This window comes from Amycolatopsis sp. 195334CR, from assembly GCF_017309385.1.
In the GTDB taxonomy this organism is placed as follows: Bacteria; Actinomycetota; Actinomycetes; order Mycobacteriales; family Pseudonocardiaceae; genus Amycolatopsis.
In genome coordinates this window covers 394,445-451,158 of sequence record NZ_JAFJMJ010000004.1, presented here as the reverse complement: position 1 = coordinate 451,158, position 56,714 = coordinate 394,445, and the positions used below count along the sequence as shown (strand labels likewise).

The following is a 56,714-nucleotide window of genomic DNA, read 5'->3' as shown; positions in this document are numbered from 1 at the left end:
AGCGGATGCGGGCCGAAGGCAGCCGGATGGGCCTGCTCTCCGCCCTGGTCACCGATCGCCTCAAGGGCGTGCCCGAGGGTTCCCTGCGGCAGGCCGACCTGGACACCCTGCTGGTCACCGAACGGATCTTCGGCCCGCTCGGCGCGGCGGTCCAGGCCACCCGTTTTCTCGCCCTGGCCACGAATCCCGCCTTGCGCGCGGAGTCCGACCGCGTCGACGCCGCCGAGGAGGCACTCGACGACAGCGTCGCGGTCGACGACCCGCGGGTGGCCCAGGTGGCCGCCGAACGGCGCGCCTTCGAAAACGCCCTGCACGCCGCCATCGAGGAATCCGGCCTGGACAAGGACGAGGACGCGCTCTTCGACACCTGGGAGGCCCCGGCCGCCGAGCGCACCATGAGCGCGGCCGAAGCCACCGGCAAGCTGCCCTACGACCTCTCGCCGGCCCGCCTGCGCTGCCTCGAACTGGCCGAGGACCCGCCCTAGGTCACCGTGGTGACCACGACCGTGGCGCTGGCCACCGCGATCGCCGTGGCCGTGCGGGTGACCGCGGTGCCCACCGCCGAGGCGCCCCAGCTGCCCTCCTCGAACTCCTTCCCGCGGTGGTAGACCTTGCTCGACCACTTCGGTGTGGGGTGCAGCGAAGGCAGCGTGCCGCTCGACGAGAGCAGCGCGACCACCGCCGCGGTCCGCACGTCGGGGTCCACACCGTCTTCGAGCACGGCCCGGACCCGTTGCCGCAGCTCGGTTTCGTACTCACCGTCGTCGACGGGCAGGGTGGTGCGCGGGATCAGGCCCAGCACCCGCTTCTGCTCGCGCCGGATGAAACCGCGCTCCAGCAGCCGTTCGATCACCGGTTTGTAGAGGCCGCCGCCGATGGCCATCAGCAGCGACTGCACGCTCCGCGGTTTCTCGGCGACCTTGTCGTAGGCGTCCTGCAGCAGGGGGTCGCCGAGCGGGCCGTCCCCCGTGGCGAGCACCTTGGGCCCGCCGAGCCCGCGGCTCCCGTCGTCCTCGACCCGGCCGCGCAACGCCAGTTCGACCAGCATCGCGCCACCCAGCGCGTAGTGCAGCGTGCCCGCGCCCGCCGGGGTGCCGGACTTGTCGTCGAGCATGAGCAGCAGCAGGTCTTCGACGATCAGCGGTTGTTCGGTCATGGTGTCCCCTTCGGTGGTCAGCAGGCTTGGTCGTGGGCCGGGCGCTGCCCGGTGAGCAGGAAGTTCGTGGCGAGGTCGTTGGCGCACCGGTTGTCCAGGTACAGGTAGGCCAGGTGGCCGCCCTGGTCGGCGGTGACCAGGCGGGCCCGGTCGCCGAAGGCCCGCCGCAGTTTCTTCGCCCCGGACAGCGGGGTCGCCGGATCGCGGAGGTTCTGCACGATCAGCACGTTGGCTGGGCCGTCCTCGCCGATCTCCACCGGCGGTTCGACCGGCTCGGACGGCCAGAACGCGCACGGCGTGACGTTCGCCGCGGCGGCGCCGAACATCGGGTGGCGGAACCGGTCGATCGCGACGTTGCGCTGGTAGTGCCCGACCGCCTCCGGCCAGTCGGAGTCGTTGCAGATCACGTGCAGCTGGCTGGCCAGGTAGTTGTCCGTGACCGGTGCCGCGGCCTTCGCGGTCGCGGCCCCCGGGATCGGTTTCCCGGTGTCGAGTGCCTGCCAGGTCTCGGCCAGGCTGGGGAACTCGTGGTCGTAGTAGAACTTGGAGAAGGCGAGCTGGCGGAACAACTGGCCGTTCACGCCCTCCGGGCTCGGCGTGGCGTCCAGCCGCGCGGCGAGTTCGAAGTACTTCGCGGTCACCTGCCGCGGTGTGGTGCCCAGCCCGTATTCGGGGTGCGCGGCGGCGAACTCCGCGAAGTCCGGGAAGCGGTCCGCGAACCCCTCGCCGAACATCCGCGTGAACCCGGCGTCCCAGCCGTCCGGGCCGGTCGCGCTGTCGATCAGGATCCGGTCGCTGCGGTCCGGGAACAACGTGGTGTACACCGATCCGAGGTAGGTGCCGTAGGAGATGCCGAAGTAGGACACTGTGGACTCCCCCAGCGCCTCGCGGACCCGGTCGAGGTCCCGCGCGGTGTTCGCGGTGGTGATGTGCGGCAGCAGCGGCGCCGACGCCGACGAACCGCACTGCGCCGCGACCACCTTCGCCTGGTCGGCCTGCGCGGTGACGTCGGCCGGGTTCCGCGCGTACAGCGGGATGTTGGTGAACCACTGCTCGGGCTTCAGGTCGCAGGTGACCGGGGTGCTGTGGCCGACGCCGCGCGGGTCCATCCCGATCACGTCGTAACTGTCCAGCACTTCCCGCGGAAGCTTGAGGTTGTCGCGCAGGATGGCCGGGAAGAGCAGGCCCTCGCCGCCGGGTCCGCCGGTGTTGGTCAGCAGCACGCCGCGGCGCTTGTCCGGGTTGGCGCTGGCCAGGCGTGAGATCGCCACCTCGATGGTGCGCCCGCCCGGATCGCGGTAGTCCAGCGGGACGTCGATCGTGGCGCATTCCAGGCCCGGTCTGGCCGCGTCGGCCGGGCATTCGCCCCAGCTCGGCGTGTCCGCCACGGCGGCGGGCACACCCGCAACCAGCGACGCGGCCAGGGCGGTGACCAGTACGGGCAGCAACGATTTCCGCAATGCCATGGCACTGATCACAGCAGCGGGCGCCGGGCCCGGCCAGTGCGACCACGTCATGTTCCGGAGATGACGTTCTTTGGGGTGAACGTGTGACGCGGTGTCACTGGTGCGCCCGGCCGGATCGCCCACAATGGACTCATGAGCGAGGGTGGGACGGAGGAGACGCGGGGACGGCTGCGGCACCTCAACCTCACCATGATGCTGCCGCCGATCGTCGCGGCCGGCGTGTTCACCGTGGCCTTCGACGCCCAGAGCTGGCTCGACGTCGTCGTGCTGGGCCTCGGGGTGGTCGCGGTCGTGGTGACCTTCGTGCGGTGGACGATGGGCGCCCTGTTCCCGGTGGCGATCCCGTGCCTGGTGGTCGCCGCCGTGGTGTGGCCGTACGGGGTGCTCGGGCCGGGCGCGGGCACGGCGTTCTTCAGCATCGCGTCGGTGGGTTCGCTGGTGGTCTCCCGGCTCCCCGGCCGCCGGGGCGCGGCGGCCGTCGGGCTGGTCGCCTACGTGGCCGCGGTGGGCGTGGCGCGGTTGCTGGTGGCGCACGAGGACGCGCTCGCCGAGCTGTTCCGGTTCGCCCTGCTCCCGGCCGGGATCACCGCGGTGATCACCGGGCTGATGTTCCCCAACAAGCGGTTCTACGACGTCGTCCGGGATCTGGAGGAGTCGCGGGATCGGGAGGCGGAGCTCGCCGTGGCGCGGGAGCGGATCCGGTTCGCCAGCGACCTGCATGACATCCAGGGCCACACCCTGCACGTGGTGAAGCTCAAGGTGGCGCTGGCCCAGCGGCTCGTGCGCACCGACGCCGGGCGCGCCGAGGAGGAGCTGCGCGAGATCCACGCGCTGGTCGCCGACACCATCACCCAGACCAAGGAACTCGCCTACGCGCACCGCAGGCTCAACCTGTCCGCGGAGCTGGAGAACGCGAAGAACCTCTTCGAGGCCGCCGGGATCCGCGTGCGCGTGCACCGCGAGGCCGATGTGGACACCGTGGACACCGGTGCCGGCGAACTGCTCGGCCAGGTCCTGCGCGAGACCACCACGAACATCCTGCGCCACGCCCAGGCCGGGCAGGTGCGGATCACCCTGTCGAAGTCGGGCATCACCATCGTCAACGACGGCGCGCCCGAGGGCCCGGTGCCCGCGCTGAGCGGGCTCGCCACGCTGCGGCAGCGCCTTGCCGGCAACGGCGGCGAGCTGACGGTGGAGCAGCACGACGGGAGTTTCCTGACCGCCGCGGCATTCCCGCACGACCGCCCGGAGGACCGATGACCACGGTGGTGCTCGCCGACGACGAAGCGCTGCTCCGCAAGGCACTGGCCGCGCTGCTCCCGCTCGAAGGGGAGATCACCGTGCTCGCCGAGGCCGAGGACGGGGCCACCGCCATCGAAGCCACCCTGCGGCACCAGCCGGACGTGCTGGTCATCGACCTGGAGATGCCCGGTGTGGACGGGCTCGGCGCGGTCGCGGAGATCCGGCGGGAGCGGCCGGAGCAGGTGATCCTGATGCTCACCCGGCACGCCAAGCCCGGTGTGCTGCGCAAGGCGCTGAAGCTCGGCGTGCAGGGTTTTGTCAGCAAGTCCGCGGAACCGGCGCACATCACCTCGGTGATCAGGACGCTGCACGGCGGCAAGCGGTGGATCGACCCGGACGTCTCCGCGCTCGCCGTGGTCGACGACTGCCCGCTCACCGACCGCGAACTCGACGTGCTGCGGGTGACCGGTGAGGGGTACTCGGTCGCCGACATCGCCGTGCAGCTCCACCTCGCCGAGGGCACGGTCCGCAACTACCTGTCGAACGCGATGCAGAAGACCCAGACCCGCACCCGGCACGAGGCCGCCCGCTACGCCCGCGAGCACGACTGGTTGTGACCGTGCGTGGTGTGGAAGCCTGGGCTCGATGCCCACTCATGACGACGACCTGATCCGGTTCGAAGCCGACGGCGCGCCTCCCCTGCCCGAAGCCACCGAGCAGGGCCACGTCCCGCACTCCGGCGCCCGCGTGTGGTACGCGGCCTACGGTGACGGGCCGCCGGTGGTGCTGTTGCACGGCGGTCTCGGCCACAGCGGCAACTGGGGGCACCAGGTCCCGGCGCTGGTCGCGGCCGGGTACCGGGTGATCGCGGTGGACAGCCGCGGCCACGGCCGCAGCACCCGCGACGACCGGCCGTACACCTACGACCTGCTGGCCTCCGACGTGCTCGCCGTGCTGGACGCCCTGCGGGTGCCCAGCGCCGCGTTCGTCGGGTGGAGCGACGGGGCGGCCACCGCGCTCGTTCTGGCCAGGCACGCGCCCGAGCGGGTGACCGGGGTGTTGTTCTTCGGCTGCAACATGGATCCCAGCGGTACCAAGGAGTTCCACCCGACGCCGGTGGTCGACCGCTGTTTCGCCCGGCACGAGCGGGACTACGCCGAGCTGTCGGAGACGCCGGACGAGTTCAAGGCGCTGGTGGACGCGGTCACCCGCATGCAGCGGAGCCAGCCCGACTACGGCGCGCAGGACCTGGCGTGGATCCGGGTGCCCGTCACCATCGTCCACGCCGAACACGACGAGTTCATCGAGCGGTCCCACGCCGAGTACCTGGCCCGCACGATCCCGGGTGCCGAACTGTCCATTTTGGCCGGTGTCAGCCATTTCGCCCCGCTGCAACGGCCCGCGTCGTTCGACGAGGCCATGTTCTCGCTCCTCACCAGGGCGACCGCGACCGACTGAGCCTCAGCGGGTGAGGCCGGTCAGCCGGTGAACACGATCCGGTTGCCGTCGGGGTCGGTGAGCCGGAGGATCCGGGATGAGCTGGCCTGCTCGGGGCCGGGGTGGCCGATGCCCGCCCGGTCCAGTTCGGCGGCCCGTTCGTCGAGGTCGGCTTCGTCCAATACCACGGTGCAGCGGCCCGCCCGCGCCGGTTCGGCCCACACCTGGAGGCCGAAGGTCGCGGTGAGGTGCCATTCGGCCAGCCCTTCCATCGGGCGGGCGTCCGGCGCGCGTCCGAAGAGCGTCGTGTACCAGGGCAGAGCCGCGTCGAGATCGGTGACGGTGGCTTGGGCGAGCATGCGCGTGATCGGCATCCGGTCCTCCTGAGCTGTGTTGCGCTGTCACCGGTACAGACCAGCGGCACGACCAGAACTCATCGGCGGGACCGCTTGCTCGCGGCGTGGACACCACGGGCGACCGGTGCATGATGTACGTCGCGGTGGAGAACGGGCGGTCCTCGTTCCTCAGACCACTGCCGCCGCGATCAGCTGCTGCCAGATCTCGCCCTGGTCGACGACCTCGACGCCGTGCTTCTCGGCCTTGGTGAGCTTCGCGGCCCCGACCTCGGCCCCGGTGATGAGCAGGTCCGTGCTCGCCGAAACCGAGGACGCGATGGTCGCGCCCGCCTTCTCGCACAACCGCTGGAAAGTCGGGCGCGCGACCTTCTCACCGGACCGCGGATCGCTGATCGCGCCGGTGACCACGACCGTCTTCCCGGCCAGCGGCGCGCCGGCCGCCACGACCGGGGGCAGGTCCTCCTCGCGCACGTCCAGCGACACCCCGCGCTCCCGCAACCGCTCCAGTTCCGGCCGCAGCCGGGTGAGGTGTTCGATCAGCGAAGCGGCGACCTTCGGCCCGATGTCCTCCACCGCGACCAGCCCGTCGACCCCGGCGTCGGCCACCGCCTCCAGTGACGGGAAGCCGGCCCGGCACAGGCGCGCGGCCGTGCCCTCCGAAGCCATCGGAATGGCCAGTCCGATCAGCGCTCGCCGCAGCCCGACCTGACGGCTCGCGTCGATCGACTCGATCATCCGGGTGGCCGAGACCTCGCCGATGCGCTCGAACTCCAGCAAGCGCTCCTTGGTCAGCTGGTAGAAGTCCGACGGGTGCTCGAGAATGCCCGCCTCGGCCAGCCGTTCGATCCACACCCCGCCGATGGCGTCGATGTCCGCGGCCGCGCGCGAAGCCCAGTGGATCAGCCGCCGCACGGTCTGCGCCGGGCAGGCCACGTTGGTGCAGAACAGTTCCCGGCTGTTGCCCTGTTCGGTCAGCGGCTGCGCGCACGACGGGCACTCGGCCGGCGGCACGATCTCGCGCTCGGCCCCGGTGCGCTTCGAGGCGTCGAGCACCCCGGCCACGAACGGGATCACGTCACCGGCGCGGCGCACCAGCACCGTGTCGCCGATCTTGATGCCACGGGCGCGGATCACCTCCTGGTTGGCCAGCGTCGCGCGGCTGACCGTGGTGCCGCCGACAAAAACCGGCTCCAGCCACGCGACCGGCGCGATCTTGCCGGTCTTGCCGACGTCCCAGACCACGTCGGCCAGCACGGTGGTCTTCTCCTCGGCGGCGAACTTGTACGCCAGCGCGCCCCGCGGCGAGGCCGACCGCGTCCCGGCGGCGGCGTAGGCGTCCCGATCGGCCAGCCGCAGCACGGCGCCGTCGAGGTCGTAGTCCAGTTCGTTGCGCTGCCGCTCGATCTCGGCGATCACCGCCTGCGCCTCCTCCGCGCTCGCGCAGCGGCGCATCTCGGCGGCGGTGAAGCCGAGCGCGTGCAGCGCGCTGCCCAGGTCGGCCTCGGCGATGTCGGAGTACAGGTCGAAAGCGAAGAAGCGCAGGTTCCGCCCGGCGACCGTGGCCGGGTCCTTGGCGCGCAGCGTGCCCGCGGCCGCGTTGCGCGGGTTGATCAGCGGTTTGTCCGGGTGGGCGGTGTTGTAGGCGGTGAAGGTGGAGCGCAGCATGACCGCCTCGCCGCGCACCTCGACCCGGCCCGCCGCGTCCACCCGGTCCGGGATGCCGTCGGTCAGCGCGCGGACCAGCATGGTCACGTCGTCGCCGGTGGTGCCGTCACCGCGGGTGATCGCCCTGGCCAGCCGCCCGTTCTCGTAGACGACGGCCAGCGACAGCCCGTCCAGCTTCGGCATCACCACCACCGGCTGGCCGGGGAAGCGGTCGAAAAAGGCGGCGACCTGCTCGGGCTGGGTCGCCTTGTCCAGCGAGAGCATCGGCCGCGAGTGCCGGATCGGGGCGTGCAGCACCGCGGGCGCGCCCACCTGGTCCAGCGGGTTCGGGTCGGGGGTCAGCTCGGGGTTGGCCGCGATCAGCCCGCGCAGCTCGTCCTCGATCGCGTCGTACTCGGCGTCCGCCACCTCCGGGGAACCCCGGTAGTAGGCGTCGCGCAGCACGACGATCCGATCGGCGAGTTCTTCGATGCGTTCGCGAGCTTCCACGGCACAGAACTTACCCGTGACCACCGACAATCCCGGTCCGACATCCCGGCGGGCGGCGTAGGCTTGGGGTCATGCCGCCGTCACTCGACAGGCTTTACGGGACGAAGGATCTCAGCCGGAACCCGTGCTTCGCGGGCGGGTTCATCAACTTCGGCTACTGGGCCGGGATCGACCCCGGCGGGTCACTCGGCGAGGCGGATCGGGTGCGCAGCCAGGAGGACCTCTACCGCCTGGTGCTGCGAGCCGCCGAGATCGAGGAGGGCGCCCGGCTGGTCGAGGTCGGTTGCGGCCGCGGACTCGGGTGCGCCTTGGCCCTGCGGGAGTTCGGGCCCCACTCGGTGTGCGGCGTGGACGCGCACCCGGCACAGGTGGAACGCGCGGCCCGCGGGAACTCGCCGCTTCCCGACGGCCTGGAGTTCCGGCTCGGCACGGCCGCGTCGTTGCCCTTCCCCGATTCGACGGTCGACCGCGTGTATTCGGTCGAGGCCGCGCAGCACTTCCCGTCGCTGGAGGAGTTCGCGCGCGAAGCGGCGAGGGTGCTCCCGCCGGGCGGCAGGCTGGCGGTGTCCACCTTCTTCGCGCCGCACCCCGGGCACGACGACGAGATCAACGCCCTGCTCCACTCCTTCGCCGAAGGGCTGGACGTGGCTCACCCGATCGAGGCCTTCGCGGACACGCTCGCCTCGACGGGGTTCACCGGGATCTCGGTGCGCTCCATCGGCGAACACGTCTGGGCGGGCTACGACCGGTGGATCGCGAACACCATCCACGCCGACGACTGGCCGCGGAACTTCCTCCGCACCTACACCGACGGCCTGCTGGACTACTACCTGATCACGGCCCGGACCCCGTGAGTCCGGCCGACCTCCGTCCGAAGAGGACACGCTCGGCTTCGTTGGCGGTCAGGGCGGCGGCCCGCGCGTAGGCGGCCCGCGCTTCCTCCTCCCGCCCGGCCATGGCGAGCAGTTCCCCTTCGACCGCGTGCCGTTGCGCGTACTGCGAAAGCGCGTCCCCCAGCCCGTCCAGGACGGCCAGGCCCGCGGCCGGTCCGGCGGCGTGGCCGTGCGCCATCGCCCGGTTCAGCGTGACGACCGGATTGGGCTGAACCCGTTCGAGCACGTCGTACAGCCCGGCGATCCGCGCCCAGTCGGTGTCCGCCGCGGTGGGGGCCGTGGCGTGGCAACCGGCGATCGCCGCCTGCAGGGCGTACGGGCCCGCCGAGCCGAGCCGGTAGGCGCGGTGCAGCGCGGCCATGCCACGCCGGATCAGCAGGCGGTCCCAGCGCGCGCGGTCCTGGTCCGGCAGCAACACGGGCGCGCCGTCGGCATCGTGCCGCGCGGGCGCGCGAGCGTGGGTCAGCTCCAGCAGCGCCTGCAGGCCCTGCGCCTCGGCGACCTCGGGCATCAGCGCCGCCGTGCGCCGGGCCAACCGGAGCGCGTCGTTGCTGAGTTCGGGGCGCATCCAGTTCGCGCCGGAGGTGGCTCGGTACCCCTCGTTGAAGATCAGGTAGATGACCTCCAGCACCGACGCCAGCCGCTCGCGCAGGTCCCCCGCCTCCGGCAGGTCGAGCCGGATCTTCTTGTCGCGCAAGGTTTTCTTGGCGCGGGAGATGCGCTGCCCGACCACGGACTCGGCGACCAGGAAGGCACCGGCGATCTCCCGCGTGCTCAGCCCGGCCAGGCAGCGCAGGGTCAGCGCGACGCGGTACTCGCGCTTGAGACCGGGGTGGCAGGCGGCGAACAGCAGGCGGAGTTCGTCGTCGCCCACCGGGTCGTCGAAGGTGTACTCGGGCGTGCTCGCTTCGTCGTGCCCCAGCGCTTCGAGGGCCCGGCGGTGCGTGCCGTCCCGGCGGAACAGGTCGATCGCGCGGTTCTTCGCGGTGGTCATCAGCCAGCCTCCCGGCTTCGGCGGCACCCCGGTCACCGGCCACTGCTCGAGCGCCGCGACCAGTGCGTCCTGGGCGAGGTCCTCGGCGAGGCCGACGTCGCCGGTGAACCGGGCGAGCGCCGCGACCAACCGGGCGGATTCGATCCGCCAGATCGCTTCGACGGTGCCGCGCCCGGCCTCCGAGCGGTCCACTCAGGCCCCGGGCATGTCTTCGGGACCGAACACCCGCAGCACCCGCGCCTCCCCCGTCCACCCCGGCCAGTGCTCGGCGTGCAGGGCGAGGAAGCGGCGGGTCCACTCCACCGCCTCTTCCTTGGTGCGCGTGTCGTAGAGGGCGTAGCTGATCATCTCCTTCGACTCGGCGAAGGGGCCGTCGGTGATGGTCACCTCGCTCCCGTCGAGGGTGACCTTCGCGCCGTCGGCGCTGGGGGCCAGGCCCGCGTTGTCGAGCATCGCGCCGGACTGCGTGGCCTCCGCTCCCAGCCGCATGATGCCCGCCATCAGTTCCGCGGGCGGCGGGGTGCCGGGCTGGGTGGCTTCGAGGACTACCAGATAACGCATCGTTCTTCCTTCAGCAGTCGGTGCTGGGCAGCTGACGGTAGCGGTGCACGGAAAGCGCCGTGACGAGGGCGAACACACCCACCACCCCGGCGGCGAAAACGAGGACGCTCAGCGCCCCGGAGGCCATCGCGAAGAACGAGGCGAGGAACAGCGGCGCGATCACGCGGGTGGCCAGCGCGTGGCCGGTGAACCCTTCGCGGGCGAGGCGGCGGGCGAGCACCAGCAGCCCGGCGGTCAGGCACGGGAAGCCGATGCCGCCCGCGGCGAAGTGGATCAGCGCGCTGGTGCTCATCGCCGCCGGTGCGGTGGCACCGGCCGGGAAACCGCCACCGGCGTCGACCGGGAAGACCCCGGCGACCACCATGCTCAGCCCGAACACCCCGATCAGCGCCGGGGCCCACCGCGCGGCCGGGCCACTGACCAGCGCCCGCCGCAGGCCGGCCGCGAAGGCGAGCACCATCAAGCCGGTGAGCACCAGGTTCACCACCTGCACCCAGCCGCCGTCGCCGAGGGCGAGCTGGCTCCACGCGTGCCGCGACGGGTCGAAGCCGTCCCGCAGCGCGGTCTGGACGAGCGAGGCGGCCAGGTAGATCGGGCCGGCGATCACGCCGTACCCGAGCAGCGATTTGGTGATCCGGTCGGCGGTCAGCTCGGCCGGGGCGGACGCGGTCCCGGCGCGGGTGGCGATCGTGGTCATGGGGTGCTCCTCCGGAGGGCGGTGGCCGGGCGGTCCGGCACTTCGACACCTCCACGAACACCGCCCCCGGATTTTGCAGCTCCGCCGGAAAAATTTCGAGATTTCGCAAAAGCGCTGGTCAGCGCGCCAGAACCAGGTGCGCGAAGCCGAGCACGCCGCGGTAGTCGTGGAGGTACTGGTGCCGTCGCGTGTCGAGCCAGTCCCGGATCTCCGCCGCCCGCGGGTCCGCGCCGTGGTCCAGCAGCCACTCCTCCAGCGCGAGCAGCGAGGTGGACTCGAACTCATCCCACTCGTGCTCGTCGGCGGTGCTCAGGTGCAGGATCCGCCAGCCGGCCGCGCGGACGGTGTCCGCCAGGTCGGCCAGCGTCCGCGTCTCGGTGCCGAAGATGTCCACGGCCGCCTGGCCCGGGGTCCGCTGCCAGAAACCGTCACCGAAAAGCACCCGGCCGCCGCCGGACACCAGTGGTGCCAGTGCTTCCACCGCGGCCCGCGTACCGCCGAACGCGTGGGAAGCGCCGACACAGACCACCCGATCGGTGGGCTCGGCCCAGGTCGAGGCGTCGGCGTGGACGAACTCGACGCGGTCCGCGAGACCCCGTTCCGCCGCCAGCGCGCGCCCGCGCGCCAGACCGGCCGGGTCGGTGTCCACGCCAGTCCCCCGGCCCGTGCGGGCCGCCGCGCGCAGCAGGAACTCGCCCCAGCCGCAGCCGAGATCGGTCACGCTCAGGCCTTCACGCAGGTCAAGCCGGTCGAGCAGGAGTTCGGCGTGCGACGGCGAAAGCGGGGTGTTCCACCGCATCCGGCCGCGGCGGAGCAGGTCGAGATCATCATCCATGGCGGCACGGTCACACACCGCGAAACCGGAGTCACGCGATTATCCGGCAGCACCCGGGCGGGCCGGTCCTGGCGCGCTCGCGTGAGCGGTAAGGTACGTGAATCACGCCACAGAACCCCCAGCACCAGCACGAAACGAGCGAGGTATTGATGCCCGACGAACGCACCGATCTGCCCTCGGCTGGGATCGACACCACCACGCCGAGTGTGGCGCGGGCGTACGACGCGGCGCTCGGCGGCAAGGACAACTACGAGGTCGACCGCCAACTGCTCGCGCAGCTGAACGCGGCCGTGCCCGAGGTGAACGAAATCGCCGTCAGCAACCGGAAGTTCCTCATCCGGGCGGTGGAGTTCCTGGCCCGCAAGGCCGGGATCGACCAGTTCCTCGACTGCGGTTCCGGCCTGCCGACCGCGGAGAACACCCACCAGGTCGCCCAGCGCGAGAACCGCGATTCGCGCGTGGTGTACGTGGACAACGACCCGGTGGTGCTGGCGCACGGGCGCGCGCTGCTGGAGGACAACGACAAGACCTACCTCGTCGGCGCGGACATCTTCGACCCGCCCGCGGTGCTGCAGAACGACACGGTGCGGCGGCACCTCGACTTCGAGCGCCCGCTCGGCCTGCTGCAGGTGGCCACGATGCACCACCACGACGCGGACAAGGGCCTGGCCCCGGCCGAGGTGATGCGGCAGTACATCGAGGCGCTGCCGTCGGGTTCCTACGTGGTGTTCTCGCACTTCTTCGACCCGGAGGACGAGGCGCACAGCCCGATCGCGCACCGGGTGCAGGCAATCCTCAACGCCAGCATCAGCCGCGGTTACTTCCGCACCCGGGCGCAGATCGAGGAGATGCTCGTCGGCCTGGAGCTGCTGGACCCCGGCCTGGTGGTCAACGACGACTGGTACCCGACCGGCCCGCGCACCACCCCGCGCCCGGCCGCGGGCAACTGCATCGTCGCCGCCGTCGGCCGCAAGCCCTGACGCCGGCCGCTCAGGCCTTCGTCTGGTACTCACGGGCGACGTCGACCAGGAGCTGGTGCATGGCGAGTTCTGCCGGAGCCCGCAAGCGGTCCTGGCGGTGCGCCAGCAGGATGCGCCGAGCGGGCACCTCGGGGCCGAGCACCAGGACGCGGACGTCCGGATTCGGGTTCCGCACGGCGGTCCGCGGCGCGAACGCGACCCCGAGCCCGACGCTGACCATCGCCTGCGCCTCCTGGTAGTCGTTGGCCTCGAAGGCGATCTTCGGGGTGAACCCGGCCGTGCGGCAGCTGCGTTCGAGCACCTCGGCCACCGGGTGGTCGTGGGCTCGCACGATCCAGTCCTCCTCGGCGAGTTCGGCCATGGTGGTGAACCGCTTGCGGGCGAGGCGGTGGTCGGCGGCGACGATCAGCACGGTCGGATCGTCCAGCAGCGGCGTCAGTGACATGTCGGCCACGTCGACGCGGTTCCACGCGTAGTCCCACAGCAGCGCGATGCCGACCGTGCCGTTCTCCAGCAGTTCGACGAGTTCGTCGAACCGGGTGCTGCGCACGTCCAGGCGGAGGTCGGGGTACTGGCGGCGGAACCGGCTGACCGCCTGCGGCAGCAGCGCGCTGGCGATGGTCGGGAACACCCCCATCGAAAGGGTCCCCCGGCGCAGTCCGGCGAGTTCGGCCAGATCGGCCTCGGCGGCGCTGAGCCGGCGGAGGATGTGGCGGGCGTGGCCCGCCAGCACGGCGCCCGCCTCGGTGGGGCGCACTCCCCTGGCCTGCCGGTGCAGCAGGGGTTGCCCGGCCTCCACTTCGAGCCGGCGTAGCTGCTGCGAGACCGCGGACGCGGTGTAGCCGAGCTGTTCGGCGGCGGCGGTCATCGATCCCGTGTCCACCACGGCCGCGAGCAGGGCCAGGCGCCGGACGTCCAACATGGACACTCCTCGGGCGAAAAAGTCTGGTGCGGTCGATCCACTGTGCGAGGACTTCCGTGCAGTCTAGCTTTAGGCACGAACCCCGGCTCTCAACTGGGACTTTCCCCGAACAATCGATTCTGGCCGCCCAGTTAGGCCGATCGAGCGTGAAGCAACGCTTCAGGGTCCTTCAGTTTCTCGTGATTGTGCTCAACCTTGGCGCGGGTGAGGGTAGCCGTCGTTCCCTCGAGAAGGAGTGACTGTGCGAGAGATCCCGGCGACGTGGATGCGTGGTGGCACCAGCAAGTGCTGGGTGTTCGAACGCGACGCGCTCGCGATCCCCGATCGCGGCGTGGACGAGGTGCTGCTGCGGCTCTACGGCAGCCCCGACCCGCGCCAGGTCGACGGCGTCGGCGGCGCGACCTCCACCACCAGCAAGGCCGTCGTGCTCGCCAGGAGCGAGCGGCCCGGCATCGACGTCGAGTACACCTTCGCCCAGATCGGCATCACGGACGGAACGGTGGACTGGACGAGCAACTGCGGCAACTGCTCGGCCGTCGTCGGGCCCTACGCGCTCCGGCGCGGCTGGGTGGCGCCGACCGGGGACGTGACCGCGGTGCGGATCACCAACACCAACACCGGCCAGCTGATCGTCGCCGACGTGCCGACGCCATCAGGCCGGGTGATCGAGCACGGCGGCGACCACATCCCCGGCGTGGCCCAGCCCGGCCTCGGCGTGCACCTGTGGTTCGTCGATCCGGCCGGCCGCACAACCGGGGCGCTGCTCCCCACGGGCAACGCCGTCGACGTGGTGGACGGGACACGCGTCACGCTGCTCGACGCCGGGGCGCCCGTGGTACTCGTCCCGGCCGACGAGGTCGGTGTGGCCGGTGACGCTTCTCCCGCCGCACTCGACGCCCAGGAAGGCGTCCTGGCCCGGCTCGACCGCATCCGCCGCGTCGCCGCGGTCCGGATGGGGCTCGCCGCCGAACCCGACGGAGCCGCCCGTGCCACCCCCAAGGTCGCCCTGGTCAGCGCGGGCAGGCCCGGCCGTTCGGACGTGACCGTGCGGATGCTGTCGATGGGGCGGACGCACCCCGCGCTGGCCATCACCGGCAGCATCGCGCTCACCGCCGCCGCGCGCACACCGGCTACCGTCCTGTCCGAGTTCACCATCGGCGAGCAGGAGGTGCTGCGCCTGGACACACCGGCCGGAGTCGTGACCACCCACGCGGGTGCCCGCGACGGCCTGCTCGCGGTCGGGGTCACCCGGACCACCCGCCGGATCGGCGACGCGACCCTCGCCCTGCCCGACCACGAGCCGCTGGAGCCCTCGCTCACGACGCCGGCCGCCGCGTCGGCCGCCTGACCCCACCGTCCTTTCCGGACGCCAGGCGTCCGGGCGGGCCGCCGGAACAACGAAGAGGACAATGATGTCATCACAGTTAATCGCGATCCTGGTGCTGGGCGGCATGTTCGTCGTCGCCACCGCGCTGTCCGTCAACATCGGGATCCTCGCGCTGGTCGCGTCGTTCGCCGTCGGCACCTTCGTGTTCGGCCTCGAGGACCACGAGATCTTCGAGGGCTTCCCGGTCTCGCTGTTCGTCACCGTGGTCGGCGTGACCTACCTGTTCTCCGTCGCCAAGCTGAACGGCACGATCGACCTGCTGGTGCGGGGCGGGATCCGGCTCGTGCGCGGCCGCGCGATCCTGGTGCCGTGGGTGCTGTTCGCCGTCGCCGCGACGCTGACCGCGCTGGGCACCTTCACCCCGGCGGCGGTGGCGCTGCTGGTGCCGATCGGGATGAGCTTCGCCTTCACCTACCGGATCAGCCCGCTGATGGTCGGCATGATGGTGATCTGCGGCGCCCACGCCGGGGCGTTCTCCCCGATGGCGGTGTCCGGCGCGCTCGTGTTCGGCATCGTGGCCGAGTCCGGTCTAGCGGTCTCGACCGCCGCGTTGTTCTTCGCCAGCCTCGGTTTCAACCTGCTGCTCGCCGGTCTCACCTACGTGTTGCTCCGCCGCCGAGGCGAGGAGAGCTTCGTCGAACGGCCGGACGACACGCCCACCGATGAGGACGAAACCGAGCCGACCGGTGGCGGGGTCGCCATCGCGGTCAGGGCGAAGACGGTCGCGGTGACCTGGCACCAGCGCGCCACGCTCACCGCGCTGGTCGTGCTCGTGGTCGGCGCGCTCGCCTTCCACCTGCAGATCGGTTTCCTCGCGCTGGCCGCCGGTGCCGTGCTCGGCCTGCTCGACCGCGGGAACCTCGGCAAGGCCGTCGACGGCATCAGCTGGCCGACGATCCTCCTGGTCGCGGGCATGGTCACCTACGTGGGCGTGCTGGAGCACTCCGGCACCATCGACTGGGTCGCCCACGGCGCGGTCGGCCTGGGCGCCCCGCTGCTGGTGGCGCTCGTGCTGTGCGTGATCGTCGGCGTCACCTCGGCGTTCGCCTCGTCCACGGCGATCCTCACCGCGACCATTCCGATGGCGATCCCCCTGCTGCTCACCGGTTCCCTGCCGGTCGCCGGGGTGGTGGTGGCGATGGCCATCGCCACCACCATCGTGGACGTCTCCCCGTTCTCCACCAACGGCGCGCTGGTCCTCGCCAACGCCCGCGGTGTCGACCGGACCCGCTTCTACCGGCAGGTCATCGCCTACACCTGCGTCATCGTCGCGCTGGGACCGGTCGCGGCGTGGGCGGTGCTCGTGCTGCCGGGCGCGTTCTGAGCGCCGGGCTCAGCCGAAGAGGCGGCGCTGGATCTCGTGCCGGTAGTCCTCGAGGGTGTTGTCCAGGTGGGTGGCGGTGGCCTGGGCGGCGGTGTCCGGATCACCGTCGCGGACGGCACGGAGGATCGCCGCGTGCTCCTCGACCGCTTCCGCCGCGTGCCCGCCGACGGCGCCCTGCATGCCGATGATGTTGGACTGGCGCTGCAGCCGGCGGGCCTCGCGCACCGCGGCGACGAGGAACTGGTTGTGCGAAGCGGCCGCGACGGCGAGGTGGAACTCGTCGTCGCCGCGGTCGAAGAGCGCCGGGTCGCCGGTCGCCTGCCCCTGGCGGCACGTCTCGGCGGCGTCGGCGATCGCCCGGAGTTCCGCCGGGGTGGCGTGGTTCGCCGCGAGCCGGCTCGCGGCGGTTTCCTGGACCCGGCGGAACTCGAACAACATGTACACGTGGTCCAGGTCGGCGGGCAGGAAGAAGCCGCCCCATCGCGCCGAGCCCAGCATGCCCTCATCGTCGGCGACGTAGAGGCCGCGGCCCTTCTGCGCCCGCACCCGTCCGATGGCGGACAGGATCTTGACCGCCTCGCGCACCATGCTCCGGCTGGTGCCGAGACCGGCGGCCAGCTCGTTCTCGGTCGGCATGCGGTCGCCCGGGCGCAGTTCCGACTCGGCGATCAGCTGGAGGATGCGTTCGGCCACCAGTTCGTAGCCGGGCCGGTAGGCGTCCTCGGCCGGGGTGGCGTCCTGGGCTGAAGCGGGTACGACTGGGCCTCCGGTCACCGAAGGATCCTACCGCCAAAGGGACTCAAGGCACCGATGAGTCGGACCTATTCCCGGTTCGGCCTTGACGCCCGGCCAGCGATGCAGGCTAAGGTGTGATCCAGGCAACACCCTTCCCCCGCTATAAGCCGGACACATCTCGCCGCGCCGATTGGGAGCGCTCCCACTAGTCGACCCCGCTGAGGAGCAGAACGATGACGTTCTCACCCCCACCCGCGGCTGAACCGCGCGACAACCACGCCGCGGGCGGCCAAGTCGCGCCCGGGCACGACGCGGGCAGACGCGCCACGGGCGGCCGAGTCGCGGGCGGCCGAGTCGCGGGCAAGCGCGAAGCGGCGGACAGGCACGCAGTACGCCGCCGCCACCCAAGACGTGCGCCGAAGTCACGCACCAGGGCCGCCATCGTCAGGTTGCTGGCCGCCCTGGCCGCAACCCTTCTGCTGCTCACCGTGACCGCGCCAGCCGGGGCCGCCGGAGCCGCGCCCGCGGCGGCGGCGGGCGAGAAAGTCCTCCTGTTCACCAAAACCGCCGGCTACCGGCACGACTCCATCCCCGCCGGGGTGGCGATGTTCCAGCAACTCGCCGCGGACAACGGCTGGCAGCTGACCCACTCGGAGGACTCCGCCGTCTTCACCGACGCCACGCTCTCCACCTACGACGTCGTCATCATGTTCCAGACCTCCGGCATGGTCTGGAACACCGCCGCCCAACGCGCCGCCATGCAGAACTACGTGCGCAACGGCGGCGGCGTGGTCGCCATCCACAACGCGACGGACATGAACATCGAGGCCGAATTCCCCTGGTGGGACCAGATGCTCGGGATGACCATGACCCAGCACTCGGCCGTGGTCGCGGGCACGGCCAAGGTCGCCGACCAGGCACACCCCTCCGGCCAGGGGCTGCCGCAGCGGTGGAACCGCACCGAGGAGTGGTACAACTTCAACCGCAACGCCCGCGGCGACGTGCACGTCCTGGTGACCGCCGACGAGACCACCTACAACCCCGGCCCCTCGGCCATGGGCAGCGACCACCCGATCTCCTGGTGCCGCAACTTCGAAGGTGGCCGGTTGTGGGCCACCGCCATGGGCCACCAGGCCTCCGCGTACTCCGAACCCCTGTTCCGCCAGCACATCCTCGGCGGCGTGAAGAGCGCGGCGGGCACCGCACCGGCCGACTGCGGCCCCACCGTGTGGGCCAGCTACGACAAGGTCGAACTGGACGGCAACACCGTGGCGCCCGGCACGCTGGACGTGGCACCGGACGGCCGCGTCTTCTACACCCAGTACGGCGGGCAGCTGAAGGTCTACCGCCCGAGCAGCAAGACCACGGTCACCGCGGGCACGCTCAACGTCTACACCGGCGGGGAAGACGGCCTCGCCGGGGTGGCACTGGATCCGGGCTTCGCCACCAACAACTGGCTGTACCTGTACTACTCACCGGCGGGCTCGCAGGAGATCAACCGGGTGTCGAGGTTCACCGTCAACGGTGACACGCTCGACCCGGCCAGCGAGCGCGTACTGCTGTCGTTCCCGGCCGCACGGCAGTCCGAACCGGGGCACACCGGCGGCTACCTCACCTTCGGCCCCGGCGGGAACCTCTACATCGGCGTCGGCGACGACACCAACCCGCACGAGTCCAGCGGCTACACCCCGATCGACGAACGACCAGGGCGCAGCCTGTTCGACGCGCAGAAGACCGCGGCCAACACCAACGACCTGCGCGGCAAGATCCTGCGCGTGCACCCCGAACCCGGTGGCACGTACACCGTCCCGGCGGGCAACATGTTCGCCCCCGGCACCGCGCAGACCCGCCCGGAGATCTACGCGATGGGCTTCCGCAACCCGTTCCGGTTCACCGTGGACACCGACGGCACGATCTACCTGGCCGACTACGGTCCGGACGCCGGGGCGGACAACGCCGGCCGCGGCCCGGGCGGGCTGGTCGAGTGGAACGTGATCAAGTCACCGGGTTTCTACGGCTGGCCGTACTGCGTGGCGACCAACATCCCGTTCAACGACCACAACTTTGCCACCGGCACCTCCGGCGGCAAGTTCAACTGCGCCGCGCCGGTCAACACCTCCCCCAACAACACCGGGCTCACCTCGCTGCCCGCCGCCCGGCCCGCGACCGTCTGGTACGGCAACGGCAGCAACGGCAACGCGTTCCCGGAAATGGGCAGCGGCGGCGAAGCCCCGATGGCGTTTCCCGTGTACCACTTCGATCCGAACAACCCGTCGCCCACGAAGTTCCCGCAGTACTTCGACAAAACGCCGTTCTTCGGCGAGTGGGCCCGCAACACGCTGCGCGAGTTCCGCCTCGACTCCGCGGGAAACCTGTTGAAGATCAACCGGTTCCTGGCCAACCTGAGCTTCAAGTCCCCGATGGACGCCAAGTTCGGCCCGGACGGCTCGCTGTACCTGCTGGAGTGGGGCACCGGCTTCGGCCGGGACAACCCCGATTCCGCGTTGTCCCGGATCGACTACATCTCCGGTGACCCCGCCCCGATCGCCCACGCCACGGCCACCCCGTCCTCCGGCGGCTCGCCGCTGACGGTGAACTTCTCCAGCGCCGGGTCCAGCGATCCGGCGGGCGGCGCGCTGACCTACCGGTGGACCTTCGGCGACGGCGCCACCTCCACCGCGGCCAACCCGTCGCACACCTACACCACGCGCGGGCAGTTCAACGCGCAGCTCACGGTGACCGCGCCGAGCGGGCAGACCGGCGTGGCCAACGTGCCGGTCACGGTGGGCAACACCGCGCCGACCGTGCAGTTCACCACGCCCCCGCACGGCGGCATGTTCGACTTCGGCGACCAGATCCCGTACTCGGTCACCGTCACCGACCCCGAAGACGGCGCTGCCGGCGCCATCGACTGCGCCAAGGTGATCACCACCCCGGCGCTGGGCCACGACGAGCACGCGCACCCGCTCGACCCGCAGCCCGGCTGCTCCGGGACGATCACCACGCACGACGGCGGGCACAGCCCCGACGCCAACCTGTTCTACGCGGCCGACGCCGTCTACACCGACAACGGCGCGTCCGGGGTGCCCGCGCTCACCGGCCGCGCGCAGGTCGTGCTGCAGCCCAAGCACCGGCAGGCCGAGCACTTCACGAACTCGTCCGGGATCCGGGTGGTGGCGCAGGCCGGCGCGGAGGCCGGGCAGCGCATCGGGGACATCGACAACAACGACTGGATCTCCTTCACCCCGGCCAATCTGACCGGCATCAACCAGGTCTCGTTCCGGGTCTCCTCCCCCGGGCCGGGCGGCACGATCGAGCTGCGGTCCGGTTCGCCCACCGGCGCGCTGGTGGCCACCGCGACCGTGGGCAGCACCGGCGGCTGGGACAACTACGTGAGCCTGCCGCCGGTCGCGGTGACCCGCCCGGCGGGCACGGTGGAGCTCTTCGTGGTGTTCAAGTCCACCGCGACCGCCCCGTACGACCTGGACTCGATCACCTTCACCGGTCCCGGGGTCGGCACCCCGGGCCCGGTCACCGCCGGTCCGATCACCGCCGCCGCGGGCAAGTGCGTCGACGTCAACGGCGGCAGCTCCGCCGACGGCACCCCGCTGCTGCTCTGGACCTGCTCCGGCGCCGCCCACCAGCAGTGGACCCGCGACGGCGGCACCTGGCGCAGCCTCGGCAAGTGCATGACCGCCGCGGGCACCGCCGACGGCAGCGCCGTTCAGCTGTCCACTTGCGACGGACGGGCCGGGCAGAGCTGGGCCGCCGGTGCCAGCGGATCCCTCGTCACCGGGGGCAAGTGCCTCGACGCCGACGGGGCCGGTACCGCGGACGGCACCCGGCTCATCGTCTGGACCTGCCACGGCGGCACCAACCAGCGCTGGACCCTGCCCTGATCCCCGCCCCACCGAACAGACCGGAGTCCCGATGAGATTCTTCGCGGCGGCCGTGCTGGTCGCGGCCACCCTCGTGGTACCGGTGCTCACCGCACCCGCCCCGGCCTCGGCGCACGCGGTGAACCCGGCCGACTTCCAGCAGGTCGAACTCGCCAGGGGCGTCGCCGAAGTGGGCGAGCCCATGTCGATGGCCGTGCTGCCGGACCGCTCGGTGCTGCACACCGCGCGCAACGGCGTGCTGCGCCGCACCACCGCCGACGGGGTCACCGGCGTGATCGGCACGCTGCCCGTCTACACGCACGACGAGGAAGGCCTGCAGGGCGTCGGGGTCGACCCGGGCTTCTCCGCCAACAGGTTCATCTACCTGTACTACGCGCCACCGTTGTCCACTCCCGGCGGTGACGCCCCCGAGAACGGCACGGACTTCTCCGCGTGGAACGGGGTCAACCGGCTGTCCCGGTTCACCCTCAACGCCGACTTCACGCTGAACACGGCCAGCCAGGTGACCGTGCTCGACGTGCCGACCAGCCGCGGCATGTGCTGCCACGTCGGCGGGGACATCGACTTCGACGCGGCGGGCAACCTGTACCTGTCCACCGGTGACGACAGCAACCCGTTCGCCTCGGACGGTTACACCCCGATCGACGAGCGCACCAACCGGAACCCGGCCTACGACGCACAGCGCAGCGCCGGCAACACCAACGACCTGCGCGGCAAGGTGCTGCGGATCAAGGTCAACGCCAACGGGGGTTACTCGATCCCGGCGGGCAACCTGTTCGCGCCGGGCACCGCCGGGACGCGGCCGGAGATCTACGCGATGGGCCTGCGCAACCCGTTCCGGTTCGGCATCGACAAGGCCACCGGCGCGATCTACCTCGGTGACTACGGCCCCGACGCGGGCACGGCGAGCGGCAGCCGCGGGCCCGCCGGGCAGGTGGAGTTCAACCGGATCACCTCGGCGGGCAACTACGGCTGGCCGTACTGCACCGGCAAGAACACCACCGCGGAGTCCTATGTGGACTACACCTTCCCGTCCGGGCCGTCCGGGAACCGGTTCAACTGCGCCGCGCCGGTCAACAACTCGCCCCGCAACACCGGGCTGACCAACCTGCCCGCCGCGCGCCCGGCGTGGATCAACTACGACAACTGCTCGTTCGCGGCGTTCGGCTGCGGTTCCGAGTCGCCGATGGGCGGCGCGGTGTACCGCTACGACGCGGCGAACCCGTCCACGGTCAAGTTCCCGGCCGCGCTGGACGGGCACTTCTTCGCCGCGGAGTTCGGCAGGCGCTGGCTGAAGGTGATCGACGTCAACGCCGACGGTGCACCCGGGCAGATCAACGACTTCCCCTGGAAGGGCACCCAGGTGATGGACACCGCGTTCGGCCCGGACGGCGCGCTGTACGTGCTCGACTACGGCACCGGCTGGGGCAGCGGGAACGCCGACTCCGCGCTCTACCGCATCGAGTACAACCCGGCGGGCAACCAGGCACCGACCGCCCGGGCCGGCGCCGACCGCACCTCCGGGCTCGCGCCGCTGACGGTCAACTTCTCGTCGGCGGGCTCCTCCGACCCCGAGGGCGGAGCGCTCACCTACCACTGGAACTTCGGCGACGGCAGCACGTCCTCCTCGCCGAACCCGAGCCACACCTACACCGGCAACGGCCAGCGCACCGCGACCCTCACGGTGACCGACACCGGCGGCCGCACGGCCACCGCGAACGTGACGATCACGGTCGGCAACACCGCCCCCACGGTCACGCTGACCACGCCACCCCACGGAAAGCTGTTCTCCTTCGGCGACACCGTGCCGTACACGATCACCGTCTCCGACCCGGAGGACGGCACGATCGACTGCACGCGGGTGAAGCTGACCTACATCCTCGGCCACGACGACCACGGCCACGAGATCACCTCGCGCACCGGGTGCTCGGGCACGCTGCCGATCCCGGCGGACGGTGAGCACGACACGGCGGCGAACCTGTTCGCGGTGTTCGACGCCGAGTACACCGACCGCGGCGCCAATGGCCAGCCGTCGCTGACCACGCACACCCAGCACACCCTGCAACCGCGGCACCGCCAGGCCGAGCACCACACCGGCCAGTCGGGCACCGGCCTGTTCGACAAGGCGGCGGCCGAAGGCGGCCGGACCGTGGGCGACATCCACAACGGTGACTGGATCTCGTTCCAGCCCTACGCGCTCGGCGGGGAAACCCAGTTCACCGCCCGCGTGTCCTCCGCGGGAGCCGGCGGCACGCTGTCCGTGCGCACCGGCTCGCCGACCGGGCCCGTGCTCGGCTCGGTGGCGGTGCCGGTGACCGGAAGCTGGGACACCTTCACCCAGGTCTCCACCGCGCTGTCCGGCGTCCCGGCCGGGACCACCACGCTGTACCTGACCTTCTCCGGTGGCAGCGGCTTCCTGTTCGACGTGGACGCCTTCTCCTTCGGCACGCCGTCGAGCGGTGGGCCCGCGTCCATCACCGGTGTCGGCGGCAAATGCGTCGACGTCAACGGTTCGGGCACCGCCGACGGCACCAAGGTCCAGCTGTGGACCTGCAACGGCGGTGCGAACCAGCAGTGGACCCGCGACGGCGGCACCTGGCGAGCCCTCGGCAAGTGCCTGACCGCGGCGGGCAGCGCGGACGGCAGCCCGGTGCAACTGTCGACATGCACCGGCGGCGGCACGCAGAACTGGTCCGCGCCGGGCGACGGCACCCTCCGCAACGGCACCAAGTGCCTCGACGCCAACGGCGGCAGCTCCGCCGACGGCACCCAGCTGATCATCTGGACCTGTACCGGTGGCGCCAACCAGAAGTGGACGTTGTCCCAGGAGGCACAGCGATGAACCGCTCGCTCACCCGGCGCGTGCTCGGCACGGCCACCGCCGCGCTGGCCGCGCTCGCGCTCTGTTCCGGCCCGCCGGCCGTCGCCGCCGACGCGCCGTACGACGTGCTGGTGTTCTCCAAGACCACCGGCTTCCGGCACGACTCCATCCCCGCCGGGATCCAGCTGATCCGGGATCTGGGCGCGGCGAACAACTTCACCGTGACCACCACCGAGGACTCGGCCCGGTTCACCGCCGCCAACCTGGCCCAGTACGAGACCGTGGTGTTCCTCAACACCACCGGGGACGTGCTGAACTCCAGCCAGCAGACCGCGTTCGAGTCCTACATCCGGGGCGGCGGCGGGTATGTCGGCGTCCACGCGGCGGCCGACACCGAGTACGACTGGCCGTTCTACGGTGAGCTGGCCGGTGCCTGGTTCGCCTCGCACCCGGCCATCCAGCAGGCCACCGTCCGGGTGGAGAACCGGGCGCACCAGGCCACCCAGCACCTCGGGCCCGCCTGGGTGCGCACCGACGAGTGGTACAACTTCCGGAGCAACGTCCGGCCGACCGCCCGGGTACTGGCCACTTTGGACGAATCGACCTACTCCGGTGGCTCGATGGGCGCCGACCACCCGCACACCTGGTGCAAGACCATCCAAAGTGGACGCTCGTTCTACACCGGCGGCGGGCACACCCAGGCGAGCTACGCCGAACCGGGCTTCCGCGCGATGGTGCTCGGCGGCATCCGGTACGCCGCGGGCCGGACCAAGGCCGACTGCCGACCGGAAAACGGCTACACCGCGCTCTACAACGGCTCCACCACCGGGTGGTCGCAGGCCGGGCCCGGCGGGTTCGGCAACACCGACGCCACGCTGACCTCGACCGGCGGAATGGGCATGCTCTGGTACAGCGCCAAGGAGTTCCGCTCCTACTCGCTGAAGCTGGACTGGCGGGTGGCCGGGGACGACAACTCCGGGGTGGTCATCGGGTTCCCGCCCGGCGCCGATCCGAACACCGCGCTCGCGCAGGGCCACGAGATCCAGATCGACGCCACGGATTCGCCGGACCGGACCACCGGCGCGGTCTACGGCTTCCAGGCACCGGACACCGCCGCCCGCGACGCCGCGCTCAACCCGCCGGGCGAGTGGAACACCTTCGAACTGCTGGTGGCGGGCGAACGCGTGCAGGTGTTCCTCAACGGCACCAAGATCAACGATTTCACCAACACCGATCCCGCCCGCTCGCTGACTTCAGGGCACATCGGCATCCAGAACCACGGCACCGGCGACGACGTGTCCTTCCGCAACATCAGGATCAAGGAGTCCGGCGGCGCCGGGGCGATCACCGGCGCGAGCGGCAAGTGCGTCGACGTCAACGGTTCCGGCACCGCCGACGGCACCAAGGTCCAGCTGTGGACCTGCACCGGCGGCACCAACCAGTCCTGGACCCGGGACGGTGGCACGTGGCGCGCGCTGGGCAAGTGCCTGACCGCCGCGGGCGGTTCCGACGGCAGTCCGGTGCAGCTGTCGGCCTGCACCGGCAGCGGTACGCAGAACTGGGCTGCCCAGGCCGACGGCACCCTGCGCACCAACGGCAAGTGCCTCGACGCCAACGGCGGTAGCTCCGCCGACGGTACGCAGCTCATCATCTGGACGTGCCACGGTGGCACCAACCAGCGCTGGACCCTTCCCCCGAACTGAACGAGGAGTGAGCGAATGGCACGAGTGCTGATCCTGACCGGGGACGCCGCGGAGGAGCTCGACTCGATGTACCCGGTCTTCCGGCTGCGCGAGGGCGGGCACGAGGCGGTCGTGGCCGCGCCGACGACCCGTGCGGTGAAGCTGGTCGTCCACGACTTCGAGCCCGATTGTGACGCCTACACCGAGAAGCCCGGTCACCTGCTGCCGGTGGACCTGGCCTTCGCCGAGGTCGAGCCGGACGGCTTCGACGCGCTCGTCATCCCCGGCGGGCGGGCGCCGGAGTACATCCGGACCGATCCGGACGTGGCGCGCATCGTCACGCACTTCTTCGAACGCGGGCTCCCGGTCGGCACGATCTGCCACGGTGCCCAGGTGCCGGCCGCGCTGGGCCTGCTGCGCGGCCGGACCACGGCGGCCTTCCCTCCCCTGAAGGCCGACGTGGAACTGGCGGGCGGAACCTTCGTCGACGCCCCCGACGTGGTGGACGGCGCCATGGTCTCCTGCCGCGGCTGGCCGGACCTGCCGGAGTGGTCGCGCGCGTTCATGCAGGTGCTGGAAAAGGCCACCCGCTGACCGCTGCTCAGGTGACCCGCGCGGGCCGCCCGCCGAACCACGGGCGGCCCGCACCAGCTGATCGCACAGGCGCCTGCGCAAGCCACCTCGCTGACCGCTCAGGCGACCGCGCAGGCTGCCCCGTTGAGCACGAGGCGACTTGGGCAGGGCGCCCACCGACCGCGAGGTGGCTGCGCGGGCCGACCCGCGCAGGCGACCACCCAAGCCACCCCGCCGACAGCTAGGCGACCGTGCAGGTCGCCCCATTCAGCGAGTAGGCGGCTGGTTTACCGCTGTTGCCGGTGTGCGTGGCTTGGAAGCCGATGCTCACCGACCCACCCGCGGCGATGCCGGGGTTGTAGCCGACGTTCGTGGCGGTCACCTGACCCGAGGCCGGCGAGTAGGCCGCGCCCCAGCCGGAGGTGATGGTCTGCCCGCCGGGCAGGGTGAAGGCCAGTGACCAGCCGTTGATCCCCGCCGTGCCGGTGTTGGTGATGGTCAGTTCCGAGGTCAGGCCGGAGTTCCACGCGTTGACCGTGTTCGTCACCTGGCACGCGCCCGGCTGCGGGTTCGGGGTGCCGCCGCCGGAGAACTGGCTGAAGAACTTCCACACCTCACCCGCGGTCCAGGTCTGCCAGCCCTCGCAACCGCAGCCGTCGATGGGGCCGGGCGTGTGGCCACCGTCGAACGCGGCCCACACCACCGGATAACCGGCCTGGCAACCGGAGTAGGCGGTGACGATGTGACTCCGGCTGCCCTGCGCCGGTTCGGGCGGGTTCTGCGGGGTGCACCCGTTGTTCTTCACGAACCGGTCCCGCAGCGCGCGTCCCTGCGAGATGTTGAGCACGGTGTCCCCGAGCCCGTGGATCCCCATGTACGCGATGGGCTGGGTACCGCCGGAACACCCGCTCAGCTGGGCACCCGAGTACACCGCGACCGCGCGGAAAACCGTCGGCCTGGCACACGCGAGCGCGTTGCTCATCCCGCCGCCGTAGCTGAACCCCAGCGCGAACCGCTGCGTGGTGTCGACGCAGAGCGCGGCTTCGAGCTGCTTGATCATGTCGTCGGTGAAGGTCACGTCCTCACCGCCGGAGTTGGCCCAGCCGTTGCTGATCCCCTGGGGCGCGACGAAGATCGCGCTGTTGTTCGCCAGCCGCTGCTGGCCGTAGTAGGCCCAGTTCGCCCCGTCGGAGCCACCGGAGTTGACGTCGTTCGCGGTGCCGCCCCACCAGTGGTAGCCGAAGATCAGCCGGTAGGGGTGGTTCCGGTCGTACCCGTCGGGCAGCTTCAGGATGTAGGTGCGGTTCTTGCCACCGCTGGAAATGGTGTGGGTGCCGGTGTTCAGCGCGGGTGCCTTCCCGCACCCGGCGGTGGCCGCCGCCGTGCCCACGTCCGCGGGTGCCCCGGCCGTGGCCGGGGTGGCACCCGTGCCCAGGACGAGCAGCGCCGCGACCGCGGTGGCGCTCAGCCAGGACCTGTGTTTCACCATCACAACTCCCTGTGGTTGTTCGGATATCTCTACTGGCGCTGGAGGTGGAACCGCTGGTTGGCGGCCGTGGTGGGCGTCCACTGGGAGATTCGGGTGCCGTCGGCGCTCGAGGCGGCCCAGACGTCCATGGCCAGGCCGCTCTGCCGGTTGCGCAGGCCGACCACCCCGCCGCCGTGGTCGACCACCTGCCACTGCTGGTTCACCGCGCCGGTGTCCGGCTGCTGGGCGAGGTCCGCGCCGGTGGCCGCGCTCACCGGCTGGAGCACCAGGCCGCTGTGCCGCGCCCGGATCCGGTAGTGACCGCCACCCGAGTCGAGGAACTCGAACTGCTGGTTGGTCCCGCCGGTGGCCTGCCACTGCACCAGCACCGCGCCGGCGGCGGTGGCCCCGCCGCTGATGTCCGCGAGCTTCCCGCTGTGCTGGGCGGCCAGCCGGTAGAACACGCCGGGCTCCACCACCGCGCCCTGGCCGGTGGCCCGGTAGGTGTGCCCGGCCTGCCCGGTGAACTCGACCAGGTCGGCTTCCGGCTTCGCGGGCTGGACCTCGGTACCGGTGGTCTGGTCCACGAGCTGCCAGGTACCGGTGAACAGGCGGCTGCGCACCCGGACGGGGCCGGTCCGGTCCGGGGTCACGGTCAGCTCCACCGCCCCGCCGCCGCTCCACTTCGCGCCGACCGTGTGGCCACCGCGCCCGCGCAGGCCCGTGACGCTCCCGGCAGGCCACGCCGACGGCAGCGCGGGCAGCACGTGCAGTTCACCGTGGTGGCTGTGCAGCAGCATTTCGGCGATCCCGCCGGTGGCGCCGAAGTTGCCGTCGATCTGGAACGGCGGGTGCAGGTCGAACAGGTTGGGCGCCAGCCGCTCGGGCGTCACCAGCAGGCGGAGCAGGTCGTGCGCCCGGCCGCCCTCCTCCATCCGCGCCCAGAAGTTGATCTTCCAGGCGAGCGACCAGCCGGTACCGGCGTCCCCCCGCAGTTCCAGCGTCCGGCGGGCGGCCTGGTACAGCTGCGGGGTGCCCCGCCGGGTGATCTGGTTGCTCGGGTGCAGGCCGTACAGGTGCGAGATGTGCCGGTGCCCCGGCTCGATCTCCACCCAGTCCTGGAGCCATTCCTGGATGTTGCCGCGTGACCCGACCTTCATCGGCGCCAGTTTCTGCCTGGCCGCCAGCACCTGGTCGCGGAACCCGGCATCCACCCCGAGCGCCTCGGCGGCACCGGCGCAGCCACCGAACAGGTCGCGCAGGATCTGCAGGTCCATCGTCGGGCCCGCGCAGATGCTCGCGTTCGCGTGGTGCAGCGCCTCCGGCGAGTTCGACGGATTGGTGACCAGGTGCCCCGAGGCGGGATCGGTCACCAGTGTGTCGAGGAAGAACTGCGCCGCGCCCTTCATCGCCGGGTAGTTCTGCTGGAGGAACGCGAGGTCGCCGGTGAACCGGTAGTGGTCCCAGATCATCGTGGCGAGCCAGGCGCCCCCGGTCTGCCACATGCCCCACAGCGCGCCGTCGACGACCGAGGAACCCCGCCAGGCGTCGGTGTTGTGATGGGTGACCCAGCCACGGGCACCGTACTGGGTTTTCGCGGTGCGGCCGCCGGTGACGATGAGGTCGCCGATCATGCGGAACACCGGTTCGAAGCACTCGGCCAGGTTCGTGGTGTCGGCGGGCCAGTAGTTCATCGGCAGGTTGGCGTTGAGGGTGTACTTCGAGTCCCACGCCGGGGCCAGCTGGTCGTTCCAGATGCCCTGCAGGTTCGCCGGTTGCGTGCCCGGCCGCGAGGACGAGATCAGCAGGTAGCGGCCGTACTGGAAGAGCAGGGCGGAGAACTGCGGATCGTGGGTGTGCTGGTGCTGGGCGATCCGGACGTCGGTCGGCTGGTCGGCCGCGGCGGTGCGGCCGACGTCGAGCGTGACCCGCCCGAACAAGGCCTGGTAGTCGGCCAGGTGCCGGGCGCGGAGCGCGTCGTACCCCACGGTCCTGGCCGCGTTCAGGCGGGACTGGGCGATCCCGCGGTAATCGCCGTTCACCGTCTGGTAGTCGACGTAGCTGGTGCCGATCGAGATCAGCAGGGTGACGCTGTTCGCGTTCGTCACCCGGAGCGTGCCGCCGGAACTGCTGGTGCTGCCGCCCTCGGCGATCGCCCCGGCCAGCGCCAGGAACCGGACCGAACCGGCGATCCCCCGCAGGTCACCGGAAATACCGTCCAGCGCGGTCGTGGTGCCGTCCGGATTGGACACCGTCGTGCGCTGCGGACTGCTGAACGCGGCGGTGAACGTCACCGAGCCGGGCTTGTCCGCGGTCAGGCGCAGGACGATCGCCTGGTCCGGCGCGCTGGCGAACACCTCACGCCGGTGACGCACCCCGTTCGCGGTGTAGGTGACCACCGTGGTGGCGGTGGTGAGGTCGAGCCACCGCTCGTACCCCGAAACGCCGCCGCCGGGCAGGGTGAGCTTGAGGTCACCGACGGGCTGGTAGGCCAGCTGCGCGGCGGGTTTGCCGAGCATCGCCTGGTTGACGCGGTCCTGCGCCTGCGTCCACTGGTTCGCCGAGACCAGCTGCCGGATCTGCGCGAGCGCGCCCGCGCCCAGCGGGTTGTCGTAGTTGTGCGGGCCACCCGCCCAGACCGTGTCCTCGTTGAGCTGCAACCGTTCCGTGTCGGTGCCGCCGAACACCATGGCGCCCAGGCGCCCGTTGCCGACGGGCAGCGCGCGCAACCAGTCGCTGCCCGCCGGTTCGTCGTACCACAGCGCCAGGTCACCGGCGGCCCGCACCTCGGCGGGGGCGGCGATCGCGGTCGCCGCCCACCCGGCGGGCACCAGTGCCGCGCCGAGCTTCATCGCCTGCCGCCGGGTCAGGTCCGGCAGCCCGCTCACGGGGTGGACCAGCGCTGGTTGGCACCGCCGGTGCAGCTCCACAACCGCACCGCCGCGCCGTTCGCCGTCGAGGAGTCGGCCACCTCCATGCACAATCCTGATGGGACGTTCGTGATGGTGCCGTCGGCGTTGCGGTTCCACTGCTGGTTGGCGCCGCCGTGACAGGTCCAGATGATCACCGCGGTGCCGTTGGCGGTCCCGGCGCCCGAGGCGTCGAGGCAGCGGCGCGAGTCTCCGGAGTAGACGGTCAGTTCCTTCGCGCCGGTGTGGGTCCACTGCTGGTTCGCGCCGTTCCAGCAGTCCCAGATCTGCGTCCGCGTGCCCGCCGCGGTGGTCTGGTTCGGCACGTCCAGGCACTTGTTCGCGCCCACCGAGCGCACGGCACCGGTGTCACCGCCACCACCACCGCCGTTGAGCGCGTCGAGCACCGCTTGGTACGCCTGCTTCTTCTGGTAGTTGGTGTCGAACAGCAGCGGCGTGTCGTTGGGCCGCCAGGTGTGCCGGTCGGTGATGCCCCAGGTGGTGATGCCGGTGCACCGCGTCACGGCCAGGCACGCCTGGGTGACCTGGCGGTACACATTGGCCTGGCCCGAACCGGAACCACCGACGTCCAGCTCGGTGATCTGCACGTCGACGCCGAGGTCGGAGAAGCGCCGGAGGTTCGCCTCGTAGCTGCTGAGGTTGGAGTTCGAGCCGAGGTGGCTCTGCATGCCCACGCAGTCGATCGGCACACCGCGGTTGCGGAAGTCGACGACCATGTTGTAGATCGCCGTGCTCTTGGCGTTGACGCCATCGGTGTTGTAGTCGTTGTAGCAGAGCTTCGCGGCCGGATCGGCGGTGCGGGCGGCGCGGAAGGCGTCCTCGATGTAGCCGTTGCCCAGCCGCTGCTGGAAGATGGACTGGCGGCGGCTGCCGTTCTCCTCGAACGCCTCGTTGACCACGTCCCACGAGTGGATCTTGCCCTTCCAGTGGCCGGCCACGCCGTTGATGTGGCCGACCATCGCCTGGCGCAGGTCGTTGCCGGAGAGGTTCCCGACCCAGCCGGGGTACTGCGCGTGCCAGACCAGGGTGTGGCCGCGCACGCTCATGCCGTGGCTGGCGGCGTAGTTGACGATCTGGTCGCCGCCGCCGAAGGTGAACTGGTTCCGGTTGGGCTCGGTGGCGTCCCACTTCATCGCGTTCTCGGCCACCACGCTGTTGAACTCCCGGTTCAGCGTGGCCGAGTACGAGGCGTCACCGAGGAGGTTCGGCACGACCGCGGCACCGAAGTAGCGGCCGGTCTGGGCCGCCGCGGCACCGAGCGTGTCCGCGGCCTGGGCGGTCCCGGCGGACACCACCAGCGTGGCCGCCGCGAGCCCGGCGGTCGCCAGCGCGGCGAACACCGACCGGAGGCGACCGCGCCGGCGCGGGGAGGAACTACTGCTCATCATCACCCTCATTTCCTTCTTCCTACGGGGTGGAGAGTTCGAAGCGCTGCAGGGTCACCGCGCCACCGAGTGCCTGGGTGGCGTGGTTGAACACGGCGAACCGGTAGCCCATGAAGAAGGTCCAGTTGTGGTTCATGGTGAACCCGGGCCCGAACGGGGTGAAGTTCACGCCGTCGGTGCTGTAGGAGAACCGTGCCTGCCTGCCCGCGCCCGGGCGGATGTCGGCGTTGGCGCGCAACCAGATCCGGCTACCGGCGAAGTCGGCACCCGCGACCTCGGTGCCGGTGTTCGTGGTGTTCCAGTTGCCGTCCATGGTCAGGTTGTTCACCATCACCACGCGGTTGCGGCCGCCGTCGCGCTTGATCCCGATCCAGGCGGAGGAATCGCGGAGCATGGCCAGCCCGGTCCGGTCACCGTCGCGCATCGCGGACAGGTCCAGCGTCACCGTGGCCGTCGAGCTGGGCCCCTGGATGCGGTGGGTCAGCGTGTTGCGGGCCGAGTACAGGTCCTGGGTGACGGTGGCAGTCTGCAGGCGGAGCCCCGCGCCGACGCTGTACTTCGTGGTGTCGGGGTTGTGGTTCCACTCCCACTGCGGGCCGAGCGCGGTGCCGGTGAAGGTGTCCACGCCGATCATCGGCTTGACCGGGCGCGGGGTCAGGTTCGGGAACGGGTAGGTCGTGCCCCACTTGCCGTTCACCGTCTGGAGCTGGGGCCAGCCGTCGGCGGTCCAGGTGACCGGCGCGAGCGCGGGCACGCGCCCGCCGGGATAGGCGTCGACGAAGGCCAGGTAGTACCACTCGCCGTGCTGGGTCTGGACGAGCCCGCCCTGGTGCGGCACGCCCCCGCCGGCGATCGGGCCCGGCAGGTCGAGCAGCACCTGCCGGAGCGTGTACGGGCCGAACGGGTTGTCCGCCTTGAGGATGTACTGGCCGTTCGCCGGGCGGGTCAGGAAGATGTAGTACTTGCCGTCCCGCTTGTAGAACCGCGCGCCTTCGAGCGTGCCGATGTTCGACGGGGTGCTGAACACCTGCTGGGAACGCACTTCGCTCTTCCCGTCCGGCGAAAGCTCCGCGACGCTGATGTTCGTGTTGCCGTACGCGACGTACATCTTGTCGTTGTCGTCGAACAGCAGGCCCGCGTCGTAGTAGCACTTGTTGATCGTGGTGTGCCGCTGCCACGGCCCCTCCACCGCCGCCGCGGTGTAGATGTGGGTGTTGGCGAAGTCGACGCACCCACCCCAGTAGAAGGTGTTGTTGCTGCGGCGGTGGTTGAACATCGACGCCCAGATGCCCCGGACGTACCCGCGCCCGCCGCTCAGGTCGTACTTCTGGCCGAAGTCCAGTCGCGGCACCGAATGCCCGGCGAACTCCCAGTTCACCAGGTCGTAGGAACGCAGGACCGGCGCACCCGGCGAATAGTGCATGGTGGACGCCGAGTAGTAGTAGGCGTCGTTCACCCGGATGATGTCGATGTCGGCGAAGTCCTGCCACAGCACCGGATTGCTGTACGTGGCCGGAGCGCTCGTCACGGGTGCCGCGGTCACCAGCCCGGCGGCGGTCACCAGCGCCAAGGTCACTGTCCACAGTCGACGGAGAGTCATCACCCACGCACCCATCGCTGGTTGGCCTGCCCGTTGCAGGTCCAGAGGACCACGGTCGTGCCGTTCGCCGTACCCGCCCCGTTGACGTCCAGGCAGAGTCCCGAACCGGCGTTCGTGATGGACCCGTTCGCGCCCAGTGTCCACTTCTGGTTGGCCTGGCCGTTGCACGGCCAGGTCACCACGCGGGTCCCGTTGGTGGTGCCGTGGTTGTAGGCGTCGAGGCACTTGTCACCGAAGACGCGGATCTCGCCACCCGCCCAGGTCGTCCACAGCTGGTTCGCCGCGGTGTGGCAGTCCCAGATCAGCGTGTTCGCGCCGGCCGCGGTCGAGCCGTTGTCGACGTCGAGGCAGCGGCCCGAACCCTCACCACGCAGGCGGGCCGTCGTGGCGGCCAGCGGTGTGCCGCCGGAGATCCGGTACGCCGCCACGCCGTGCGCCGAGACGCTCGCGCTGACCTGGCCGGTGGTGCTCGACGTGGCACCGGTCCACAGGTCGGTCAGCGTGAACGACCCGCCGGTGAGGCCGAGCTGGGCGGCCGTGGTGCTGATCGTCGCGGTACCGCCGCCGCGGTTGAACAACCCGACCGCGACCGAGCCGTCCGACAGCGGTTTGGCGAACACCTCGGCGTTGCCGTCGTCCCGCACCCGCCGCCCGCCGGCGCCGAGCGCGTCCTGGTTCACCGCCAGCAGCCGCGGGTTGCGCAGGATCGCGCTGACGTCGGCGGACATGGTGCGGAGGTCGTTGCCCGCCATCAGCGGCGCGGCCATCAGCGCCCACAACGCGAAGTGCGCGCGCGACTCGGTCAGCGTCAGCCCCGGCCGCCCGACCACCAGCATGTCCGGGTCGTTCCAGTGGCCGGGCCCGGCCTGCGCGGCCAGCGGGGCGGTCACGTCGACCACGTTCCCGACGCCCATCGGATAGCTGTTGACGTTCCCGTTCTGCCAGATGTCGAGCAGGTCCTCGGTGGTCCGCCACAGGTCGGCGACCGCGCCCCAGTCGTACTTGTCCCCGGTGATGGCGTGGAAGCTGTTGGGGTTGATGCTGTAGACGATCGGCCGTCCCGTCGCCCGCAGCGCGTCCCGCATCAGCGTGAACCGGGCGACCTGCTCGTCCCGCGTGCCCTCCGGTGAGCACCAGTCGTACTTGACGTAGTCGACGCCCCAGGCGGCGAAGGTGTTCGCGTCCTGGACCTCGTGGCCCGCGCTGCCGGTCGAACCGGGGTGCGTGCCGACGCGCTGCGCGCAGGTGCGTTCGGTGGGCACCTGGTAGATCCCGAACTTCAGGCCGCGGCCGTGGAGGTAGTCGCCGAGCGCCTTCATCCCGCTGGGGAACTTCGTCGGGTGGGCGCGCAGGTTGCCCTGGGCGTCGCGTTGCGGGTCGAACCAGCAGTCGTCGACCACCACGTACCGGTAACCGGCGTCCCGCATCCCCGAGCCGACCATCGCGTCGGCCGCCTGGCGGACCAGCGCTTCGGTCACCCCGCAGCCGAAGCTGTTCCAGCTGTTCCACCCCAGCGGGGGCGTCACCGCCGGACTGCCGGGCGCGGCCACGGGCTGGGGTGGGGCCGGGACGAACACGCCCGCCACCACGGTCAGGACGACCGCGAGCAGGCGGGCCAGGAAGATACCGGGTCGCGCGGGCCTCATCGCCCAACTCCTTCGTTGCCGTGACGGCACGGATCAGATGAATCTGACACATTTCCTACGAGGGTGGCGGCCCGGTGAACACCATAACCCGGCTCGTTGCGCTGTGGTCAAGCCAATGTTCGGCCGCTCGCACATCGGGGCCCCGGCCGCAGTCGACACGATGAGTCTGATCCATCTGGCTGACGCGCTTGTCGATGAGTTGGCTTATGTGGTCCACTGGTGCCGCAGCGCTGCCCCGTCCGACGTGACCGGTCGTCCGACGCCGAGCACCTCCCCTCACCCCAAGGAGATCCCGTGTTCGCGTCCTCCGTGGTGCGCAGACCGCTGTCCGTACTCCTGGCCCTGACCGCCGCGTTCGCGGTGCTGACCCCGGCACCGGCCGCCGTGGCGGCCACGACCACGCTCCACGCCGCACCGTCCGGCAGCGGCACCAGTTGCGCCGCCGCCGATCCGTGCTCGCTGTCCGGCGCGCAGGCCGCGGTGCGGGCGCTGGCCGGTGCGATGTCCGGCGACATCGTGGTGGAACTGGCCGGCGGCACCTACCGCCTTTCCGCGCCACTGCGGTTCTCCGCGGCCGACTCCGGCCACAATGGACACCGCGTGGTGTGGCGGGCGGCGCCGTCGGCCCGTCCGGTGATCACCGGCGCCCGCGCCGTCACCGGCTGGTCGATCGCCGACGCCGGCAAGAACATCTGGCGCGCGAACGTCGGCGCCGGGATCGACTCGCGGCAGCTGTACGTCGACGGCGCGATCGCCACCCGCGCGCGCACGCAGGTCAACCGGTCCGCCTTCACCTTCACCAGCACGGGCATGACCTTCTCCAGCCCCGAGCTGACTTACCTGAACAACCTGACCGGCCAGAACCGGGTCGAGGTGGAGAGCGTCAACTCGTTCACCGACCGGTATTCGCCCGTGCAGGGCATCAGCGGGAACGTCATCACCATGCGGCAGCCCGCGTGGAACAACAACACCTTCGGCTACGACACGCTCACCGCCCCGCACCGGGCAGGTCCGTTCTCCCTGGCCAACGCCTACGAATTCCTCGACGCCCCCGGCGAGTGGTACCTCAGCCCGCCGACCGGCGCGCTGTACTACCGCCCGCTCGCCGGGCAGAACCTGGCCGAGGTCAGCGTGGAACTGCCGGTGCTGCAGTCGCTGGTGCACGTCGGCGGCACCTACGACGCGCCAGCGCACGACCTCACCTTCAGCGGGATCACCTTCACCGGCACGAGCTGGCTCGGCCCCAGCGGCGACCAGGGGTACGCCGACCAGCAGACCGGCGCCTACCTCGCGGGCAACTGGAACTGGCCGGCCGACCGGCTGACCTCCTGCCAGAACGGCTGCCAGCAGTTCGAAGCCGCCCGGCCGCACTGGCAGCAGATGCCCGCCGCGGTGCAGGTTTCCGCCGCCGCGCGCATCACCTTCGACGACTCCGAGTTCGTCAACCTCGGCCAGACGGCCATCGGCATCGGCAACGACGCCAACGCCCACGCCACCGGGGTCGGCCTCGGCGCGAGCGACATCACCGTCAGCGGTTCCGAGATCGCCCGCAACTCCGCGGGCGGCATCGTCGCCGGTGGGGTCCGCGCCGACGCGCACCACCCCGGCGACCCGCGGATGACCAACCGGAACATCACCGTCAGCGACAACCGCATCCACGACCTCGGCCTGGACTACCGGGGCAACGTCTCGGTGCTGACCACCTACGTCACCACCACGAACGTGACCCACAACGAGGTCTACAACCTGCCCTACTCCGGCATGTCCATCGGCTACGGCTGGGGCAGCAACGACGCGGGCGGCAGCGACCACTACGCCAACCGCGGCCTGTACAACTACCAGCCGCGGTACTCCACCCCCACCACCGCCTCCGGCAACCGGCTCGTCGGCAACTACGTCCACGACGTCATGCAGCAGATGAACGACGGCGGCTGCGTCTACACCCTGGCGTGGAACCCGGGCGCGGAGATCAGCGGCAACCACTGCCTGCGGACGAACGGCCACTTCGGCCTCTACTTCGACGAGGGGTCGAAGTACTACACCGCCACCGGCAACGTCTTCTCCGCCACCGGCACCTGGGCCACGGCCAACTACTGGGGCGGCGAGAACATGGGCAACTGGACCGTGACCGGGAACTGGTCGGCCAACGGCAGCACCAACATCACCCACGGCGACCGGGGCAACGTGGTGCAGGGCAATGTCACCGTGACCAACGGGAACTGGCCCGCCGGTGCCCAGGCCGTGATGGCGAACGCCGGGCCCAGGACCGGCAGCGGGCCGCCGACCGGCACCATCGTCGGCAACCAGTCGGGCCGCTGCGTCGACGTCAACGGCACCGGAACCCGGCTCTGGGACTGCAACGGCACCGCCGGTCAGCAGTGGACCCACACCGCCGGCAAGCAACTCGTCGGCCTCGGCGGCAACTGCCTCGACGCGTCCGGGAAGGGAACGGCCAACGGCACCGCGGTACTCACCTGGGCCTGCCACGGCGGCACCAACCAGCAGTGGAACCTCAACGCCAACGGCACCATCACCGGCGTGCACTCGGGGCTGTGCCTGGACGCCAGCGGCGGCGGGACCGCGAACGGGACCGTGGTCCACCTCTGGTCCTGTCACGGCGGGGCGAACCAGCAGTGGAGCCGGAAGTGAAGCGTCCGGCACGGTGGGCGGTGGCGCTGCTGGCAACGCTGGCACTAGCGGGTTGCGGGAGCGCTTCGGGCCCCGAATCGTCCTCCACCGGAACGGGCAAGCTGGTGGTCTGGGACTGGAAGTCCGGTGATCCCGCCGCGGCCGCCTACCTCGAAAAGGCGAAGGCCGACTTCGCGGGCAAGCACCCCGGCGTCACCGTCGAGTTCGTGGCGCAGCCGTTCGACCAGTACTACACCCTGCTCGGCACCGCCATCCAGGCCGGTGCGGGGCCGGACGTGGTGTTGTTCAACGGTGGCGGCCGGATCCGCGACCGGGTGGACGCGCTCGTGCCGCTGGATCCCTACGTCGCCGAGGACCGGAACCGGCTGACGGGCTGGGACGCGTTCGGCGCGAACGGCAAGACCTACGCCTCACCGGTCACGCTGCAGGGTCATCCGATCTACTTCAACAAGAAGCTGTACCGGGAAGCGGGCCTCGACCCGGACAGCCCGCCCGCGACCTGGAACGACCTCACCGCCCGGTGCGCCACGATCAAGGACAGGACCGGCGCGCGCTGCTTCGCGCTCGGCAACAAGGAAGGCGCCGGAATCCAGTTCTTCCTCTCGGGCCTGGGTTCGGGCGCCCTCACCGACCAGGAGTACCGCGACTGGATCGCCGGGAAACGCGACTGGTCCTCGCCGAACGTGAAGCGGATCTTCGAGCTGTGGACCGAGACCGACGCCGCGGGGCTCAACACCGAAGGCGCCAACTCGACCGCGATGTTCAACGACTCCTTCGCGAAGTTCCAGTCCGGCGAGGCGGCCCACGTCATCGGGCTGATGTCGGATGTCGGGCACTGGCAGGACTTCGGCGAGTTCCTCGACCCCGCCGACCTCGGCGTGCTGCGGGCACCGGTGATCACCGCGGGCACGGCACCGAGCCTGCCCTACGACGGCGGCATCGGGTACGCGGTGACCAGGTGGACCGCCGATCCCGCGCGCGCCGCCGACCTCGTCCGCTCACTGACCACAAAGGACGCACTGGCGGCGTTCCACACCGGCGCCGGTGCGATCGCCGCGGACACCTCCCTCGACGTGTCGGAGGCGGGCCCGGTCGTCTCCGAGATCGTCTCCGGGATCGCCGGCGGCAGGCCCGCCCTGCACGTGGCCCTGTCCTCGTCGACCCTCGACCTGATGGGGCGGCTGTCCCAGCAACTGCTCAGCGGCTCGGTCACCGTCGACGACGCGCTGGCGCAGCTGGCCGCCTCGGACCGGGACGGCTGACCGGGTGCCGGCCGGTGCCCGCCGCCTGAGCGCGGATCGCCTCGCGCCGTACGTGCTGGTGGCCCCGGCCGTGCTGGTCCTCGTCGTGCTGCGGGTGTACCCGCTGGGCCTCGGCGTCAACTTCTCCTTCACCGGGGACGGGGAACGCGACGGAACGGCCGTCGGGCTGGACAACTACGCGACCCTGTTCGGCGACCCGCTGTTCCTCGGCGCGCTGCGGAACGTGCTGCTGCTGATCCTCCTGCTCCCGGTGGCGGTCGCGATCCCCGGGCTGCTCGCGACGTTCATCTACCTGCGGGTGCCGGGACACCGCGTGTTCCGCGGGGTCTACTTCTTCCCCGCCGTGCTGTCCCCGGTGATCGCCGGGGCGATCTTCAACCTGCTGCTGGCCTTCGACGGCCCGGCCAACGCCGTGCTCGGTGCCGTCGGCCTCGGCCCGGTCGACTGGCTCGGTGATCCGGACGTGGCCCTCTTCGCGGTGGTCGGCGTGTACGTCTGGGCGACCTTCGGCATGGCGCTGGTGGTGTTCCTCGCCGGTTTCTCCACTTTGGACTCGTCACTGCTCGACGCCGCGCGGATCGACGGCGCGGCACTGCCCCGGCTGATCTGGCACGTGATCGTGCCCGGCCTGTCCCGCACCATCCAGTTCGTCTTCGTGACCACCATGATCGGGCTGCTCACCTCGATGTTCGGCCTGCTCTACGTGATGACCGGCGGCGGCCCGGGCGGCGCCACCTACCTGCCGGAGTACTACATCTGGATCCAGCAGGGCCAGCTGGACCGCCCGGCGCTGGCCTCGGCGGCGTCCACCGTGCTCTTCCTCGTCATGGTGGCCGCGGGCCTGCTGCAGATCAGCCTGCTCCGCCGGTCGGGCGGGGAAGGCTGATGGCGGGCGCGGGCCGGTGGCTGGCCGCCGTGCCGATGGCGGCGCTCGCGCTGGCCACGATCTACCCGCTGGTCTTCACCACGAACGTCGCGCTGAAGACCCGGCGCGAGTACGTCCTCGACCGCTTCTCCCCCACGGACTCCCCGCGGTGGGACAACCTCGCCACCGCCTGGGACGACGCCGGGATGGCGCGGTACTTCACCACTTCGCTCATCGTGGTGACCTGCGCGGTGGTCCTGCTGCTGTGGTTCGGGTCGATGGCCGGATTCGCCATCGGCAGCCTGCGGTTCCGCGGCTCGCGGGCGCTGTTCCTCGGCTGCCTCGCGGCGTTGTTCGTGCCGTTCCAGGTGATCATGGTCCCGCTCGCCAGGACGATGGCCGACCTCGGGCTGCTCGACACCCGTCCCGGGCTGGTCCTCGCCTACGTCGCGCAATTCCTCCCGTTCACCATCTTCCTGATGGCGAGCTACTACGCGCACATCCCGGCCGAGATCGTCGACGCGGCCAGGGTCGACGGCAACACCCCGTTCGGGGTCTACCGGCGGATCATGCTGCCGATGGGCACCCCGGCGCTGATCTCGGTCGGCGTGCTGGACGCGTTGTTCTGCTGGAACGACGTGCTCATCGCGCTGCTGCTGATGCCCTCGGCCGGGAACCGCACGCTGATGGCCGGGGTCACCTCGCTGCGCGGGCAGTACTCCGACAACATCCCGGTCTTCGCCGCCGGCGTGCTGATCGCCGCCGTGCCGGTGCTGGTGGTCTACCTGTTCTTCCAGCGCCACATCGCCGAAGGCGTCACCGCCGGGTCCACGAAGGGCTGACATGCGGATCACCGGGTTCCGAACGCTGCACACGGTCCACGAATGGGGACGGCCGGTCGGGGACGCCAACGGCGTGTTCGCCGACGGCCGGGTGCCCGTGCCGATCGTCCTGGTGGACACCGACGAGGGGATCACCGGGGTCGGCCTCGGGCCGCACGTCGACGCCGACGCGATCTTCGCCGCCATCGACGGCGAAGACCCGCGCGCGGTCACCGCGCTCTACGACCGCATGCTGCGGCAGACGTTCAAAGCCGGGCACGCGGGCGCGGTGTTCGGCACCATCGGTGCCTTCGACACCGCGCTGTGGGACATCAAGGCCCAGGCCGCCGGGGAACCGCTCTGGCGGCTGCTCGGCGGCCGCGACCGGCGCGTGCCCGCCTACGCGTCCGGTTTGGACATCGGCCTCACCGACGCCGAACTCGTGGTGGTGTACCAGGAATACGCCGAACACGGGCTGCGCGCGGCCAAGCTCAAGGGCGGGCTGGACGTCGACCGGGACCGGCACCGGCTGACGCTGGTCCGCGAAGTGCTCGCCGGTGCCGCCCGCGGCCCGCGGCCCGTGCTGATGCTCGACGCGAACGAGTCGTGGTCCCGCAAGCAGGCCGTGCGCCACGTGGGCGAACTGGAACGCACCCTCGACCTCACCTGGGTCGAGGAACCGGTCCGGCGCTGGGACGCCGACGGGCTCGCCGCCGTCGGCCGGGGCGTCCGCGCCTCGATCGCCGGCGGCGAGAACCTGTCCGGCCTCGAACAGTTCCGCCCGCTGCTCGCCGCCGGCGCCCTCGACGTGGTCCAGACCAGCGCGGTCTGGGGCATCACCCACTTCCTGCGGGTGGCCACCCTGGCCCACGCCCACGACCTGCCGGTCAGCCCGGTCGGCACCACCCCCGCCGGCCTGCTGCACGCCGCCGCCTCGGCGCCGAACCACCTGGCCGCCGAACTGCAGGACCTCCGGCCACCCCGCGGCGTGCTCGTCGACGTGCACGTGGAGGACGGCCACTTCGTGCTCGGCGACTCGGCGGGCATCGGCGTCCGGATCGAAGAGGAGCTGATCCGGGCGCGGCCCGGTGTCCCGGCGGGCGGCGGGCCGAACGTCCGGCCGGAATCGGCCGGGCGCCGCCTGCTCCCCGTGCCGGACGGCATGCCCGCCCGCCCCGGTGTGGTCCGGCCGCTCCCCCTCCGCCAGGCCGACCGGACCTGACCCCGGTTCAGGCCGGGATGACGTACCGGAGCGCGAGCCAGGCCGACACGGTCGCCACCGTCGTCCAGAGCACGATGGCCACCGCCTGCCAGAACAGCACCCGCGTCCGCGGTGTCCCGCCGGCGACGAGCATCGCGGACATGAACTGGGTCGGGATGGCGAGCGGGCCGAGCAGGCTCGCGCCGGGGACCCCGAACCGGGCGAGCGCCTTCTTGAACCGCCTGCGGCCCTTGGATTCGGGCTTGGCGGGCTTGGCTTCGTCCTCCGCGTGGGCCGCGCGGTGGTGGCTCACCACGGCGGCGCGAGCCTTCGAAGTGAGCAGCACGACCACGAGCACGCAGAGGAAGTTCCCCGCGGCCGCGGCGATGCCCGCGACGACGGGGTGGAGGCCGCCCAGCACCCCGATCAACGACGCCACCTCGCCCTCGATGGCCGGGACCGCGCCGGCGAGCGCCACGATGACGGGCTGGATGAACTCGGGTACCTGCCCGACGAGCTCCTGGAAGTCCCCGACCAGGTTCTCAACGGGACTCATCACGGGATCCCTTGCCGAGGAACCCGGTCAGCGCCGCGTTCACCTCGTCCGCGTGGGTCCACAGCAGACCGTGCGGGGCGCCGTCGATCTCGACGTACTCGGCTTCCGGGAACGCCGCGTGGAACCGGCGCGCGGTGACGTCGACGGGCAGGATGTTGTCCTTGGTGCCGTGCAGGATCAGCGCCGGCTTGCCGCTGGCGCGCACCGCCTCGACGTCACCGCGGAAGTCCTCGAGCCAGGACGGGACGACCGCGTACGCGGCGACCGGGGCGCTGCCGATCGCGACGTTCCAACTGCCGGCGACGGCCTCCTGGCTGATCCGGGAGCCGAGGTTCTCGTCCAGGTTGTAGAAGTCCGAGAAGAACTTGGTGAACCAGGCGTACCGGTCGCCCTTCGCGGCCGCGGCGATGCCGTCGAACACCTCCTGCGAGACGCCATCGGGGTTGTCGTCACGGGCGACGAGGAACGGTTCGAGCGAAGCGAGGAACGCCAGCTTCGCCACCCGCCCGTGCCCGTGGCGTGCCACGTACCTGGCCAGTTCCCCGGTGCCCATGGAGAACCCGACCAGCACCACGTCGCGCAGGTCCAGGGTTTCCAGCAGGGTGTTCAGGTCCGCGGCGAAGGTGTCGTAGTCATAACCGGAACCGGCCTTCGACGACCGCCCGAAACCGCGGCGGTCGTAGGTGATGACCCGGTAGCCGGACGCGAGGAGCTCCCGCGTCTGGCGCTCCCAGCTGTGCCCGTCGAGCGGGTAGCCGTGGATGAGCACGACCGGCTGCCCCGATCCCTGGTCCTCGTAGTACAGCTCGACCGGCGCGCTGTTCTCGGTGCCGACGGTGATGTAGCCCATGGTTCCTCTTTCGGTGGTCATCTCTGGGTGACGCGCGCGACCAGTGCGGCGTCCGCGGGTGCCGCACGGCGGAACACGCCACCGTCCGCCCGGAATTCGTCGCCGTGCTTGATCAGGTGGCGGGCGAACAGCGGGCACACGGGCACGACGGTGAGGTTCTGGCGGATGCTGTCGGCGAGCGCCTCACGCACCAGCACCCCGGCCAGGCCCCGCCCGCCGAACTCCGGGGCCACCTCGGTGTGGAAGAAGATCCGCTCCCCCTCGGGAGAGTCGACGAAGTCGGCCCGGCCGGCGGGCAAGCCATCGGCCAAGGTCACCGTGTACGAGCTGTGCGGGTCGGCGGCGGCGATCCGCACAGTCACGGCCGCGCCAGTGTTGTCAGTCAATCCCTGCGTCACTGGACTTTCCCCGCGGCAGTTCCGCCGGTGGCCAGCAGCTGCAGTTCCCACGCGTAGGCGATCCCGCTGGCACCACCGTGTTCCTGGACGATCTCGGCGAGCTCGGCCACCGTGGCCTCACGAGCCCAGTCGCGCTGCCATTCCCCGGACACGGCCATCCAGGTGATGGGCACCACCCCGGCCTGCTCCATCCGGCGCACCGCCATGTCGTGCGCTTCGGCGCTGACCCCACCGCAGGCGTCGGTGACGACAAAGACGTCGTAGCCATCCCCCAGCGCCTGGATCGCGGGCATGGCCACGCAGATCTCCGTCCACAGCCCGGCGATCACCAGCTTCTTGCGGCCCGTCTCCGCCACCGCGTCGACCACCCGGCGGTCTTCCCAGGTGTTGATGAACGTGCGGTTGATCGGCTTCTGCTCGGGGAAGACGTCCTGCAGTGCCTTGATCAGGCAACCGCCGCGTTCCTCGATCACCGTGGTCAGCACGGTGGGCACGCCGAAGGCCTTGGCGAGCTTGGCCAGCCCGACCACGTTGTTGACGATCACCGTGGAGTCGTGGCTCTGGAGGTTGGTGAACTGGTAGGGCTGGTGGTCGATGAGCACCAGGACGCTCTCCTCGGGCGTGAGCAGAGCTTCGAGTCCGGTCTTGGCGGTGCGCGTCACGTGGTTTCCTTCTGCGTGTCGGGGTGGGCGTTCGGTGGTCAGAGCTGTTCCGGTGCGGCCATCCGGTAGACGAACTGGCCGAGCCCGGCCTGCGCGATCGCGAAGATCGGACCGGCCAGGCCTTCCTGCGTGGCGGCCAGGCTCAGGTCGCCGAGGCGGACCGCCTCGTACCCGGCGTCGAGGCTGAGCCGCTCGACCAGGTCCCCGGCTTCGTCGTCACCGGACCAGAGGTTGCCCGGGCGCACGCGGGCTTCGGCGATCCGCCCGAACAGCGAGGCGAAGTTGGTGCTGAACGCCTTCGCCGTCGGCCCGCCCGTCACCGACTTGACGTACTCGGCGTTGGACGGGAACCCGGCGGGTGGCCGGGCACCGCCGTAGAGGTTCGTGGCGTCGAGCACCGGTTTGCCCTCGAGCCCGGCGACCGACGACAGAGCCGCCTCGACCGCGGTGCCGGGGACGGCGAGCAGCACCACGTCCGAGGCGCCTGCCTCGCCGCCTCCGCGTCCCAGCTGCGTCACCCGGTGCCCGGCCCGTGCCCACAGGCGGGCCAGGCCGCCGCCGAGATTGCCGCGACCGATCACGGTGATGTCCATGCTTGATTCCTCGCGAGAACGGGTGGAGGTGGTTCGCCGGCCGGGCACCCGCCCGGAAACCGGCTCTGACCAGGATCGACGGGGACACAGTGGACTGTTCCCCGGCGCGAGGACGACTCTATGGCGGTCCCGGAGCGGGCGTCCAAGACTTGTCCCGCCCGCCAGCGGTAGGATTCGTCTATCGATATCAGCCCCCGCGTCCTCCGCTACTTCCTGGCCGTAGCCGAGGAACTCCACTTCGGCCGCGCGGCCACGCGGCTCTACATCGCCCAGCCCTCGCTGAGCCACCAGATCCGCAAGCTCGAGGACACCCTCGGCACCCCGCTGTTCGTGCGGTCGAGCCGGAACGTGCACCTCACCGCCGCGGGCCGGACGCTGGCTCGCGAGGCGCCGAAGGTGCTCGCGGCGCTGGAGGACGCCGTGCAGCTCACCCGGTTGTCCGGCGCCGGGATCGCCACCACCATCCGGCTCGGCTACACCCCGGTGACCAGCTTCGACACGCTCACCGCGCTCCTGGACGCGCTGCGGGAGGACCACCCCGACTTCATGGTCGACGCCCGGGAGTACTACAGCTCCGAGATCCCCGACCGCCTGCGCTCCGGTGACCTGGACGTCGGTCTCGCTCTTTCACCGCCGCCGGTCGACGGCGTCAGCGGCGAACTCCTCCGCGAAGAGCCCGTTGCCGCGGTCCTCAGCGCCCGCCACCGCCTCGCCGACGCGCCGAGGATCCCGGTGGCGTCCCTGCGCGGCGAGACCCTGCTGCTGTTCGCCCGCCACCTCGCCCCGGCGTACTACGACAGCATCGTCGCCGCGTGCCAGGAAGCGGGCTTCACCCCGGAGATCTGCGCCTTCGACGCCCCACCGGTGAACGTCATGCTCGCCCGGCTCTCCAGCGGGAACGAGATCAGCCTGGCCCCGGCGTCGTTCGCCGAGCACGCCGCCAAGACCAGCAACGGCATCGTGCTCCGCGACGTCGTCGATCCGCCGATCATGGCCGAACTCTCCGTGCTGTGGCCCGCGAACGACCCGTCACCCGCCATCGCCGGGGTGGTCGAAACCGCCCGGCGGTGCGCGGAACGCAACAAGTGGCTGAGCGACCCCGACTCGTGACGCGCGGCCGGAGGGGTGGACCGAGTGCTCAGCGGTGAACTCGCCGAGGTGGCCGGCGTCACCGTCCGCACGCTGCGCCACTACCACCAGATCGGGCTGCTGCCCGAGCCACCGCGGTCGGCGGGCGGTTACCGGCACTACGACGTGGGCCACCTGGTCCGGCTCCTGCGCATCACCCGGCTGACCGCCCTCGGCGTCCCGCTGTCCGAGATACCCGCCGTGCTGGACGATCCGGCCGCCGCCGAGCGGCTGCTCGACGATCTCGACCGGGACGCCGCGGCCGAGATCGAGCGGCTCACGGCGCGGCGGGAGAACATCGCCGTGCTGCGCCGCACCGGATCCCCGCCGGATCTGCCCCCGGATCTGGCGGCGTTCCGCTCCTCGCCGGAAGAATCCATGGCGCGGTACGAGCACGAACAGCTGCTGCTCGTCGCGCACCTGCTCGACGAGGCGGGCCACGCGGAACTGATCACCCTGCTCACCGCCGGGACGTCGGCCGTCGCTCCGCTCACCGCGCGGTTCTACGCCCTCGATGCCGACCCGCCCGAAGACGAAGTCGCCCAGCTCGTCGACGATCTGGTCGCCCTGCTGGGACCGATGACGGCGGGGCTGACCGAGCTCGCCCGGCTCGACGGGCGAGCGGCCGCGCTGCTGGACGAACTCAGCGAGCAGAACCTCCGGCCGGTGCAGCACCGCGTCCTGCGCCGGGTCGGACAACGGCTGGAGCAGCCCGGCGGAGCTTGACCGGGTATGGCGTGGATCACGCCTGCCGGACTTGAGTACGACGCGACGTCGGGGTTTGAACTCGGGGGTGTCCGCACCACCGATCCCGGAGGCCCGGCATGACGCCCAAGCCGATCACCGTCGAAGAGTTCTTCCGCCCGCCCGCCCGCAGCCGTGCCCAGCTCTCCCCCGACGGCACGAAGGTCGCCTACCTCGCCCCGTGGCGCGACCGGCTCAACGTGTTCGTTCGTGACCTGGCGGGTGACTGGCCGGAAACCAGCGCGACCGACGACCCGGCGTCCCGGCGCGTCACCGCCGACGACCACCGCAGCATCGACACGTTCTTCTGGACCCCCGACTCCCGGTACCTGCTCTTCACCCAGGACACCGACGGCGACGAGAACGCCCACCTGCACCGGATCGACCCCGCCCGGCCCGACGAGCCCGCGGTGGATCTGACCCCGGTCGACGGGGCACGCGTGCTGGGCACCCAGTTCCGCGCGGACCGGCCCGGCACGGTCGTCGTCCAGTTCAACGCGCGCCGGCCCGAGCTGATCGACCTGCACGAAATCGACCTCGGCACGGCCCGGATGACGTTGCTCGCCGAGAACCCCGGTGACGTCACCTCCTGGCTCTGCGCGCCGGGTGGCCGGATCCTCGCCTACCGCATGGCCGACGACGGTGATCACCTGCTGTCGGAGTTCTCGGCCGGGGCGCCGCGGTTGATCGCCCGGTTCTCCGGGCTCGACCACCCCTTCGGCGTCAACCCCTGCGTGCCCACCCCCGACGGAACGGGGTTGTGGATCGGTTCGCCGCGTGGTTCGGACCACATCCGCCTGGTGCGGCTGGACCTCGACACCGGCGAACAGTCCGGAGTGGACAGCCGCCCCGGGTTCGACCTGGACACCCCGCGGCCGGAGGCCGACCCCCGCTTCCCGTCCTCGCTGATCCTGAACCAGGCCACCGGCGACCTGCTCGGCGCCCGGTACCTCGGTGCCCGGCAGGAGATCCACGCCCTCGACCCGCACTTCGCCGAGGTGCTGCCGCGACTGGCCGAGCTGTCCGACGGCGACCTCGCCCACGTGTCCTGCGACGACGCCGGCCGGCGCTGGGTGGTGGACTTCACCCACGACCGCGACCCCGGTGTCACCTGGTTCTACGACCACACCACCGGAACGGCCCGGCGGCTGTTCCGCCCGTACCCGCATCTGGACCCGGCGCAACTGGCCGCGGTCACCCCGGTTACGGTGTCCGCCCGCGACGGCCTGGCGCTGCCCTGCCACCTCACCCTCCCGGTCGGCGCCGAGCCCCGCGGCCTGCCGACGGTGGTGTTGCTGCACGGTGGTCCGTGGTACCGCGACAGCTGGTGCTACGACCCGGAGGTCCAGCTGCTGGCCAACCGCGGTTACGCGGTGCTGCAGGTGAACTTCCGCGGCTCCACCGGGTATGGCAAGGCGTTCACCCAGGCCGCGATCGGCCAGTTCGCCGGCCGCATGCACGACGACGTGATCGACGCGCTGGACTGGGCGATCGCGCAGGGCTACACCGATCCCGGCCGCGTCGCGATCTACGGCTCTTCCTACGGTGGTTACGCCGCACTCGTCGGGGCCGCGTTCACCCCGGACCGATTCGCCGCGGCGGCCAGCTACACCGGCATGTCCGACCTCACCGACCTCGTGCGGTCGGTCGTCCCGTTCGCGCGGCGTGCCGTGCAGAACTCGTACCTGCGCTACATCGGTGACCCCGAGGACCCGGCGCAGGAAGCCGACATGCTCGCCCGGTCGCCGATCAGCCGGGTCGGTGACATCACCGCGCCGATGCTGCTCGTCCACGGTGCCAACGATGTCCGCGTCCACCGGCGCCACTCCGACCGGGTGGCCGAGGCGCTGCGTGCCCGGGGCGGCGAGGTGGAGTACCTGCTCAACGAGCGGGAGGGCCACTGGTTCGTCAACCCGGACAGCAACATCGAGCTGTACCGCACGCTGGAACGGTTCCTCGCCCGCCACCTCCGGGGGAGCCGGTAACGGCTTCCAGCGGGCTCAACTGGTCCAGACGACCGGACCGTCCTGGTACGCGTCGCCCTCGTCGAATTCGACGGCGGTGACGGGCTTGTCCTTGGTGGCGCTGAGCGAGCACGTCTCGTAGGACGCGCCCTTCGTGGTGAACTTCGCCGGCGCGGTCTCGTTGTCGCACTTGCCGGGGATGTCGCCGATCAGCACCACCCCGGTACCGCTGCCGCCTTCCAGCACGCCGTTCAGCTTCAGCGACGCGTGCGCCAAGTCGGTACCGCCGACGTTCTCCACCTTCATCTTGAGGAAGTACGGCGTCATCCCCTTCGCCTTCTCCCCGAAGGCGGCCATGTCGGCCTCACTGCCCTTCTCGATCGCCGTGACCGTCACGGCGATGGTCCCCTTCTTCTGCTTCGTGTACTCGAACGGCAGCACCGCGCGCTCCCCGAGCTTGAGCTTCGTGCCCGGCGCGGTGACCTCACCGTCGACCGGCGCGGCACCAGCGTCGTCCGCGGGCTCGCTGCTCGGCGCGGGCGCGGCCGGGGGCGGCGTCGGCGGGGCCTTCGGCGGGGCGGGCTCGCTGCCACAGGCCGAGAGCCCGAACCCGATGGTGGCCAGCGCGGCCGCGAAAACGATCCGTCCCTTGTGCACAACTACCTCACTGCATTGACCAGGGCCGCCGGGAAACGGGCGGCTTCGAACGTTCGACGCCGCGCACGATCGCAGGGCCCGGAATACGGCTGGTATACGCCGGGTCAGCGGATCTTGGCGCGCACCGCGGCCGCTTCGCCCGCGAGGTGGCGCGCCGCCTCCTCGTCGCCCGCCGCCGCCCGCAGCCGGGCGAGCTGGTCCAGCACGCCCGCGAGCAGGTACGGGTAGTCGATGCCGCGAGCCACCGCGACCGCGTGTTCCCCCTCGCCGATCGCGGCGGGCAACTCGTGGTCGGCGTACAGGCGCGGATCCAGCAGATCGGTGAACACCCGGGTCTCGAACATGGGGTCGTGCAGGGCCTGCGCGGCCGCTACGGCTTCGCGCAGGCGTGAGCGCGCCTCGCCGTACTCGCCCCTGGCCAGATGGAGACATCCCCAGGCGTGCGCCGTGTAGACCCCGCCCGACGACCCGATGTCCCCGGCGAACTCGATCAGCTCGGTGAACGCCTCCTCGGCCTCCGCCTGCCTCCCGCACGCGAGGTGCGCCTGGCCGAGCCAGTAGGTGTCCCGCGCGATCAGCGTCCGGATCCCCAGTTTCCGCGCCCCGGCGACGATCTCGGTGAGCACCTCCACCGCGGCTTCCGGTTGCCCCGCCTGCAGGTGAGCGAGGCCGACCTGGGAGTACGCGTGCAGCGCCGCCGCGGCCTGCCCGGCGGCGTCGAGTCGTTCGAAGGCCTCGCGGCCCGCCACGACCGCCTCGGTCAACCGCCCGCCGGGCACCAGGAAGAACGGCGCGTTGGTCAGCGCCTCCAGGTACCCGCGCTGGTCACCGGCCTGCTCGAACAGGCGCATCGCCTCGGTGTTGGCCTCCTCGGACGGACCGTACCGGCGCCGGGTGTACCGCAGGCCGGCCATCGAAATGAGCAACCTGGCCCGGCCGCGCACGTTGCCCGCCGCCGTCGCCAGCGCCATCGCGATGTCGTAGCACTCCTGCCAGTCGTCGAAGTACCGCTCGGTCTCGAACAACGCCTGCCCGCCGACGGCCAGCTCCCAGCACAGCTCGTTCCAGCCCAGGTCCGCGGCCTGCCGCACCCCCGCCACCAGCGGGACGCGCTCCGCGTCGAGCAGCTTCACCGGCGGGACCGCGGGCGGCAGGCTCGCCGCCACCCGCTCGGGCCGCCACCGGGCCGCCTCCCGCTCGAAGATGTTCTCCCCCATGTGATCGCGGTCGGCGATGTCGGTGAAGACGAGCAGGGCGGCCAGGACACGGCCCACGGCCTCGTGCCGGTCCCGGACCGGGTCCTCCGCCTCCGCGCGTTCCCTCGCGTAGGCGCGCACCAGGTCGTGGAAGCCGTACCGCGCCTGGCCCTGCGGTGTGCCGGTGACGTCGAGCAGGTGGACGTCGACCAGTTCGTCGAGCAGTTCCCGCGCGGTGCGCAGTTCGGCGTCGAGCGCGGCGGCCGCCGCCCAGAGCGGGAAATCGGGTGCCTCCAGGAGCCCGAGCAGCCGGAACAGCCGCCGCGCCTCGGGCCGCAGGCCCTGGTAGCTCAGCCCGAAACTGGCCCGCACCTCGAGATCGCGGTACCGCAGCGCGTCCAGCCGGTGCTGCTCGTCCGCCAGCCGCGACACGAGGTCCGCGAGCCGCCAGTGCGGTCGCGACACCAGCAGCGAACCGGCGATCCGCAGCGCGAGCGGCAGCCGCGCGCACAACCGCACCAGCTCGGCCAGTTCCGCCTGGCTCGCCGAGGTCAGCCGGTCGCTGTGGCGCAGCATCGCCACACTGTCCACTTCGGACATCTCGCGGAGCTCGATCCGGTGCGCGCCACCGAGACCGCCCAGCCGCACGCGGGCGGTGACGAGCACCCCGCAGGTCCCGCTCGCGGGCATCAGGGGTGCCAGCTGCTCCTCGTCGAGCGCGTCGTCGAGCACCACCAGGATCCGGCGTTCCGCCAGCAAGCCCCGGTAGAGCGCGACACGCTCCTCCTGGTCGTCGGGCACCGCGGTGGCGGGCACGCCCAGCGCGCGGAGGAACCGCCCGAGCACCGCGGCCGGATCGACCGGCTGGGCACGGGCCCCGGCCAGCGCCGCGAACAACTGCCCGTCGGGATAGACGGGGCGGAGGCGGTGCGCGGCCTGCACCACGAGCGCGGTCTTGCCGATCCCGCCGGTGCCCGAGATGGTCACCACCGCGGCCGGTTCCTCGGCGGCGCGCCCGGTGCGGAGCACCTCCTCGATCCGGGCCAGTTCCGCCCGTTGGCCGGTGAAGTCGCCGAGGGCGGGCGGCAGCATCCGGACGATGCCGGTCTCCGGCGCCGCTGTGTCTACTGTGGACTCGTCGCCGAGCACGACCCGGTGCAGTTCCCGCAGTTGCTGCCCCGGTTCCACGCCGGTTTCCTCGGCCAGCACGGTACGGACCTGGAGATAGGCCTGCAGCGCGTCCGCCCGCCTGCCGTCGCGGTAGAGCGCGAGCATGAGCTGGGCCCACATCCGTTCGCGCAGCGGATGCTGCATCGTCAGCGCCGTCAGCTCACCGAGCAGTTCGCCGTGGCGGCCGAGCCGGAGGTCGACGTCGATCCGCTCTTCGAGCACGCCGAGCCGCAGTTCGTCGAGGCGGGCGGCCTCCGCGGTCAGCGCGGGCACGTCGGCGAAGCCGTCGAACGCGGGTCCACGCCAGAGCACCAGCGCCTCCCCGAAGAGCCTGCGGGCTTCCGCGGGATCCTCGGCCGCCCGGGCGCGCCCCGCGAGATCCTCGAAACGGGCCGAGTCCAGCTCGTCGCGGGCGGCCCGCACCAGGTAACCGGCGCCCTCCCGGACGATGCGGTCCGGATCGCCCAGCCGCTGCCGGAGCCGGTGGACGTAGGTCTGCACGTTCTTGGCGGCGCTCTTCGGCGGGTCCTCGCCCCAGAGCGCGTCGGCCAGCGCGTCCTCGGCGACCAGCCGCCCGGGACGGCTCAACAGGACCGCCAGGAGCAACCGTCCCTTCGGCGTGCCGAGCTCCAGCGCCAGCCCCGCCCGCGACGCGGTCAGCGGGCCCAGCACTCCGAAGTCCACAACCGCCCTCCCGCCTTCGGCGGCCACTGTAACGGCCGCGCGGTGTGCGCCCGGGTCAGCCCGGTTCGCGGAGGAAGCGGTCGACGGTGCCGGTGAAGTCGGCCGCGTCGTTGGACCTGGGGAACGGTTCCGCCGGGACCGGGACGCCGAGGAACGCGCACAGCGGCTCCCAACCCTCAGTGACCCGGTAGACGAGCAGCCTGTCCGCCGGGACCGCGGCCTGGACCTCCTCGTTGTGCCGGAGGAACCAGGCGATCGTCTCCTCCTCGCCGAAGTGGCCGAAGCCGCGTTCGGCGAGGGCCGCCATCATCTCGTCGGTCCCGCCGCCGAGTTTCGCGGTGACCTCGCGCATCACCGGGTTGAAGATCGTTTCGACCGCGCTGCGGTACCAGCTCCCCGGCTCGCGGACGCTGAGCAGCACCTTGGCGTCCGGGAAGAGTTCCCTCAGCTCGCGCCACAGCAGGCACCCCGGGAAGTCCAAAGTGGCCCGATAACCCGCGACCGCCGTGCGCAGCGCGTCGCGGTCCCCGCGCAGTGCCGCCGTCCACGCCGCGGTGGCCGCCGGATCGCCGAGCACCTCCCGCATGTGGTGACACGGCGCGTACCCCAGCGCCTCCAGCGCGGCGTGCAACGACGTGGTGCCGGTCCGGCCGAACCCCGCCCCGATCACTTCCACCATGGCTCGCACCCTACTCGTGCACGCATGCTCATTTGCTAGCATGTGAGCATGACCAAGGTCGCCAAACGGCAGTTCAGCGTCTACCTGCCGCCTGACCTCGTCCGGCGGGTGAAGCACGCGTCCGTCGAGGCCGACGAGTCGCTGTCGGCGTTCGTCGAGCGGGTGCTGGAGGAGTACCTGCGGCAGCGCGGTTCGACCAGTGAGGAGCGAGCGTGATGCGGGTGATGCCGATCCGCTACAGCGAGGACGTCGCGGCGTTGACGCGGTTCTACGAGGTGCTGGGCCTGCGAATCGGGCCGGTCTCCCGCCCCGGCGGCTGGGTCGAACTGCCCGCCGACGGTGGCATGCTGGCCCTCCACCGCGGCGCCGCCGAGGACGCGGGCCGGTGCGAGGTGGCCTTCGAGGCGAACGAACCGCTCGAAGACGTCGCGGCGCGCCTGCGGGCGGCCGGGTTCGAACCGGGGCCGGTGATCGACGAGAACTTCGGGCACTCCCTGCGCGTCCGCGACCCGGACGGGGTGCCGGTCCAGATCAACCTGTATGACCGCGAGCTCTACACCTGAGCGCGGGCACCGGCCGCTGGTCCTGGCGGTCGGCATCGTCGCGCTCGAGTTCGCGGCGGCGGTCACCGGCTTCGTCGCGTCCACGCTGCTGCCGGTGGTCGCGGCCGACCTGGACGCGGAGAACGAGCTCGGCCTGCTGATCGCGGGCTCGACGCTGGGCCTGTTCGTCGCGCTCCCCCTGGCTTCCCGGGTGCTGCGGCGGCTGGGCACGCGCGGCACCCTGGCCGCCGGCATGCTCGCCTACCTCGGCGGGCTCGCGCTGGCCGCCTCCGCCCAGGCGGCGTGGATGTTCGCGCTGGGGCAGTTCACCGGCGGGCTCGCCAGCGGGCTGCTCGCGGTGTTCGGCATCAGCTCCGCGATCCGGCACCTCGACGACCGCCTGCGCATCCGGGTGGTGGCGGCGTCGTCGGCGATGTGGATCCTGCCCGCGCTGGTCGGCCCGGCCGCCACGCTGGGGCTGGAGCACCTCGCCGGGTGGCGCTGGACGCTGCTGATCCCGGTGCCGTTCGTCCTTTTCGGACGGTTGCTGGTGGTGCGCGCCGTCCGCGACGACCGGACCGGCGACGAAGCCCCGCGGCCGCTGGGGCGGACGCTGCTGGTCCCGCTCGGCGCGGCCGGGGTGGTGCTGAGCTCGGGCTGGTGGCCGCCGGCCGTCCTCGGCACGGTGGTCACGGTGGCCGGGATGATCTCGATCCTGCCCGCGGGCACCGCGCGCCTGCGACGGGGAACTCCCGCCGCGCTCGGCGCGATGGTGTTGTTCGCGGTCGGTTACTTCGGCGCGGACAGCCTCATCACGGTGTTGCTGACCAGCGGGTTCCAGCTGGGCCTCGGGCAGGCGGCGATCGTGCTGAGCGCCGCCCCGCTGGGCTGGGCGATCACCAGCTTGGTGGCCGCCCGGTTCACCTCGGCGGGTGCCAAGCAGCGGCTGCCCGCCATCGGGTTGGCGTTGACCGCGCTGGGCACGGCGGTGGTGGCGACCGGGGGTTCCTTCACCGTCGCGCTGGTCGCTTGGGCGGTCGGCGGTATCGGGGTTGGGCTCGCGTATCCGGGGCTGTACATCAGGGCGACCACCGCGGGTTCGAGCGGTTTCAGCGCCGCCGAGCTGGCCACCGCGGTGATCACGGCCGAATGTGTGGGGCAGCTGCTGGGCCGCGCCATCGGCGGCACGCTCAGCTCGGCGGGTGGCTTGGTCCCGTCGTACCTGCTGTTCGCGGCCGCCCTACTGGCTGCGGCGGCCGCGAGCCGCCGGTAGGTCAGGTGACAGCTCTGACCTCGGCCGCCGGGGGGCCGCGAGCGCCAGCAGGCCGCGTGGCGGCCGCCGCCTCCGGCCGCCCGGAGGTCAGGGCCGCCGGTTGTCAGCGCTGCCGGTTGGTCAGGGCCACCGGTTGGCCAGGACCACCGGTTGGCCAGGACCACCGGTTGGCCAGGACCACCGGTTGGTCAAGGCCGCCGGTTGGCCCAGGGCCACCGGTTGGTCAGGACCAGCCTTCCTGGTGCTCGGCTGCTTCCCGGTCGGTTTCCGCGGCGGCGCGTTGCGAAAGCGTGGCCACCGCTTCCTCCAGCGCCCGCTGGATCTCCTCCCCGCCCGCGCGCTCGGTGTGCAGCCGGATCGTCACCTCGCTCGTGCCCGGCTCGGTCTCGGTCACGCGCAGGTCACCGTGGTAATCGCCGTCGCCGGGGGCGCCCCAGCTCAGCGTCCGGGTGGCCTCGTCCACCTTCAGCCACGCCTCCCCCTCGACGTGCTCGCCGCGCACCTCGGCCTCGACGTGCACCTGTCCACCGCCTTCGCGGTGCGCCTCGGTCATCGCGGGCAGGAAGTCCGGCAGGTTGCCCGGCTCCGCCAGGTACCCGAACAGGTCCGCGGCCGGTACGTCGACCGTGCCGGTGTGGTCGTAAGTAGGCATGACCAGCGGGTACCCAGTCGTCACCAAGTCATGTTCACCTCTTGCTCTCGAGCTTCCCCAGCTCGCTGGACGACAGCGCCTCCCGCGCCGCCGCCCAGCTCTCGCCCTCGATCCCGAGCGCGTGCCGGAGGTAGGCCGTGGTGACGCGCTGGATCATGGCCACGCGCGCGGGGTGCTCGTCCGTCGTCTCCCTGACCTCGTAACCGGCGATGCCGCCGAGCGAATGTTCCCCGCCGAACACGGTGAGCAGGCTCTTCTCCCCGGGGCTCAGGAAATACGGGTCGGTCAGCCACTCCGGGCCGCGAACCGAAAGCGGCGAATCGTCCAGATCCCCGGCGACGATCAGCGCCGGCGTGCTCATCTGCGTGAAATCCGGGTTCATGAACGGGAACCTCTCGGCCGCCAACGGGCTCAGATCCGCCCCGCCGGTACCCGCCGTGGCGAGCAGCACGCCCGCCTTCACCCGCGGATCGGACAGGTCCGCGCCGACCGGATCGAGCACCCGCAGGCCCAGCAGGTTGCCCGCGCTCTGACCCCCGAACGAGTGCCCGGCCGCGGCGATGCGGTCCCGGTCGAGCCTGCCGCCGAGCCCCGGGACGGCGGCTTCCAGCGCATCGAGGTGGTCGAGGACGTGCTTGAGGTCTTCGACGCGGAACCGCCACAGCCGCGAGGAGCGGGGATCGTCCGGCGTCAGGCCGACCGTCCGGGAGTCGAGGTGGGTGGGCTGGACGACCGCGAAACCGTGAGCCGCCCAGTGGTCGACCAGCGGGCCGTAGCCGTGCAACGAAGACCCGTAACCGTGGGAGAAGACGATGATCGGCAGGTCGTTCCCGGTGACCGGCGCGGAGACGCGGACCCGGAGGTCTTCCCCGCGACCCGGCGCTTCCAGCACCAGTGGCCCGACTGAGACAACAGGGGTGGTGTTCATGGCAGCGAATATATGGGACACTGTCCCGGTTAGTCGAGGAGGTGTGGTGCACGACCGACCAGGCACCCGGCCGAAGCGGGCCGACGCGCGGCGCAAC

49 protein-coding genes (2 of these 49 running past the window's edge) are annotated in these 56,714 nt (G+C 71.3%); 24 read left to right on the top strand and 25 right to left on the bottom strand.

Annotated elements, in window-relative coordinates:
- Positions 1 to 485 carry the 3' portion of a MerR family transcriptional regulator gene (locus JYK18_RS45870; protein WP_242584612.1) on the top strand. It extends 334 nt beyond the left edge of the window, so the window shows 485 of its 819 coding nt (coding positions 335-819); its start codon lies beyond the left edge, outside the window; the stop codon is at positions 483 to 485.
- Here JYK18_RS45870 and JYK18_RS45865 read toward each other — a convergent pair.
- Both JYK18_RS45865 and JYK18_RS45860 read right to left on the bottom strand, forming a co-directional pair.
- Positions 482 to 1,156, bottom strand: coding sequence for a GPP34 family phosphoprotein (locus tag JYK18_RS45865; protein WP_206810611.1), 675 nt, complete (start codon positions 1,154 to 1,156; stop codon positions 482 to 484). The genes JYK18_RS45870 and JYK18_RS45865 overlap by 4 nt on opposite strands.
- Positions 1,157 to 1,173: 17 nt before the next feature.
- Positions 1,174 to 2,622 carry an alpha/beta hydrolase gene (locus tag JYK18_RS45860; RefSeq protein ID WP_206810609.1) on the bottom strand — a complete coding sequence of 483 codons (1,449 nt, stop codon included), beginning with the start codon at positions 2,620 to 2,622 and terminating at the stop codon, positions 1,174 to 1,176.
- 132 nt (positions 2,623 to 2,754) lie between these two features.
- On the opposite strand from JYK18_RS45860, the gene JYK18_RS45855 reads away from it, so the two are divergent.
- From JYK18_RS45855 to JYK18_RS45845, 3 genes are read left to right on the top strand one after another with little or no spacing between them, the layout of a single operon-like run.
- Entirely contained in the window at positions 2,755 to 3,882 is a 1,128-nt protein-coding gene (locus JYK18_RS45855) for a sensor histidine kinase (RefSeq protein ID WP_206810608.1), read from the top strand.
- Positions 3,879 to 4,481 carry a response regulator transcription factor gene (locus JYK18_RS45850; protein ID WP_206810607.1) on the top strand — a complete coding sequence of 201 codons (603 nt, stop codon included), beginning with the start codon at positions 3,879 to 3,881 and terminating at the stop codon, positions 4,479 to 4,481. The genes JYK18_RS45855 and JYK18_RS45850 overlap by 4 nt, the downstream gene beginning before the upstream one ends.
- A gap of 28 nt (positions 4,482 to 4,509) precedes the next feature.
- Positions 4,510 to 5,322, top strand: a complete 813-nt coding sequence (locus JYK18_RS45845; protein WP_206810606.1) for an alpha/beta fold hydrolase — start codon at positions 4,510 to 4,512, stop codon at positions 5,320 to 5,322.
- A gap of 20 nt (positions 5,323 to 5,342) precedes the next feature.
- On the opposite strand, the gene JYK18_RS45840 is transcribed toward JYK18_RS45845, so the two are convergent.
- Both JYK18_RS45840 and ligA read right to left on the bottom strand, forming a co-directional pair.
- Positions 5,343 to 5,675 carry a VOC family protein gene (locus JYK18_RS45840; RefSeq protein ID WP_206810605.1) on the bottom strand — a complete coding sequence of 111 codons (333 nt, stop codon included), beginning with the start codon at positions 5,673 to 5,675 and terminating at the stop codon, positions 5,343 to 5,345.
- Positions 5,676 to 5,825: 150 nt separating this feature from the next.
- Positions 5,826 to 7,811: an NAD-dependent DNA ligase LigA gene (gene ligA, locus JYK18_RS45835; RefSeq protein ID WP_206810604.1), complete on the bottom strand. Its 1,986-nt coding sequence runs from the start codon at positions 7,809 to 7,811 to the stop codon at positions 5,826 to 5,828.
- Between the two features lie 71 nt (positions 7,812 to 7,882).
- Here ligA and JYK18_RS45830 point away from each other — a divergent pair, with 71 nt between their 5' ends.
- Positions 7,883 to 8,665 (top strand): class I SAM-dependent methyltransferase, encoded by a 783-nt coding sequence (locus JYK18_RS45830; protein ID WP_206810603.1) that lies wholly within the window; start codon positions 7,883 to 7,885, stop codon positions 8,663 to 8,665.
- On the opposite strand, the gene JYK18_RS45825 is transcribed toward JYK18_RS45830, so the two are convergent.
- The 4 genes from JYK18_RS45825 to JYK18_RS45810 form a co-directional block, all read right to left on the bottom strand.
- Complete coding sequence (locus tag JYK18_RS45825) at positions 8,646 to 9,890, bottom strand: RNA polymerase sigma factor (RefSeq protein ID WP_206810602.1); 1,245 nt, start codon at positions 9,888 to 9,890, stop codon at positions 8,646 to 8,648. The genes JYK18_RS45830 and JYK18_RS45825 overlap by 20 nt on opposite strands.
- Positions 9,891 to 10,259: a YciI family protein gene (locus tag JYK18_RS45820; protein WP_206810601.1), complete on the bottom strand. Its 369-nt coding sequence runs from the start codon at positions 10,257 to 10,259 to the stop codon at positions 9,891 to 9,893. It abuts the gene before it with no gap.
- Positions 10,260 to 10,269: 10 nt separating this feature from the next.
- Positions 10,270 to 10,956 carry a DUF998 domain-containing protein gene (locus JYK18_RS45815; protein WP_206810600.1) on the bottom strand — a complete coding sequence of 229 codons (687 nt, stop codon included), beginning with the start codon at positions 10,954 to 10,956 and terminating at the stop codon, positions 10,270 to 10,272.
- Between the two features lie 118 nt (positions 10,957 to 11,074).
- Positions 11,075 to 11,791 carry a cyclopropane-fatty-acyl-phospholipid synthase family protein gene (locus JYK18_RS45810; protein ID WP_206810599.1) on the bottom strand — a complete coding sequence of 239 codons (717 nt, stop codon included), beginning with the start codon at positions 11,789 to 11,791 and terminating at the stop codon, positions 11,075 to 11,077.
- 149 nt (positions 11,792 to 11,940) lie between these two features.
- Here JYK18_RS45810 and JYK18_RS45805 point away from each other — a divergent pair, with 149 nt between their 5' ends.
- Entirely contained in the window at positions 11,941 to 12,771 is an 831-nt protein-coding gene (locus tag JYK18_RS45805; RefSeq protein WP_206810598.1) for an SAM-dependent methyltransferase, read from the top strand.
- 10 nt (positions 12,772 to 12,781) lie between these two features.
- Here the strand turns inward: JYK18_RS45805 and JYK18_RS45800 are convergent, their stop codons facing one another.
- Positions 12,782 to 13,693 (bottom strand): LysR family transcriptional regulator, encoded by a 912-nt coding sequence (locus tag JYK18_RS45800; RefSeq protein ID WP_206810597.1) that lies wholly within the window; start codon positions 13,691 to 13,693, stop codon positions 12,782 to 12,784.
- A gap of 241 nt (positions 13,694 to 13,934) precedes the next feature.
- On the opposite strand from JYK18_RS45800, the gene JYK18_RS45795 reads away from it, so the two are divergent.
- Together JYK18_RS45795 and JYK18_RS45790 are read left to right on the top strand one after the other, a co-directional pair.
- Positions 13,935 to 15,041, top strand: coding sequence for a PrpF domain-containing protein (locus JYK18_RS45795; protein ID WP_206810596.1), 1,107 nt, complete (start codon positions 13,935 to 13,937; stop codon positions 15,039 to 15,041).
- Positions 15,042 to 15,105: 64 nt separating this feature from the next.
- The gene (locus JYK18_RS45790) at positions 15,106 to 16,404 is read left to right on the top strand and encodes an SLC13 family permease (protein WP_206810595.1); all 1,299 of its coding nucleotides are present in this window, start codon (positions 15,106 to 15,108) and stop codon (positions 16,402 to 16,404) included.
- A 9-nt stretch (positions 16,405 to 16,413) separates the two neighbouring features.
- On the opposite strand, the gene JYK18_RS45785 is transcribed toward JYK18_RS45790, so the two are convergent.
- Positions 16,414 to 17,178 (bottom strand): FCD domain-containing protein, encoded by a 765-nt coding sequence (locus JYK18_RS45785; protein ID WP_307796380.1) that lies wholly within the window; start codon positions 17,176 to 17,178, stop codon positions 16,414 to 16,416.
- 194 nt (positions 17,179 to 17,372) lie between these two features.
- On the opposite strand from JYK18_RS45785, the gene JYK18_RS45780 reads away from it, so the two are divergent.
- The 4 genes from JYK18_RS45780 to JYK18_RS45765 are packed head-to-tail and all read left to right on the top strand — an operon-like array spanning position 17,373 to position 26,135.
- Positions 17,373 to 21,038, top strand: coding sequence for a ThuA domain-containing protein (locus JYK18_RS45780; protein WP_206810594.1), 3,666 nt, complete (start codon positions 17,373 to 17,375; stop codon positions 21,036 to 21,038).
- Positions 21,039 to 21,069: 31 nt separating this feature from the next.
- Positions 21,070 to 23,880 (top strand): PQQ-dependent sugar dehydrogenase, encoded by a 2,811-nt coding sequence (locus JYK18_RS45775; protein WP_206810592.1) that lies wholly within the window; start codon positions 21,070 to 21,072, stop codon positions 23,878 to 23,880.
- Positions 23,877 to 25,562: a ThuA domain-containing protein gene (locus JYK18_RS45770; RefSeq protein WP_206810591.1), complete on the top strand. Its 1,686-nt coding sequence runs from the start codon at positions 23,877 to 23,879 to the stop codon at positions 25,560 to 25,562. Before JYK18_RS45775 ends, JYK18_RS45770 begins: the two co-directional genes overlap by 4 nt.
- 15 nt (positions 25,563 to 25,577) lie before the next feature.
- A complete protein-coding gene (locus JYK18_RS45765; RefSeq protein ID WP_206810590.1) occupies positions 25,578 to 26,135 on the top strand; it encodes a DJ-1/PfpI family protein in 558 nt (185 codons plus the stop codon).
- Positions 26,136 to 26,355: 220 nt separating this feature from the next.
- On the opposite strand, the gene JYK18_RS45760 is transcribed toward JYK18_RS45765, so the two are convergent.
- Genes JYK18_RS45760 through JYK18_RS45740 form a run of 5 tightly spaced genes read right to left on the bottom strand, consistent with a single transcriptional unit; the run spans position 26,356 to position 35,143 of the window.
- A complete protein-coding gene (locus JYK18_RS45760; protein ID WP_206810589.1) occupies positions 26,356 to 27,603 on the bottom strand; it encodes a cellulose binding domain-containing protein in 1,248 nt (415 codons plus the stop codon).
- Positions 27,604 to 27,632: 29 nt separating this feature from the next.
- Positions 27,633 to 30,470: a glycoside hydrolase N-terminal domain-containing protein gene (locus tag JYK18_RS45755; RefSeq protein ID WP_307796379.1), complete on the bottom strand. Its 2,838-nt coding sequence runs from the start codon at positions 30,468 to 30,470 to the stop codon at positions 27,633 to 27,635.
- Entirely contained in the window at positions 30,467 to 31,897 is a 1,431-nt protein-coding gene (locus JYK18_RS45750) for an endo-1,4-beta-xylanase (protein ID WP_206810588.1), read from the bottom strand. The genes JYK18_RS45755 and JYK18_RS45750 overlap by 4 nt, the downstream gene beginning before the upstream one ends.
- Positions 31,898 to 31,919: 22 nt before the next feature.
- Positions 31,920 to 33,473 (bottom strand): glycoside hydrolase 43 family protein, encoded by a 1,554-nt coding sequence (locus JYK18_RS45745; protein WP_307796378.1) that lies wholly within the window; start codon positions 33,471 to 33,473, stop codon positions 31,920 to 31,922.
- A 23-nt stretch (positions 33,474 to 33,496) separates the two neighbouring features.
- A complete protein-coding gene (locus JYK18_RS45740; protein WP_206810586.1) occupies positions 33,497 to 35,143 on the bottom strand; it encodes a lectin in 1,647 nt (548 codons plus the stop codon).
- Between the two features lie 294 nt (positions 35,144 to 35,437).
- Between JYK18_RS45740 and JYK18_RS47385 the strand changes: the two genes are divergently transcribed.
- The 5 genes from JYK18_RS47385 to JYK18_RS45715 are packed head-to-tail and all read left to right on the top strand — an operon-like array spanning position 35,438 to position 41,962.
- Positions 35,438 to 37,792, top strand: a complete 2,355-nt coding sequence (locus tag JYK18_RS47385) for an RICIN domain-containing protein (protein ID WP_307796377.1) — start codon at positions 35,438 to 35,440, stop codon at positions 37,790 to 37,792.
- Entirely contained in the window at positions 37,789 to 39,054 is a 1,266-nt protein-coding gene (locus JYK18_RS45730) for an ABC transporter substrate-binding protein (protein WP_206810585.1), read from the top strand. Before JYK18_RS47385 ends, JYK18_RS45730 begins: the two co-directional genes overlap by 4 nt.
- Positions 39,055 to 39,058: 4 nt before the next feature.
- Complete coding sequence (locus JYK18_RS45725) at positions 39,059 to 39,940, top strand: carbohydrate ABC transporter permease (RefSeq protein WP_206810583.1); 882 nt, start codon at positions 39,059 to 39,061, stop codon at positions 39,938 to 39,940.
- Positions 39,940 to 40,761 carry a carbohydrate ABC transporter permease gene (locus JYK18_RS45720; RefSeq protein WP_206810582.1) on the top strand — a complete coding sequence of 274 codons (822 nt, stop codon included), beginning with the start codon at positions 39,940 to 39,942 and terminating at the stop codon, positions 40,759 to 40,761. Before JYK18_RS45725 ends, JYK18_RS45720 begins: the two co-directional genes overlap by 1 nt.
- A gap of 1 nt (position 40,762) precedes the next feature.
- Positions 40,763 to 41,962, top strand: a complete 1,200-nt coding sequence (locus JYK18_RS45715) for a mandelate racemase/muconate lactonizing enzyme family protein (RefSeq protein WP_206810581.1) — start codon at positions 40,763 to 40,765, stop codon at positions 41,960 to 41,962.
- 7 nt (positions 41,963 to 41,969) lie between these two features.
- On the opposite strand, the gene JYK18_RS45710 is transcribed toward JYK18_RS45715, so the two are convergent.
- The 5 genes from JYK18_RS45710 to JYK18_RS45690 are packed head-to-tail and all read right to left on the bottom strand — an operon-like array spanning position 41,970 to position 45,000.
- Positions 41,970 to 42,497 carry a hypothetical protein gene (locus tag JYK18_RS45710; RefSeq protein WP_206810580.1) on the bottom strand — a complete coding sequence of 176 codons (528 nt, stop codon included), beginning with the start codon at positions 42,495 to 42,497 and terminating at the stop codon, positions 41,970 to 41,972.
- A complete protein-coding gene (locus JYK18_RS45705) occupies positions 42,484 to 43,347 on the bottom strand; it encodes an alpha/beta fold hydrolase (RefSeq protein WP_206810579.1) in 864 nt (287 codons plus the stop codon). Before JYK18_RS45705 ends, JYK18_RS45710 begins: the two co-directional genes overlap by 14 nt.
- 17 nt (positions 43,348 to 43,364) lie before the next feature.
- Positions 43,365 to 43,709 (bottom strand): GNAT family N-acetyltransferase, encoded by a 345-nt coding sequence (locus JYK18_RS45700; protein WP_307796376.1) that lies wholly within the window; start codon positions 43,707 to 43,709, stop codon positions 43,365 to 43,367.
- A 32-nt stretch (positions 43,710 to 43,741) separates the two neighbouring features.
- Positions 43,742 to 44,407, bottom strand: a complete 666-nt coding sequence (locus JYK18_RS45695; protein WP_206810577.1) for a hydrolase — start codon at positions 44,405 to 44,407, stop codon at positions 43,742 to 43,744.
- A 38-nt stretch (positions 44,408 to 44,445) separates the two neighbouring features.
- The gene (locus JYK18_RS45690) at positions 44,446 to 45,000 is read right to left on the bottom strand and encodes an NADPH-dependent F420 reductase (RefSeq protein ID WP_206810576.1); all 555 of its coding nucleotides are present in this window, start codon (positions 44,998 to 45,000) and stop codon (positions 44,446 to 44,448) included.
- A gap of 180 nt (positions 45,001 to 45,180) precedes the next feature.
- On the opposite strand from JYK18_RS45690, the gene JYK18_RS45685 reads away from it, so the two are divergent.
- The 3 genes from JYK18_RS45685 (at position 45,181) to JYK18_RS45675 (ending at position 48,857) form a co-directional block, all read left to right on the top strand.
- The gene (locus JYK18_RS45685; protein WP_307796388.1) at positions 45,181 to 46,110 is read left to right on the top strand and encodes a LysR substrate-binding domain-containing protein; all 930 of its coding nucleotides are present in this window, start codon (positions 45,181 to 45,183) and stop codon (positions 46,108 to 46,110) included.
- Between the two features lie 24 nt (positions 46,111 to 46,134).
- The gene (locus JYK18_RS45680; RefSeq protein WP_206810572.1) at positions 46,135 to 46,854 is read left to right on the top strand and encodes a MerR family transcriptional regulator; all 720 of its coding nucleotides are present in this window, start codon (positions 46,135 to 46,137) and stop codon (positions 46,852 to 46,854) included.
- A 98-nt stretch (positions 46,855 to 46,952) separates the two neighbouring features.
- Positions 46,953 to 48,857 carry a S9 family peptidase gene (locus JYK18_RS45675; RefSeq protein WP_206810570.1) on the top strand — a complete coding sequence of 635 codons (1,905 nt, stop codon included), beginning with the start codon at positions 46,953 to 46,955 and terminating at the stop codon, positions 48,855 to 48,857.
- A 15-nt stretch (positions 48,858 to 48,872) separates the two neighbouring features.
- Here the strand turns inward: JYK18_RS45675 and JYK18_RS45670 are convergent, their stop codons facing one another.
- The 3 genes from JYK18_RS45670 to JYK18_RS45660 all read right to left on the bottom strand — a co-directional run bounded on the left by JYK18_RS45670 (position 48,873) and on the right by JYK18_RS45660 (position 53,222).
- Positions 48,873 to 49,493, bottom strand: coding sequence for a hypothetical protein (locus JYK18_RS45670; RefSeq protein ID WP_206810568.1), 621 nt, complete (start codon positions 49,491 to 49,493; stop codon positions 48,873 to 48,875).
- A gap of 104 nt (positions 49,494 to 49,597) precedes the next feature.
- On the bottom strand, positions 49,598 to 52,543 hold the full coding sequence (locus JYK18_RS45665) for an AfsR/SARP family transcriptional regulator (protein WP_206810566.1): 2,946 nt from the start codon (positions 52,541 to 52,543) through the stop codon (positions 49,598 to 49,600).
- Positions 52,544 to 52,598: 55 nt separating this feature from the next.
- On the bottom strand, positions 52,599 to 53,222 hold the full coding sequence (locus JYK18_RS45660) for a sulfotransferase family protein (protein ID WP_206810564.1): 624 nt from the start codon (positions 53,220 to 53,222) through the stop codon (positions 52,599 to 52,601).
- A gap of 48 nt (positions 53,223 to 53,270) precedes the next feature.
- Between JYK18_RS45660 and JYK18_RS45655 the strand changes: the two genes are divergently transcribed.
- The 3 genes from JYK18_RS45655 to JYK18_RS45645 are packed head-to-tail and all read left to right on the top strand — an operon-like array spanning position 53,271 to position 55,037.
- Positions 53,271 to 53,438 (top strand): ribbon-helix-helix protein, CopG family, encoded by a 168-nt coding sequence (locus JYK18_RS45655; protein ID WP_206810562.1) that lies wholly within the window; start codon positions 53,271 to 53,273, stop codon positions 53,436 to 53,438.
- Positions 53,438 to 53,785, top strand: coding sequence for a VOC family protein (locus JYK18_RS45650; RefSeq protein WP_206810560.1), 348 nt, complete (start codon positions 53,438 to 53,440; stop codon positions 53,783 to 53,785). The genes JYK18_RS45655 and JYK18_RS45650 overlap by 1 nt, the downstream gene beginning before the upstream one ends.
- Positions 53,763 to 55,037 carry an MFS transporter gene (locus JYK18_RS45645; RefSeq protein ID WP_206810559.1) on the top strand — a complete coding sequence of 425 codons (1,275 nt, stop codon included), beginning with the start codon at positions 53,763 to 53,765 and terminating at the stop codon, positions 55,035 to 55,037. The genes JYK18_RS45650 and JYK18_RS45645 overlap by 23 nt, the downstream gene beginning before the upstream one ends.
- A 223-nt stretch (positions 55,038 to 55,260) precedes the next feature.
- On the opposite strand, the gene JYK18_RS45640 is transcribed toward JYK18_RS45645, so the two are convergent.
- A complete protein-coding gene (locus JYK18_RS45640) occupies positions 55,261 to 55,689 on the bottom strand; it encodes an SRPBCC family protein (RefSeq protein WP_206810558.1) in 429 nt (142 codons plus the stop codon).
- A 34-nt stretch (positions 55,690 to 55,723) separates the two neighbouring features.
- On the bottom strand, positions 55,724 to 56,617 hold the full coding sequence (locus tag JYK18_RS45635; protein WP_206810557.1) for an alpha/beta fold hydrolase: 894 nt from the start codon (positions 56,615 to 56,617) through the stop codon (positions 55,724 to 55,726).
- A 46-nt stretch (positions 56,618 to 56,663) separates the two neighbouring features.
- Between JYK18_RS45635 and JYK18_RS45630 the strand changes: the two genes are divergently transcribed.
- Positions 56,664 to 56,714: the 5' portion of a TetR/AcrR family transcriptional regulator gene (locus JYK18_RS45630; RefSeq protein WP_307796375.1), read on the top strand. It continues 525 nt past the right edge of the window; 51 of the gene's 576 nt are visible here — the first part of the coding sequence; its start codon is at positions 56,664 to 56,666; its stop codon lies off the right edge, out of view.

Excerpts from the sequence above, each read along its gene's own strand:
- JYK18_RS45645 (WP_206810559.1), top strand. The coding sequence starts at position 53,763 with ATGACCGCGAGCTCTACACCTGAGCGCGGGCACCGGCCGCTGGTCCTG.
- JYK18_RS45690 (WP_206810576.1), bottom strand. The coding sequence starts at position 45,000 with ATGGACATCACCGTGATCGGTCGCGGCAATCTCGGCGGCGGCCTGGCC.
- JYK18_RS45845 (WP_206810606.1), top strand. The coding sequence starts at position 4,510 with ATGCCCACTCATGACGACGACCTGATCCGGTTCGAAGCCGACGGCGCG.
- JYK18_RS45850 (WP_206810607.1), top strand. The coding sequence starts at position 3,879 with ATGACCACGGTGGTGCTCGCCGACGACGAAGCGCTGCTCCGCAAGGCA.
- JYK18_RS45660 (WP_206810564.1), bottom strand. The coding sequence starts at position 53,222 with ATGGTGGAAGTGATCGGGGCGGGGTTCGGCCGGACCGGCACCACGTCG.
- JYK18_RS45740 (WP_206810586.1), bottom strand. The coding sequence starts at position 35,143 with ATGAGGCCCGCGCGACCCGGTATCTTCCTGGCCCGCCTGCTCGCGGTC.
- JYK18_RS45780 (WP_206810594.1), top strand. The coding sequence starts at position 17,373 with ATGACGTTCTCACCCCCACCCGCGGCTGAACCGCGCGACAACCACGCC.
- JYK18_RS45710 (WP_206810580.1), bottom strand. The coding sequence starts at position 42,497 with ATGAGTCCCGTTGAGAACCTGGTCGGGGACTTCCAGGAGCTCGTCGGG.
- JYK18_RS45855 (WP_206810608.1), top strand. The coding sequence starts at position 2,755 with ATGAGCGAGGGTGGGACGGAGGAGACGCGGGGACGGCTGCGGCACCTC.
- JYK18_RS45715 (WP_206810581.1), top strand. The coding sequence starts at position 40,763 with ATGCGGATCACCGGGTTCCGAACGCTGCACACGGTCCACGAATGGGGA.
- JYK18_RS45640 (WP_206810558.1), bottom strand. The coding sequence starts at position 55,689 with ATGCCTACTTACGACCACACCGGCACGGTCGACGTACCGGCCGCGGAC.
- JYK18_RS45865 (WP_206810611.1), bottom strand. The coding sequence starts at position 1,156 with ATGACCGAACAACCGCTGATCGTCGAAGACCTGCTGCTGCTCATGCTC.
- JYK18_RS45770 (WP_206810591.1), top strand. The coding sequence starts at position 23,877 with ATGAACCGCTCGCTCACCCGGCGCGTGCTCGGCACGGCCACCGCCGCG.
- JYK18_RS45760 (WP_206810589.1), bottom strand. The coding sequence starts at position 27,603 with ATGGTGAAACACAGGTCCTGGCTGAGCGCCACCGCGGTCGCGGCGCTG.
- JYK18_RS45790 (WP_206810595.1), top strand. The coding sequence starts at position 15,106 with ATGTCATCACAGTTAATCGCGATCCTGGTGCTGGGCGGCATGTTCGTC.
- JYK18_RS45815 (WP_206810600.1), bottom strand. The coding sequence starts at position 10,956 with ATGACCACGATCGCCACCCGCGCCGGGACCGCGTCCGCCCCGGCCGAG.
- JYK18_RS45840 (WP_206810605.1), bottom strand. The coding sequence starts at position 5,675 with ATGCCGATCACGCGCATGCTCGCCCAAGCCACCGTCACCGATCTCGAC.
- JYK18_RS45705 (WP_206810579.1), bottom strand. The coding sequence starts at position 43,347 with ATGGGCTACATCACCGTCGGCACCGAGAACAGCGCGCCGGTCGAGCTG.
- JYK18_RS45650 (WP_206810560.1), top strand. The coding sequence starts at position 53,438 with ATGCGGGTGATGCCGATCCGCTACAGCGAGGACGTCGCGGCGTTGACG.
- JYK18_RS45820 (WP_206810601.1), bottom strand. The coding sequence starts at position 10,259 with ATGCGTTATCTGGTAGTCCTCGAAGCCACCCAGCCCGGCACCCCGCCG.
- JYK18_RS45810 (WP_206810599.1), bottom strand. The coding sequence starts at position 11,791 with ATGGATGATGATCTCGACCTGCTCCGCCGCGGCCGGATGCGGTGGAAC.
- JYK18_RS45675 (WP_206810570.1), top strand. The coding sequence starts at position 46,953 with ATGACGCCCAAGCCGATCACCGTCGAAGAGTTCTTCCGCCCGCCCGCC.
- JYK18_RS45655 (WP_206810562.1), top strand. The coding sequence starts at position 53,271 with ATGACCAAGGTCGCCAAACGGCAGTTCAGCGTCTACCTGCCGCCTGAC.
- JYK18_RS45775 (WP_206810592.1), top strand. The coding sequence starts at position 21,070 with ATGAGATTCTTCGCGGCGGCCGTGCTGGTCGCGGCCACCCTCGTGGTA.
- JYK18_RS45830 (WP_206810603.1), top strand. The coding sequence starts at position 7,883 with ATGCCGCCGTCACTCGACAGGCTTTACGGGACGAAGGATCTCAGCCGG.
- JYK18_RS45750 (WP_206810588.1), bottom strand. The coding sequence starts at position 31,897 with ATGAGCAGTAGTTCCTCCCCGCGCCGGCGCGGTCGCCTCCGGTCGGTG.
- JYK18_RS45765 (WP_206810590.1), top strand. The coding sequence starts at position 25,578 with ATGGCACGAGTGCTGATCCTGACCGGGGACGCCGCGGAGGAGCTCGAC.
- JYK18_RS45800 (WP_206810597.1), bottom strand. The coding sequence starts at position 13,693 with ATGTTGGACGTCCGGCGCCTGGCCCTGCTCGCGGCCGTGGTGGACACG.
- JYK18_RS45805 (WP_206810598.1), top strand. The coding sequence starts at position 11,941 with ATGCCCGACGAACGCACCGATCTGCCCTCGGCTGGGATCGACACCACC.
- JYK18_RS45720 (WP_206810582.1), top strand. The coding sequence starts at position 39,940 with ATGGCGGGCGCGGGCCGGTGGCTGGCCGCCGTGCCGATGGCGGCGCTC.
- JYK18_RS45860 (WP_206810609.1), bottom strand. The coding sequence starts at position 2,622 with ATGGCATTGCGGAAATCGTTGCTGCCCGTACTGGTCACCGCCCTGGCC.
- JYK18_RS45635 (WP_206810557.1), bottom strand. The coding sequence starts at position 56,617 with ATGAACACCACCCCTGTTGTCTCAGTCGGGCCACTGGTGCTGGAAGCG.